The sequence below is a fragment of the Hyphomicrobium sp. genome (genome assembly GCF_019753045.1).
GTDB lineage: Bacteria > Pseudomonadota > Alphaproteobacteria > Rhizobiales > Hyphomicrobiaceae > Hyphomicrobium_B.
The window spans coordinates 227,728-285,398 of record NZ_JAIELN010000005.1 but is presented as its reverse complement, the minus strand read 5'-3'; the positions used below and the strand labels follow the sequence as shown (position 1 = coordinate 285,398).

Below are 57,671 nucleotides of genomic sequence, written 5' to 3'. Positions count from 1 at the left end.
ACGATGTGAGCGTCGCTCATGCCCTGCATTTCGAGCTTGTCGCCGGAACTCGGCGCACCCGGTGAGCCCACGCGCTCGGTCGCCAGCCAAACCTGGCTCGCGCAGCCGCGGACCTTGTTGGCGTCAGTTCGAAGGGCGTCCGGGAACGGCGGGAGCGCGCGGCCGAGCTCAATGACATAGCGATAACGATCCTCCCAATCGTCGAGGAGCGCGAAATCGGCGCGAATGTCGTCGAGTGTCATCGGGAAAGTCCAGCCTGCAACCCGCTTAATCGGGCATTCACAATACACTTAGGTATGTGGGCCGGTCGAGGGCAAGGCCGTACGCGCTTGGGGCCCAACCCAATCGCGTGAACTCAATCGCCTAAGTGTTTCTTAAACGCCGCTCTTGTGGCTGTTCTTGCCGCGCCAGTCCGGCATTTTGTCGACCGGCGTCAGAGTGCCGCTCTCCCGCTCCAGGACAGCAGGTGCAACCCGGCCTTTGCTCTCGTCGAGGTTCAAGTTCGTGTTGGCGAGGCTCGAAGCCTCCCGCTCGCGGATCATGTCGTAGGCGAGCTTGGCGCCGAACTCGGCTTTGGCAACGAACAATGACCAATATTCCGAACCTTTCGCGCATGCCGCAGCGTTGCGGTCGCAGAATGTGACGACCCATTCCGCCGTCGACCCGGCGCGCTCGTAAAGACGCTGCTGCTGTTCCCGGTCGGACGGAAGCAGCGCGACGGCGACCGCCGCAAACGTAGCAATACGCAACAAACCCATAGCTCAAACTTTCCCATCTGCGGCCGAAACGCGCTCGGCCGTTGAACGGATTGGCAGTGAAGGCTCTTACCCTCGCTCAATGGATACCAGCCCCGGCTCAAGGTCACGCTAGTTTGTGCAATGCAATTCGAACCGTTTTTGCTTCAAGTTTTAGATAAATTGGATGAGCTCCACGGCTCAGAAATTCCCGACGGTTAAGCAGGTCTTAACGGCTGACTCGCCATACTTCGAGCTTGGGGAACGAGCAACGGGCGTCAGCATGACCGAGAGGGATATTAAGCTCGCAGCTGTCATATCGCTGCTGGCGACGACGAGCGTGGCTTTGAACATGTTCGTCTTCCAGAACACCGCCAAGACGAGCGCCATCGAAACGGGTGGCATCGTGACGGATCGCACCTCGTGGGTCGATGGGCCGGGCATTGCGCTTGGACCGACGTCGCCGGGTCCCGCAGCCGAGCAGCCCGCATCCGACGGCGTTTTGCCGCCGGCGCCTTTGGGCCAAAGCGACGATGCCAACCGCGCGGAACTTACGAAGGGCATACAACGCGAACTCGGCAACATCCGTTACGAGCCCGGCCAGCCCGACGGCGTTTTGGGAATGGTCACGCGCGCCGCGATCTTCGCATATGAGTACGACAACGGCCTCGTGTTGACGGGCGAACCGAGCGAACAGCTTTTGAGCCAACTGATCCTCGGTTCATCGTCGATGTCGCCGAGCGCGGCGCGGCCCGGCAAGACGATGACGGCGGATGGCGAAAGTCTCGTACGCTCCGTCAAGCAGCAGCTCGCGACGCTTGGCTATCAGACGGGCGTTCCGGGTTCCGCGATGACGCCCGAGTTCGCGCGTGCCGTCCGCGAGTTCGAGACCGACCAGAAGCTGAAAGTCACCGGCCGCATATCGGGTCCTTTGATGAGCCGGTTGATCCGTCTGCAGGGCGAGCCGAAGGCGCGGCGCGAGGCGATTGCGAAGGCGGCGAAGCACTAGGGATTTCCGGGTGCTTGCTGATAACGTACCGACATGCGCCTCAAAACCGAAATCTGGGTCAAAGCCTATCTGCGTCGTTGCCAATTCAATGGCGCCCACGCCGTCGTGGTCCGCCACGGCGACGACGATGCGGGAGCAGTGTTCATCAAGATCGTTCGTCCCGATCAAACCGCGGCAGTTTTCTCTCCCGCGCCGGCCGGGCTCGATGACGCCGACGTCGACCGGCGCTGGGTCGCACGTTTCAAGCAGGACTTCGTGCCGGAGGCAGACGCCGAGAAGCTCTTAAAGCGCGAAGCCGAATTCGACAGCGACGTCTGGATCGTCGAGATCGAGGACCGCGAAGGGCGGCACTTTCTCGGCGACGAATTGATGAGCTAGCAACGCTACCGGACGTTCAGGATTTCGTTTTACCGTCCGTTAAGAACTCCCGGACTCTACTTCATTGATTGCGATGATTCTGGCGGCAGCAGCGCATTTACGCCACTCTTCAGTACACAGACAGTAATGCGTCCCGTTCCCGTGGCGGGAGCCTTCAAGGCGAGGAGTGCCGCACGGCGTGGGCAAGGGCTCGCGCCAGGGGGACGAATGGCAACGATCATTGCATTCAAGACCGCACCGAAACCGACAACAGCCTCGGTGCTCGCGGCATACGGAGCAGGCCAATCCGCCGAAATCGTATTTTTCCCGGGCGTGCGCTACGAACGTCACGGCGAGGAACGGGCGGACAAACCGAAGAAGCCGCGGCAGAGCCGTCGCGACACGCTCGACCTCGACTCCGATACCAAATCATAAAGGCTTGGCGCCCGTCGCGTGCGGCCGGCTCCCCGCTGGGGAGTCGCACGCGACCATCAAAAATTCATCGCGTGCGGCCGGCTCCCCGCTGGGGAGTCGCACGCGACCATCAAGGACTCTTCACGCGCCGCCTGCAGTGCACGACGCCTTCGAGAGAACCGCCTGTTCGTCTGCGCGGTAAGGATCGCCCTTGTCGGGAGCGCGAACGACGATCAATCCTTTTTCAGCGGCGATCGACTGCTGCGTATCGACCGCTTCTGGCGTGATGCCGGCTTTCGTGGAACTCGTTTGCGGCAGCCCGAGAAAGCGATCGTCGGCGGGTACGATGGACAGATCGACCGTCGTCTCCCGGTCCGCTGAGGCGGCGGCGAAATAAAGATTGTGCCCGTCGGGCGCGTAGATGCCGATCGTCCAGCCGAGATCGGGAAGCAGCGCACGAACGCGTATCGTCGTATCGCCAGTATCGAACAGACAGAACGCATAGTGCTCGTCGGGCGCTAGGAAAGGCAGCGGCTGGTGCTGCGGCGTCACGGCGGAGGCGATCGTCATCTGATTTTTCGGCAAAGAGCGCGCAAGTCGAGAATAGGCCGATCCGCGCGCATCGTTGACCGCCATGAACGTCGCGATGAGATGCACGATCCCCGCAACCAGCAGGAAGATCGCGAGAAGCCGGAAGTCGAAGCGCTGAAGCAATCTCACGAGCATCCCTCCCGCGTGATGACGGGCAAATGCTTGTTCCGCTCCGCGCGTTCTTCGGCCGAAAGACCGGTCGCCGGGTCGAGCACTGTCAGCACGAGTACAAGACGTCCGGCGCCGCTCGTCGGCAGCCAGTTGCCGGGCCGCGCGTCCCGGCCGAGCGTGACGACGAACGTGCCGTTTGGATTGGGGGCGATCGTGTCGGCCGTGAACTCGTAGCGGTCGGCGTCATTGCTGATGAGATTGCCGCGAGCATCGAACACGGCGAGACTCCACCATAAGCCGCGCATGTTCGCGCCTTCGACGACGTAGTTGCACGACGAATGGAGCCGCGCCCCTTGCGAATCCGTGCGCGCTTCGAAAGTGCCGGCACTGTCGGCTGAAATCCTGAGCTTGCCCGTCGTGACGACGTGGGCCTTGGTGTAGGGGTCGGCGCTCTCGCGGCCGATGTCGCGCCACTGTTGCCAGGGCCCGTACATATCCGTCGACAGCGGCGAGCCGCGCGCAACCATGTACCGGCTCGACCAGACGCCGACGGTCACGGCGAGGACGATCGTCAGAATGAGACCGATCGCGCGCAGCAGGATCCCGAAGATCGTGCGCATCACGCTGAGGCGCGAACCCGGCGATATCGCTGCTGGCTCAAGTTCGACCGATGCCAAGTCCGTGGCTTCCTGTTTCAATGGGCAGCTGCTGGGGCCGGCGACTTCGTTGGCGATGCCGCGGGCGACGTTGCTGCCGGAACTGAAAGATCGTCGCGAGATGTGTCAAGCAACGTCGCGCGCCGGTCGGTCTTCGGAGCCTCCGGCCGTGTCGCAGGCTGCGGCGCCTCCTGCTTCGGATCGATGGGCGACGTTGGAGCATGCGATGGTCCGGACGCGGCTGCAGGCGCCGCCTCCGCTTGGCCGTTCGCCTTGCGAAGCGCCGCGACGAGAACCTTGAGAGCATCGCGCGTCTTCGACGGCAGGACGGCCTGCGTCTTCGTCGCGTCCGCAGCAAGTTGCGCCGGCTCGAGCCCGGCCGCAACTTGCTGCGCTCTGATCTCGGCGAGACGCTTCTGCTCCTCCACCTGACGCGGATGCGGGGCGAGACCCGGAATGGTCGGAATATTCATGTCGGTGTGCGCAACCGTCATCAGGTCACGCCAGATCGGCGCCGCCTGATGGCCGCCCGTGACGCCCGAGCGCATCGGCCGGTTGTCGTCGTTGCCGAGCCAGACGCCCGCGACGTATTTGCCGGTGAAGCCCATGAACCACGCGTCCTTGGGACCGGTAGAGGTGCCGGTCTTACCCGCGACGTTGGTGAAATCGAGATTGGCCATGCCGCCCGTCCCTTCGGTCACCACGCGGTTGAGCATGACGTTCATCTCTTCAGCGACGTGCCGCGACACGACCTGCCGCGGGGGCGGTTCGTCGCGTTCGCGCGAATAGAGAAGATCGCCCTTCGATGTCGTGATGTCGAGAATGCCGTAGGGCTTGGCGAGCTTGCCGCCGTTCGCGAACGTCGCGACGCCGCCGGTGTGCTCGAGAACGGTGACGCCGCCGTCGCCGAGCGCCATCGAGCAGGTTTTCTTGACGCCCTCGATGCCGACACGCTTGGTCATCTCGACGACCTTTTCCCGGCCGACGACGAACGACAGCTCTGCCGCAACCGTGTTCAACGATTTGGCCAGCGCCATCCAGAGCGGGATCCGCGCGCCCGAGCCGCCGCCGCCGCCGTAGTTCGACGGTGACCAGTTTCCGCAGGAACGCGACGCGTCCCTGACGATGGTCTCCGGCGTGAAGCCGTTCTCCATCGCGGTCGCGTAAACGTAGATCTTGAACGACGAGCCCGGCTGGCGCTTGGCGTGGGTTGCTCGATTGAATTGACTTTCGCCGTAGTCAGGCCCGCCGACGATCGCCCGGACCTTTCCATCCGTCTCCATCAGAACGATCGCGCCCGAAGTAAAGTGAAGGTCGCGACCTTCCTTGCGCAGAGCCGCAGCGAGAGCCTCTTCGGCCTGCCGTTGCAGCGTCAGATCGACCGTCGTTCGCGCCGTCAGCACGAACTGGTTTTTGCCGTCGGCGAGGCGTTGGACTTCTTCGAACGCCCAATCGAGATACCAATCTGGGCTCGTCGAGGTCCGCGCTTCGACGATTTTCGCCGGGTTCATGCGCGCCGAATGCACTTGGCCGGCGGTATAATATTTGGCCTCGACCATGTTATCGAGAACCTGGTTGGTGCGGGCGCGCGATGCCGCAAGATCGACGAGCGGCGAGTACTTCGTCGGCGCCTTGAAGAGGCCGGCGAGCACGGCTGCTTCCGACATGTTGATGTCGCGAACGGACTTGCCGAAGTAGTATTGCGACGCCGCTTCGACGCCGAAGGTGCCGCCGCCCATATAGGCGCGATCGAAATAGAGCTTCAGGATCTCCCGCTTCGAGTAGCGGCTCTCGAGAAGGAACGAGAGGAACAGCTCCTTGATCTTTCGCTGCAGCGAGCGCTCCGACGACAGGAACAGGTTCTTCGCAAGCTGCTGCGTCAGCGTCGAGCCGCCCTGCACGACCTCGTTCGCCTGCACGTTGGTGACGAGCGCGCGCATCGTGCCGAGAACGTCGATGCCGTAGTGCTCGAAGAAGCGCCGGTCTTCCGTCGAGAGAGTCGCCTTGATCAGGACGTCGGGGATATCTTCGAGCGGCACCGCGTCGTTATGGAGAATGCCGCGGCGGCCGATCTCGTTACCGTTGACGTCGAGGAATTTGACGGCGTAGCGCCCGGTCAGAAATTTGCTCTCGTCGAATTCCTCGAACGCGGGAAGCGCGAGCCCATAAAGGACGACGAAGCCGCCGAACAGCATCGTCAGGCTTTCGGAGGCGAATTCATTGAGGAGGCGACGCCAGCCGACGAGCTGGAAGCGGGCAAAGTAGCTCGATCCGGCATTCCAGTAGTCTTTGACGCGCGACCATGCTTCCCCGAGCGCAGAATTGATCTGCGAATCGAGCCTAAGCCAGTCGATGAAGCGGTCGCGGCCGCCCTGTCTATGAAACCAGTCGTTCAAGAAACGGCCACCCTAACGACGTCGCTCTTGTCACGCGTGAGACGTGGGCTTAAGCCCTCAACAGCGAGAGTCTTTCTTGCAACAACAATCGCGACGCTTCCAGTAGGACGCGCCGCTTAAACCGAATTGCCGACGTTACACGGCGTAAGTCGACGAAATTGTGGTTATCGCGACTGAACCGACAATGGAAGAGCAAGACTTGATGTTGGACGGCAACGATCCACCGTTCTGGCGCACGAAGACCCTCGAAGAGATGAACCGCGACGAGTGGGAAGCTCTGTGCGACGGCTGCGGGCGCTGCTGCCTGGTCAAGCTCGAGGACGAGGATACGGCCGAGGTCTACCTGACGCGCCTGTCGTGCGCACAGCTCGACGTCCGGACCTGCCGCTGCAAGGACTATCCCAATCGCTTCAAGAAGATGCCGGATTGTCTTGAGATCGATATTGCACGCGCGCGCGAACTTTCCTGGCTGCCGAAAACCTGCGCCTACCGCCTCATCGGCGAGGGGCAAGACCTGATGTGGTGGCACCCGCTGGTTTCAGGTTCTCCCGACACGGTGCATCAGGCCGGTGTTTCCGTCCGCAGCTTCGCCATGAGCGAACGTCGCGTCAAAGAAGAGAATTATTGGAAATACATCATTCCTGACGACGGACCTGAAGGAGGCTCCAAGCCCGAGCGGAAACGCCGTCCTTCGGGTGCCAGCGAACTCCCTCCCGAAACCACCGAATAGCGGCAGCGAAAAGATTTTGCGGGCGTGATTGTCATCCCCGTCGTGCCGGCGGAGGCCGGCACCTAGTCAAGCTTCAACACAACAGCAGATGGGGTTGGCCCGGCGCTGACCGCGAGCGCGAATGCGCTGCACTTTGCCTGGATCCCGGCCTTCGCCGGGAGGACGGTGGTGGGTCGTCCCCTCTCCCCATTTCTTCAATGGGGAGAGGGCTAGGGTGAGGGGCAGCCTCACGATCAACGAATGTGCTGCCCCTCACCCCGACCCTCTCCCCGCTTGCGGGGAGAGGGGGGAGTCAGGAGCCGTCATTCGCGCCGCAGGCGCATGACGGAGTGCATTCTGAACGGAGAAACTTATCCTCGCTCTGAGAAAGTCGACTATCATCGGAAAGTTTGCGCCTAGATCTGCGATAATATATAGAAAAATCAGAGACTTACGCCATTTCTGTCGTTGACAGCGTAACGCTCTTCGAGTAGGTTTCTGTATAACGCGGAAAGTGTGAGAGGCCACCGGGACAGGCCTCAGGGCTCTACGTCCACGCTCCGCAGCAATAACCACCGAAATTCCAAAAAGGCAGTGTGCATGGCGGCGGCATCGATCGTGCGGCGAACGACTTCGCGCGTTCTCACGACAAAGGTGGCCGCAACGAACGACGACGATCCGGCGGACGAAAAGCCGAAGGCGAAGCGTCCGGCCACGAAGGGCGCGAACGCATCGAAAACGAAATCTGCCGCGAACGACGCGGTCGCGAAACCCGCGCGCACCGTTCCGGCTCGGAAGGCGGCGACAAGCACGCGCGCCAAGCTGCCCGCGACGGGAATGCGAGCAAAGCCGCCCACGACGCGAATGCGAGCAAAGCCTAACGTCCTCGTGCAGCGCGTCTACAACACGATCGATGGCGAGCTGACGAAGCTCGAGAAGCAAAAAGGTCTGACGTCGCAGGATCGCGAGCGAGCGTCCCGCGCCCTGTCGCAGATGGTCAATGCACTGGAGAAAGCAGTTGAGATGCAACGCGTGATGACGAAGCGGAAGCCAACGGGAGGTGACGCCAAGAGCAAGGAGGCGCTCGCCCATGCGGAAAACCTACGCCGCGAAATTGCGGAACGTCTTGAACGCCTCAATCACAAACGGTCGTCTCAGCGAAATCCTGAATGAGCTGAGCGCGGACGAACTCGAGTTCATCTCTCACGATTGGGAACTTTGGGCACGCGACGAGCAACTCGCGCCAGTATTGATTGCGCAAGACTCGCGCAACAAGCCCGCGCCTTGCGGCCGGCTCCCCGCAGGGGAGTCGCAAGGCGCAATCAAAAGCTGGCGAGTCTGGCTGCTGCTCGGTGGTCGCGGATCGGGAAAGACGCGGGCAGGCGCCGAGTGGGTGAGGTCACTCGCACTTTCTTCCGAGACGGACGAAGCAACATCCCCGCTCACGGCGGCCGGCTCGCGGAACGCGAGTCGCCGTGAGCAACCAAGAATCGCACTGGTGGGCAAAACGCTGGCCGACGTACGCAACGTCATGATCGAAGGCCAGTCGGGACTGCTCGCGATTCATCCGGCAAAAGAGCGGCCGCTGTTCGAACCCTCGAAGCGCCGCCTGACGTGGCCGAATGGCGCGGTCGCGGAACTGTTCTCGGCGGATGAAGCCGAAGCGCTGCGCGGCCCGCAGTTCACGGCCGCCTGGTGCGATGAGCTTGCGAAATGGCGCGGAGCGGAAAGGGCGTGGGACATGTTGCAATTCGCGCTGCGGCTCGGCGAAGCGCCGCGCGTGTGCGTGACGACGACGCCGCGCGCGACGAAGCTATTGAAACAGATCATTGCCGATGAGGCGACCGTGACCGTCAATCTCGCGACAGCCGACAACGCGACGAACCTCGCACCGACGTTCCTTGCCGAGATGACGCGCCGCTACGCAGGCTCCGCAATCGGCCGCCAGGAATTGCTCGGCGAAATTGTCGAAGACCCGAGTGACGGACTTTGGCGCCGCCACTGGATCGAGGAAGCGCGCGTCGAAAACGCGCCCGAGATGCAACGCGTCGTCGTCGCGCTCGATCCGCCGGTGACGGCATTCGCGGTGTCGTGATGATCCCGGGTTCCGGCGAGTTCGTCTACGCGACGGAACCCGTGCACCAAACCTTCGACGACGGCGTTTCGCAGTCGGAGAACGTTCATCAGTTGGTCGGCCCGACCGACTGGCAGGTTTCGCTCGATCAACTCGAAGCGGCATTGCCGAACGCGAAGTCGGTGTCGCTTGTCGTCAGCTGGTTTGGAACGGACCTCCGCGCGGGCGCGTGTAAGATCATGCCGGGGGTCGAAACCCGCCATAAACGGACCGCACCATTGAGCTGGTCCGTTGCCGGCGAAACGCGCAGCACAGCTCATCTCATCAGCATGCGCGACGGCAACGCAGCCTATGGCGGCACGCCTTCCGACCAGACGGTCATCGCCGCCATTCGCGATATGAAAGCGCGCGGATTGGACGTGACGCTGACGCCGTTCGTTCTGATGGATGTTCCGGCGGGCAACAGCCTTCCTGATCCCTACGGCGGCGAGAGCCAGCCGGCATATCCGTGGCGCGGACGAATTGCGTGTCATCCGGCGCCCGGCCAATCGGGAACGCCCGACAAGACGTCTGCCGCCGCGACGCAAATCGCAAGTTTCGTCGGCTCAGCCGCGCGATCTGACTTTTCCATCGCTGGCACAAGCGTGCACTACGCGGGACCGGACGAATGGTCGTACCGGCGCATGATCCTGCATCAGGCGCATCTCGCGAAAGCGGCTGGCGGCGTCGACGCTTTCGTTATCGGCACGGAGTTGCGCGGTCTGACGTGCGTCCGGTCGAGCGCCAATGCGTATCCATTCGTCACAGCGCTGATCGCGCTTGCCGATGACGTGAAAGCGATCCTTGGAGCTGGAACGAAGGTCCTATACGCTGCGGACTGGACGGAATACTTCGGCCATCAGCCGGCGGACGGTTCGGGCGACGTTTATTTCCACCTCGATCCGCTATGGTCGGCGTCGAGCATCGACGCCATCGGCATCGACATTTATTGGCCGCTCGCCGATTGGCGCGATGGCCGCGATCATCTCGACGCGGTCGCAGGCGCAACCTCGATCTACGATCAGGCGTATCTCCGTTCGAACGTCCACGGCGGCGAAGGCTTCGATTGGTATTACGCGTCAAGCGAAGATCGCGATGCGCAAGTTCGCACCCCGATAACCGATGGATCCGGAAAGCCGTGGGTCTTTCGCTACAAGGATATTCTCTCGTGGTGGACCAACGCGCACTACAATCGCCCCGCAGGCGTCGAAAGCGCGTCGGCGACGGGCTGGGTGCCGCAATCGAAGCCGTTCTGGTTCATGGAGATCGGCTGTCCCGCGGTCGACAATGGTGCGAACCAGCCGAATGTCTTCGTCGATCCGAAGAGTTCGGAATCGGCGCTTCCCTATTATTCGCGCGGAATCCGCGATGACCTGATGCAGGCGCGTCATCGCCAGGCGCTCACGGACGCTTTCGATTGGACGAAGCCGGGCTACGTCGAAGGATGCAATCCGGTATCGACGGTCAACGGCAAGCGCATGGTCGATCTCGATCGCATACATGTTTATTGCTGGGACGCGCGGCCCTATCCGGCATTTCCGGACGCGACCACCTATTGGGGCGACAGCGAAAACTGGCAGCTCGGACATTGGCTCAACGGCCGTCTCGGCGGCGCGGCGCTCGATGATGTCGTCTCGACCATCCTGCGCGATCAGGGCTTCGCAGATTTCGACGCATCCGCGCTTGCCGGCACCGTGCCGGGCTACGTCATCGACCGGACGATGGCAGCGCGCGATGCGATACAGCCGCTGGAACTCGCGTACTTTTTCGACAGCATCGAAAGCAACGGCAAGATTGTGTTTCGCCATCGCGGCCGCGCCGCGCCTGCAATGGCGCTCGCCCAGGATGCGCTCGTCGAAGAAAGCGTGGGCGACGCGCTGTACGAGATGACGCGCGCGCAGGAAACTGACCTTCCTGCCTCCGCCAAGCTCCGCTACATCTCAGGCGTCGACGATTATCCGCAGGCCGTCGCCGAAGCGCGGCGCCTGACAGGAGCGAGCGGGCGCGTCGCGGAAGCCGATCTCCCGATCGTGCTCGACGACAGCCTCGCCGGAGCGATTGCCGAGAGCTGGCTTTACGAAACGTGGGCGACGCGGGAATCCGCAACCTTCAAACTGGCGCCGTCGATGCTCGCGCTCGAACCCGGAGATCTCGTCTCGGTCGACATCGGCGGACGAAGCCGGCTGCTGCGACTGACCAATATTTCGGAGCACGGGGTTCGCGACATACGAGCGTTGAGCATCGATCCGGGCGTTTACGATCAGATCGACGTCGCGCCGCGCGCTGCCTCCGAGCCTGCACCAGTTCAGATCGGCTCGCCGGCCGTTGCGTTGATGGATCTGCCGCAGTGGAACGCCGCTGCCGATGCGGCGGCCGGATACGTCGCCGCGATGCAGAGGCCGTGGCCCGGCAGCGTTGTAGCGTTCGCGTCTCCGCAGGAGACGGGATATCAGCTTAAGGCGATCGCTGGTGCGCCAGCAACGCTCGGCGTGACGCTTGACGAGCTCCCGCCGGGGCCCGAGGGACGCATCGATCACCGGGCGTCCGTCCGTGTGCGCCTGACGAGCGGAACGCTTTCTTCCGTCGATCGGGTTGGGATGCTGGCGGGTGCCAACCTCGCGGCGCTTCGCAACGCGAGTGGCAATTGGGAAATCGTACAGTTCCAAACCGCCGAACTCGTTGATGTGCAAACGTATCGCATCGGTGGACTTCTCCGTGGCCAGTTCGGAACTGAAGGTGCGATGGACGACGCGCTTCCAGCCGGTGCGCAATTCGTTCTGCTCGACGGTGCGGTGACATCCGTGCCGCTCAGGGAGAGCGAACAGAAGGTATCGCTCAATTGGCGCTATGGACCCGGCAACCGCGATATCGGCGACGCGTCGTACGTCACGGAGCCGTTCGCCTACCACGCGCTTGGGCTTCGGCCGTTGTCGCCAGTCCATGTCAGAGGCGTGCGCACGCCAGACGACCTAGGCATTTCTTGGATTCGGCGCACGCGGAGCGGCGGCGATAACTGGGAGCTGCCCGAAGTGCCGCTCGGCGAAGAAAGCGAAAGCTACGAGGTCGACATTCTCGACGGCGGGGCGGTGAAGCGCACGCTCCGAGCGCCGTCGCCAAGCATTGTTTATTCGAGTGCAGATCAAATCGCCGACTTCGGCGGCGTGCAGCCGAGCGTGTCGGTCAAGGTCTATCAGACAAACGTAATCTTCGGCCGGGGCGCTCCTCGCGCGGCCACTGTTTAGCAAGGCGAAAAGCATATGGATCAACCGGCGTGGCTCGCGGCCGCGTGGGCCGAATTCGGCGTGCGCGAAATTCCGGGCAAGGAGAATTCTTCCGAAATCCTCCGCTACTTCCGCGAAGCTGGCGACATAAAGGTCGAAAGCGAAGAGACGCCGTGGTGCGCCGCGTTTGCCGGCGCCATGCTGAAGCGGGCCGGATGCCAGGGTACCGGATCGCTCATGGCACGGTCGTATCTCGACTGGGGAATTGGTCTCGATGAGCCGCGCTTTGGCGCGCTCGCCGTTTTGGCGCGGGGCGACGATCCGACCGCCGGACACGTCGGCTTTCTGATCGGCTCGGCGGCGAACAAGCTCTACCTCCTCGGCGGCAACCAGGGCGACGCGGTGACGGTCTCAGCCTTCGATGCCTCGCGCCTTCTCGGCTTCCGCTGGCCGGACGCTGAAACCGAGGCTGAAAGCGCGACGGCCGACAACGGCATCTTCGCGAAGGCGCTCGCCCACGTCCTCGAAATGGAGGGCGGCTTTTCGAACGATCCGTACGATCCCGGCGGCCCGACCAATCGCGGCGTAACGCTCGAAGTCTACGCCAACTTCAAAGGCCAGACGGTCGACGCCGGCTCGCGCCCGCGGCTCATTTCGGAGTTGAAGTCGATCCCGGATGCCGTCGTCGAGGCCATCTATCGCCGCCGGTATTTCGATCCTGCTCAGTGTGCAGCGTTCACGGCGCCGCTGGCGCTGATGCACTTCGATGCCGCCGTAAACCACGGCGTCGGCGCCGCGACCCGGATGCTGCAGCAGGTCGTGAACGTGACTGTCGACGGCGAGATCGGCCCCGAGACGCTCTCGGCAATTGGCAGCCGAAGACTGACGGATCTGATCGACGACTACGCGGAAATCCGGCGCACCCGGTACCGGGCGCTCCCGCATTTTTGGCGCTTCGGACGGGGTTGGCTGAAACGCGTCGACGCGACATTGGCCCTCGGAAAATCCTGGGGCGCGGCCGACGGCATCACCCGCGGGCTTTTGGAGCCGGCACAAATCGCAAAAGGAGAATCCAGCATGAGCAAAGAAGCGACGACAGCGCCGATGGTCGATGATACGGCGAAATGGTGGGCCCAATCGAGGACGCTTTGGGGAACGCTGATTACCGCCGCGGCGACCGTGCTTCCCGTCATCGCCCCGGCGATCGGTGTGAGCCTGCCCGCCGATCTCATTCAGACTTTCGGCAATCAGGCGGTGACCGCCGTTCAGGCGCTCGCCGGCTTGTTCGGGACGGCGCTGGCGATCTACGGCCGGTTCAAGGCGTCATCGGTCCTCAGCCTACGAAAGAGTTGAATAATATCAGGGGCCCATCCTTAACGGCCTCCCGTATTCATCGGCGGTTCAACGCGCTATGTTAGACCGTCGGTTTTCCGGAAGAATGCGGATGGTCAATTCGGGTAGAGCGGTGGCAGTGGCGACAGCGGCAGTGGTACTACTGCCGTGCGGCGCCTTGCGCGCCGACGACTGCCTGACCGACTGGGGCATGGCCGGCCAGATTGTCCGCCGGGAAAACCTGATAACCGTCGAGGAGGTATCGCGCTCGTTGGCAGCAGATGGTATCGGCAAGCTCGTAAAGACCACGCTGTGCCGTACGGAAGCCGGATATTTTTATCGTCTGGTCATCAGAAGTCCGACGGGACAGCTTAGAACGACCGTTATGACAGCGAGGGGCCGGTAGTCGGTCCGTCGTTGCGGGGATGGAAATCTCTCGTCGAGATCTCCGAGCGTCCGCAAGTCTTGTAGGAGGGGGAGGGGACTACCGTGCGAGCGCTCGTCGTCGAAGATGACAAGGACCTGAATCGTCAGCTTTCGGCGGCTCTGGAAGACGCAGGCTTCGCCGTCGATACGGCAGCAGACGGAGAGGAAGGCTACTTCCTCGGCGATACCGAGCCGTATGATATCGTCATTCTCGACATTGGCCTGCCCAAGATGGATGGCATTTCTGTCCTCGAGCAGTGGCGGCGCAGCGATCGCAAGATGCCCGTCATCATTCTGACCGCTCGCGACCGCTGGAGCGACAAGGTCGCTGGAATGGATGCCGGCGCCGACGACTATCTCGCCAAGCCCTTCCACATGGAAGAGTTGCTGGCGCGGGTTCGGGCTCAGGTCCGTCGGGCGTCAGGCCATGCAAAATCGGAAATCGAATGCGGACCGGTTCGTCTCGACACCAAATCGGCGCGCGTGACCTGCGAGGGCTTGCCCGTCAAGTTGACCTCGCACGAATTTCGGCTGCTGGCCTATTTGATGCACCACAACGGCCGCGTGGTTTCGCGGACCGAACTGGTCGAACATCTCTACGATCAGGATTTTGATCGCGATTCGAACACGATCGAAGTATTTATCGGCCGACTGCGGAAGAAAATTCCCGGCGACGTGATCCAGACGGTCCGCGGTCTCGGATACCGCATGAGCCAAGGACCGGATGAGGCTTAACTCACTTGCGCTGCGCCTTTTTGCAACTTCGGCAGCGTGGACGCTACTGGCGCTGCCGCTCGCGGGCTACATCATTTACGCGCTGTATCGGGATGACGTGCAGCTGAGCTTCGACGCCCAGTTGAAGAAACTGCTGACGCAGATCACGATCGACAGCATGAGCACGATGGGCGACGAGCCCGTCAACCCGCCGAACCTTTATGAGCCCCTTTTCGAAGTCACGCAGTCGGGCTGGTATTGGCAGATACGGCCGATTGACGGCGCTCCCGGCCGCACGCTCGTATCGCCCTCCCTCGCAACGGCCATGTTGCCGTCCCCCTATGACAGAAAGTTCCCGACCGACGACACTGGGACACGATGGATGAACGTCCCCGGCCCGACCGGTTCGACGATCCGCATCCTCGAATTCATCGATTCCCCCGGTCACGATCCCGAAAAGACGAAGTATTCGATTATCGTCGCCGGTCCCATGGACTGGTTCGAGGAAACCGTCGCCAAATTCCGCGCCCGCCTGACAAGTGCGCTGTCGCTTGTGGGTCTGGGTCTTTTGGCGGCGACCGTTTTCCAGGTTCGCTTCGGTCTTTTGCCATTGCGCCGGATCGAACGAGGCCTGGCGAGTATCCGTTCCGGCCAAGTCGAACGCCTCGAAGGCCAGTTGCCGGCCGAGATCGAGCCGTTGCAAACCGAGCTCAATGCGTTGATCGATTCAAACCAGGACATCATCGACCGCGCCCGAACGCAGGTCGGTAACCTCGCGCACGCATTGAAAACCCCGCTCGCAGTCATCACCAACGAAGCGCGGGAAGATGAAAGCGCATTCGGCTCGAAGGTTGCCGAGCAAGCCCATCTGATGCGCGATCAGATTACGCATTATCTCGACCGCGCGCGCATCGCCGCAAGGACGAACACCATTGGCCGCGTCACGCCGGTCGACACGACGGCGGAACCAGTCGTCAGAGCGATAGAGCGCATCCATCGGGAAAAAGGCATATCGATCGACTACGCGGTTCAGCCCGGTGCCAAGTTCCAAGGTGAAAAGCAGGACCTCGAGGAGATGCTGGGCAACCTTCTCGACAACGCCTGCAAGTGGGGCAAGCGCAGGGTTTACCTGACGGCGACAGTCAACAGTCAGGAGACGACCGCCCGGCGAAAGCTCACCCTGATCGTCGAGGACGATGGCCCGGGTCTCTCGGCGGAGCAAAGAGCCAAGATCGGTAAGCGCGGACTTAGGCTCGATGAGACCAAACCCGGCTCGGGGCTGGGACTTTCGATCGTCACCGATCTTGCGGCGTCATATCGAGGCCGGTTGAGGCTCGATGCCTCCGAGCACGGCGGCCTGAAAGCTGTTCTTGAACTCCCCGCCGCCTGACGCGCGTTGATTCCGCATTGCAACAGCGGATGGAGTGGGGATTTGCCCGAATTGTGGTGGATTTCCGCCTTGTCGAAGGCGCAATATCGGTCTAGCGAATATCGCAGGACTACGCGCCGGTGGGGCCAGCGGCGTGTCGGGGGATGCCACAAATGGGGTTTACCATGCGCACTGCGCGCCTTTCGCTGCCGCTTCTGGCAGTCACCTTGCTTTGCGCCTGCAGCAATGGCCAGGGCGGAGTGGACAATACCAGTACCGGCCTCGTTCTCGGTAGCATCGCCGGCGGTGTCCTCGGAAATTCGATCGGCAAGGGTGAGGGAGGCAAGGTCGCTGCCACCATTGGCGGTGCTGTCATCGGCGGTATCGTCGGCAGCCAGATCGGCAAAAGCCTCGACGAACGCGATCGCCGTTTGGCGCAGGAAGCGGAATATGACGCCCTCGAGCGCGGCCAGTCCGGCAACCCGCGGCAGTGGCGCGATCCCGATACCGGTCACTACGGGGAAATCGTCCCGAGCAAGCCCTATAAGCGCGGCGTCGCCGATTGCCGTGATTACACGCACACCGTTTACATCGACGGCCGGCCGCAGAAGATGCATGGCACTGCCTGCCGGAGTTCGGACGGAACGTGGCAGAACGTCGGTTGACGCGCTGCAGCGGACCAACTCGTTTCATTTCGCTAAGTTAATCCCGTCCGCGACAGATGGGCTAACTTAGGCTTTGTCGGCTTGCCTCGGCAGGCATGCGATCCTATTCCCTGCAGCGAAGCTTGAGGATCGCGCAGCGATGGTTTTCTGGATTCTAGTGGCTGGATTAGTGGCAGCCGTGACGCTCGCCATCACGCGGCCGCTGATGCGTCCGTCATCGGCGGCAACGGATTCCGCCGGCCCCGATATCGCCGTCTACAAAGATCAGCTCAAAGAAATCGATTCCGACGAAGCGCGCGGTACTCTCGCCCCTGCGGAAGCTGATAGCGCCCGCACCGAAATCGGCCGCCGGATTTTGCGTGTATCGCAGGACCATCCGAAAGCCGGTAAGCCCGCTCGCGACCCAGAGCGCAATCGCTTCGTCGTTCCGGTATCCATCGCCACTGCCATTGCGCTGCCGATTGCAAGCTTGGGCCTTTATCTGACGTATGGCGCACCCGGCATGCCGGCACAGCCGTTGAGCGAGCGCCTCGCGCAAGCGTCGGACGCCAACAAGCCCAACGATCTCGTCGCCAAAGTCGAAGAGCGGCTGCGAGACCATCCGGAAGACGGTACCGGATGGGATGTCATCGCACCCGTCTACTATGCGATGGGACGGTATGCCGATGCCGCGACCGCCTACCAGAATGCCATCCGGTTGATCGGCGAAAGCCCGAAGCGTCTACAAGGCTTCGCTAACGCGCGCATCCACATCGAGAACGGCGTCGTTCCGGAAGACGCCCGCAAAGCTCTCGAGCGCATTATTGTTTTGGCGCCGGACCATTCAATTGAGCCGCGCATTTGGCTGGCGCTCGCAAAGGAGCAGGACGGACGCGTGTCTGACGCGGCCGCCGATTATCGCAAGCTCATCGCCGAAGCGCCGGCGGACGCGCCTTGGCGCAAGGTCATCGAAGAACGGCTGGCAAATATCGGCTTCAGGATCGGCAGTCCACCGGCAGGCGATGGTAATCAGGGAGCAGCCGGCAACGCCGGCCCCGCTTCAACCTCAGCATCCCCACCTCCGGCCGCCAATCCTGAAGCCGCCGCGGTCATGGCAATGAACCCCGAGGAACGGCAGGCGTTCATAGCGCGTATGGTCGATAGTCTCGCAGCCCGTCTCAAGTCCGATGGAAACGACGCCGCGGGATGGGTAAAATTGATACGGGCCTATCAAGTTCTCGGTCGCCGCGATGATGCCATCAAAGCTTTGACAGATGCCCGCGCCAACCTCAAAGGCAACCAGGACGGCTTGGCCGAAGTCGAGCATCTCGCGCGCCAGCTGGGCCTCGGAAGCTAATGCAATGCAGGGTCTCTGATGACACGTAAGCAGAAGCGCGGAGTTCTGATCGGCGGAGGGGTCGCAACGCTCTGCGTGGCGCTCGTTCTGGTGCTCTTCGCGTTGAAGGACAGCATCGTATTCTTCCATACGCCGAGCGACATCGTCGAGAAGGGCGTCCCGCCGGGTCAGCGCATCCGCCTCGGCGGCCTCGTGGAGCATGGCTCCGTCGTTCGCGGCGAGGGTACGACGATCACGTTCAAAGTGACCGATACGCTGCGCGATATTCCGGTTACATTTACGGGCGTGCTGCCGGACCTTTTCAAGGAAGGCCAGGGCGTGGTCGCTGAAGGCATGCTCGATGGCGAGGGCCGCTTCAAAGCCGATAGCGTGCTTGCCAAGCATGACGAAAATTACATGCCGCGCGAAGTAGCGAATGCGCTGGAAGCGAAAGGCGTCAAGCTTGGCGCGGGCGCCCATCCGGGCCAAGTGAAGGCAGGGATGCCTTAGAAGGACATGCCGTGATCGTAGAATTCGGACATTTCGCGCTGATCCTCGCTTTGCTGGTTGCCGTCGCGCAGGTCGTCATTCCCGCGATCGGCGCTCACCTCAAAGACGAGCGCATGATGCGCGTCGCCGACCCTGCGGCCGTTTCGCAACTCTTCCTGATCGCCATCGCCTTCTTTGCGCTGACGCACGCCTATGTGACGTCGGACTTCTCCGTTCTGAACGTTGCTGAAAACTCCCATTCGACGAAGCCGCTGATTTACAAATTGGCCGGCGTCTGGGGCAATCACGAAGGCTCGATGCTGCTTTGGGTGTTGATCCTGGCGCTCTTCGGCGCCGCTGTCGCGCTCTTTGGCAATAACCTCCCGCTGACGCTGAAGGCCCGCGTTCTATCCGTGCAGGCGTCGATCGCGGTGGCGTTTCTGCTCTTCTCGCTGCTGACGTCCAATCCATTCACCCGCCTCGATCCGGCGCCGCCCGACGGACGCGGCTTGAACCCGATCCTTCAGGACCCGGCGCTCGCCTTCCATCCGCCGTTTCTCTACATGGGCTATGTCGGCTTCTCGATTGCCTTCTCGTTTGCGATTGCGGCGTTGATCGAAGGCCGCATCGATGCAGCCTGGGCGCGCTGGGTGAGGCCGTGGACGCTCGCCGCCTGGATGTTTCTGACGATCGGCATCGCGATGGGATCGTGGTGGGCATATTATGAACTCGGCTGGGGCGGCTGGTGGTTCTGGGATCCGGTCGAAAACGCATCCTTCATGCCGTGGCTCGCCGGAACCGCGCTTCTGCATTCCGCGCTCGTCATGGAAAAACGCGAGGCGCTGAAGATCTGGACCGTGCTGCTCGCGATCCTGACGTTCTCGCTGTCGCTGATGGGCACGTTCATCGTGCGCTCCGGCGTGCTGACATCCGTCCACTCCTTCGCCGTCGATCCGGCGCGCGGCGTATTCATTCTCGCCATTCTGGTCCTCTTCACCGGCGGCGGCCTCGCGCTCTTTGCGTTGCGCTCCAAGGACATGCAGGCGGGTGGCCTGTTCCAGCCGATCAGCCGCGAAGGATCGCTCGTCCTCAACAACCTGTTGCTCGTGACGGGCGCTGCGACCGTGCTCGTCGGCACGCTCTATCCGATGGCGCTCGAAGGACTGACGGGCGAGAAAATTTCCGTTGGCCCGCCGTTCTTCAACATGACCTTCGGACCGTTGATGATACCGCTGCTCGTCGCTTTGCCGATCGGGCCGATGTTGGCCTGGAAGCGCGGTGATTTCGCGGGAGCGATGCAACGTTTGGCGTTTGCATTCGGTGCGGCTCTCGTGGCTCTCGTTGCCGTATTCGCCGCCGAGTATCGGGGACCTTGGCTCGCACCGTTCGGGATCGCGCTCGGCGTCTACGTTATGGCTGGCGCAATCGTCGAGTGGGCGAACAGAGTGAAGTTCGGCTCGGCAAAATCGGATGAAATCATTCGCCGTGCGCGAAACCTGCCGCGTTCCGCATACGGCACCCTCTTGGCGCATTTCGGGATCGGCATGCTCGTGGTCGGCATCGTCGCGACGAGCGCCTACCGCGAAGAACACATACAGGCCATGAAGCCGGGCGAGCAGATCACGGTCAACGGCTATGACGTGACGTTCGTCGGTCTCGAGCGGGCCCGCGGGCCGAACTACGTCGAAGACATCGCCGATTTCAATGTGAAGCGCGGCGGCGAAACGGTGGCGCGGCTCACGCCCTCGAAGCGGCTCTACGATGCCCCGCCGCAGACGACGACCGAGTCCGGCATTCTTGCCGCGTGGCGCGGCGATCTCTACCTCGTCATCGGCGATCCGCAACCGAACGGCGGCTACGCGGTCAGAGCTTATTTCAACCCGCTCGTACGCTTCATTTGGCTCGGCGCGTTGATCATGTTTATCGGTGGCGGCATCTCGCTGTCTGACCGGCGCTTGCGTGTCGGCGCGCCGTCGAGGTCGCGTCAACCTATTGCGGTACCCGCGGAGTGAAACGCTTGCGACGCTCCATGATAGCGATGTTGCTCACGGCATGGGCGCTCTTCGTAGGCGCTCCGATGGCGCTTGCTGTTCAGCCTGGCGAAATGCTCGCAGATCCGGCGCTCGAGCAGCGTGCCCGGAACATCTCGGCCGAGCTGCGCTGCCTCGTTTGCCAGAATCAGTCGATCGACGACAGCGATGCGCCGTTGGCCGGCGACCTGCGCCGGCTCGTTCGTGAACGCCTGGAAGCGCACGACTCCGACCAGCAAGTCCTCGACTATGTCGTCGCCCGCTATGGCGAATTCGTTCTCCTTAATCCACGCTTTGAGCTGTCCACCATTCTGCTTTGGCTGACTCCGGTTCTCGTTCTGCTCGGCGGTCTCGTTCTTGTTGTCCGAAGCGCCGGAAAAAAAGAAGCATTGTCTCCAAGCACGCCATTGACCGAACAGGAGAAAGCGAAGCTCAATTCCATCCTGACGGACGAGCGCCGCTAGCCGGATTTTGCGCACTGCGGGCTGCAGATTACCAACAGTTAACGTCGCTGACATGCTGCCGTAATCCATTCTCCGGTACGCCTCCAGACAAGGCTCGCGAAGCCTGCATTTATCTGGAGACCATGGGATGCGATTGCCCCACCGTTCGTCGACGACCTCAAACTTCAAATTTGCTTCAAATATCGCACCGGCCACGCTTGCGATGGCGGCCGCTGCGGTGGTGGGAATTGGACTTTTCGCGCCATCCTATCCGGTTCGTGCTGACACCCCCGCGGGTCAGACCATCGAGACCCCGTTCGGCCGCGCGCCCGTTTCGTTTGCCGACATTGTGGACAAGGTCAAACCGGCCGTCGTCTCCGTCTCGGTCGTGAACGACGGCGGCGCCTCCAAGCTCGCTTCGAACGAGAAGGGCGGCAAGAAGGGCGACAAGGGATTTACGCTTCCCGATCTCCCGCCCGATCATCCGCTCCACGACTTCTTCAAGAATCTCCCCAAGGAGTTCGGACAGCCGGACCAGAAGCCGAAGATCGTGCAAGGTCAGGGTTCTGGCTTCGTCATCACGCCTGATGGCTACGTCGTGACCAACAATCACGTCATCGATGGCGCCACGAAGATCCAGGTCACCTTCGACAACGATGAGACGAAGTACGACGCCAAGCTGGTCGGCACCGATCAGCGCACAGACATCGCCGTCATCAAGATCGAGGGCGCTAAGAAGACGTTCCCGACCCTCAAGCTGGCCGAAAAGGAATCGCGCGTTGGCGACTGGGCGTTGGCCGTCGGCAATCCGTTCGGCCTTGGCGGCACGGTCACGGCCGGCATCGTCTCGGCACTCGCACGCGACATCGGCTCGGGTCCTTACGACTACCTCCAGATCGACGCTGCCGTGAACCGCGGCAACTCGGGTGGCCCGACGGTCAACATCGATGGCGATGTCATCGGCGTTAACACCGCGATCTTCTCTCCGTCCGGCGGCAACGTCGGCATCGCCTTCGCAGTACCTGCGAAAACGGTGAAGGAAGTCGTTCAGCAGCTGAAGTCCGGCGGCACCGTCAATCGCGGCTGGCTGGGCGTCAAGATCCAGAACGTCGATGAGGACACGGCTGCGAGCATCGGGCTACCGGCAGCACACGGCGCGCTCGTCAGCGAAGTGACGCCGAACGGCCCAGCAGCGAAGTCGGGCCTCAAGGCACAGGACGCAATCATCCAGGTGAACGGTGATAAGATCGCCGATAGCCGCGACCTCGCGCGGAAGATCGCCGAGCTTGCTCCGGACACGGCGGTGGACGTGAAGGTCTGGCGTAACAACGCGGAGGAAACCGTCAAGGTGAAGCTCGGGCTGTTCCCGAAGAACGCCGAAGCAGCCATGAGCGGCGAAAACAACGACGAAGACAGCAACGGCAACAACGACGACGACAATGCCAAGCCGTCTTCGGTCGAGCTGAGCCAGCTGGGGCTCACATTGATGCCGGCCCGTACCGGCAAAGATGCGCAGGACGGCGTTGCGATCGCTGAGGTTGATCCCTCTTCGGACGCCGCGCAGAAGGGCCTGAAGGCGGGTGACGTGATCCTCGAGGTATCGGGCCAGACCGTCGCCTCTCCGGACGATGTCCTCGCGGGCATCAAGAAGGCCGAAGGCCTGAAGCGCACGGCGGTTCTTCTTCACATCAAGACCGCCGATCAGAAGCGCTTCGTTGCCGTTCAGCTCAGCTCGAAGAAGGGCTGAGGGTTAACCACCCATGAAAAACTCGGGCAGCCTCGTCAGTGAAACGGCGGGGCTGCCTCGACGTCCGGGTACGACCCAGCTACACAGTGAGCGGAGAAAAGGCGAAAGTCGGACATACACCATGCGCGTGCTCGTGATTGAAGACGATAAAGAAACCGCGCTTTTCCTTCAGAAATCTTTGAAAGAGAACGGCCATACCGCCGATCTCGCGCATGATGGCGAGGCCGGATTGGCTCTCGCGACGGACGGAGCCTACGACGTCCTGATCGTTGACCGCATGTTGCCCCGCCTCGACGGACTGTCACTCATCAAATCGCTGCGCTCAGAATCCAATCGCACACCCGTGCTTATCCTCTCCGCGCTTGGCGAAGTCGACGATCGCGTCAAGGGTCTGCGCGCCGGCGGCGACGACTATCTGACGAAGCCCTACGCATATTCCGAGCTACTGGCGCGCGTCGAAGCGCTCGGCCGCCGCACGGCGCCGGAAGAACAGCAAACCCGCTACGCCGTCGGCGATCTCGTGCTCGATCGCCTCTCGCACCGCGTTACGCGCGGCGGTGAGCACATTCTGCTGCAGCCTCGCGAGTATCGGCTGCTCGAATATCTGATGCAGCATGCCGGTCAGGTCGTCACGCGCACGATGCTGCTCGAGCATGTCTGGGACTATCACTTCGATCCACAAACGAACGTCATCGACGTTCACGTCTCGCGCCTTCGCGCCAAGATCGATAAGAACTTCGACAGGCAGCTTCTGCATACGGTTCGGGGCGCAGGATATACAATTCGTGACGGCCCTGCTTGACCGCGTCGCGAAAGCGGCATCGACGACAGCCTTCGGACTGAGCGCGCTGGCGGTAGCCTTTTTCCTTTTTGCCGCTGCAATCGTCGTCGGCGTTCTGTTCTGGCAAACGAACAACCTGCTGACCGATCAGGTCCTGACCACGCTCAACGCCGAGGCCCGCATTCTCTCCTCCGAAATGAAAGTCGGAGGGCAAGGCAAATTGACGGAGACGGTATCGGCCCTTTCCCGTCCTCAAGGGATCGGCCTCTACTATCTGGCGGATACGAGCGGCACGAAGATCGCCGGAAACTTGAACCGCATTCCGCCCGAACTGGAAGGCGAGGGCCACGGCGGCGTGTTCACATATCAGCCGACGCCCGATGGTCCGGAGAGGGCGCATCTCGCGGTGGCCATTCCCGTCGACGTCGGTTCCCATCTGCGCCTGATCATCGGCCGTGACATCGAGGATCAGCGCGCCTTCGCCGATTCTGTCCGGCTGACGTTTCTTCTCGGATTTGGCGTGTTGTCGATCCTCGGGCTGCTCGGCGGTCTCGCTGTCAGCCGCCTGATCGTCAACCGCATGGATGAGATCACCGCCACCAGCCGGCAGATCATGGAAGGCGACCTATCTCGCCGTATCCCGACGTCGGGCAAAGGCGGCGAACTCGACGCGCTTGCGGGTAGCCTGAACGAGATGCTGGACCGCATCGAAAGCCTGATGAGCGGCCTTCGCGAAGTCTCCGACAACATCGCCCACGATCTCAAAACCCCGCTCAATCGACTGCGCAACTCGGCGGAAGCAGCGCTCCGCGATCCGCGCGGAGGCGAGGCCTATCGCGAAGGCCTCGAGCGAACGATCGAAAAGTCGGACGAGCTGATCAAGACGTTCAACGCCCTTCTGCTGATCGCGCGCCTGGAAGCGGGCCCGCTGCAGGAAAGCACGGAGACGTTCGACCTCGGTCGCTTTGTGGCGGACGTCAGCGAACTCTACGCGCCTGCGGCCGAGGAAGCAGGCTTCGCGCTGTCGATCGAGACGGAGCAAGGCCTGTTCGTGCAAGGCAACCGGCAATTGATCGGGCAGGCGATCGCCAATCTCATCGACAACGCGATAAAGTATTCGCGCGGTGGTGAGCCTGGAAGCACGATCACCGTGCGCGCCTCCCTATTGGAGGGCCGTCCCGCAATCTCAGTCGGCGACCACGGGCCCGGCATCGACCCAGCCGACCGCGAAAAGGTGCTGAAGCGGTTCGTGCGGCTCGAAGCAAGCCGCACCAAACCGGGCACGGGCCTCGGGCTGAGCCTCGTCGCGGCGGTCGCTCGTCTCCATCACGGAGAAGTCCGGCTCGAAGACAACCAGCCGGGGTTGAGGGTTGTGCTGCTGCTCTCAGCCAAGTGCTTGATCGCGGCGCCGAACAGCGAGGGTGACGCCGAGCCCGGCCTTGCGGCACAATGAAGTCATGGATCAGACCGTCTCCTCGAGCCTCGCTACGCAAATCGCCGAATGGCCGCACGCGCTGCCCACCGGTATCGGTGCCGAACGCTTCAATGCCCTGAAGGGGGAAGCCGAAAGCTCCTGCCCGCCGCTTAGCCGGTTGCTGAGCGATCCGAAGGTCGAAAGCCTGCTCACAGGCGTTTTCGACGGATCGCCCTATCTCTCCGCACTTGCGAACCGCGATCTTGCGCGATTGGCCCGTATCCTCGGCGAGCCTCCCGAAACGCGCTTCGCCAAGGCGACCGAAGAACTGACCGCCGCAATGCGCGAGGCACCGGACTTGATCGCGGCCAAGCGCGTGCTCCGCATCTACAAGTCGGAGGTTGCGCTTCTGACCGCGCTCGCCGATCTCGCCGGCGTCTGGCCCGTCATGACAGTAACGCGCACGCTTTCGGAATGCGCCGACGCCGCCGTCGCGACGGCAGTACGCTTTCTGTTTCGGCTCGCATCCGCCCGCGGGCAGTGGCAGCCGCTCGCTATCGACGAACCGGAGCAACAGTCCGGCTATTTCGTGCTCGCCATGGGCAAGCACGGCGCATTCGAGCTCAATTATTCAAGCGACATCGATCTGACGGTCTTCTTCGATCGCGACAAGTCCCGCCTCGTCGGCGACGGTGACCTGCAGTCGTTCTTCGTACGGCTCACGCGCGACCTCGTGCTGCTGCTCGATGAACGCACGCCCGATGGCTACGTCTTTCGGACGGATCTCCGCCTGCGGCCCGATGCGGGCGCCACCCAGATCGCGCTCTCAACCGCTGCCGCGCACGGCTACTACGAGACGGTCGGACAGAATTGGGAACGCTCCGCCATGATCAAGGCGCGGCCGGTGGCGGGTGATCTCGAAGCGGGAGAAACCTTCCTCGCCGAGCTCGCTCCCTTCATCTGGCGCAAGTATCTCGATTTCGCGGCGATCGCGGACATCCACGCGATGAAGCGGCAGATCCACGCCCACAAGGACATCGGCCCGATATCCGTCGCCGGACAAAATCTCAAACTCGGACACGGCGGCATTCGCGAGATCGAATTCTTCGCGCAGACGCAGCAGTTGATCGCCGGAGGGCGGCAGCCCGATCTCCGCGTCCGCGCGACGCTCGATGCTTTGGCGGCGCTCGAGCGGCGTGGCTGGGTAAAGGCCGATGTGCGCGCAGACCTCGATCATGCGTACCGGTACCTGCGCCGCCTCGAGCACCGCGTGCAAATGATCGCCGACGAGCAGACGCACGATGTGCCATCCAATCCAGCAGCGCTCGACGCGTTCGCTCGGTTCTCGGGCTACGCCGGCACGCCGGAGCTTTCGCGCGATCTCATAGCCACGTTGGAAACGGTCGAAAAACACTACGGCGGATTGTTCGAAGAAGCGCCGCAGCTGGCGCCCGAGGGGACGAACCTGGTCTTCGCCGGCGCAAAGGACGATCCGCGGACGCTCGAGGAGTTGAAGCGCCTCGGCTATTCGCAGCCGGCGCAGGTGCTGGCGATCGTCAGGGGCTGGCATCATGGCCGCGCGCCGTCGGTCAGGTCGCCGCGCGCCCGCGAGCGGTTGACCGAAGTGCAGCCGCTGCTGATCGAGGCGCTCGCAGACACCGTCGATCCGGACGCCGCGATCGCGAGCTTCGATCGCTTCATCGCCGAGCTTCCCTCGGGCGTGCAGCTCTTTTCGCTGCTCAAGGCGCAACCCCGCCTGATCCGGCTGCTGGCCGACATCATGGGATCTGCGCCGCGCTTGGCACGCATCCTCTCGCGCCGCCGGCGGCTGCTCGATGCCGTGCTGGACCCGCAAGTCCACGGCGGCGATCTCATCGGCGCGGCCATCGACGAGCTGGTGATGAAGGCGTTTCGCGCGGCGCGCGCCACGGCCGTCGGCGACCCGATGCAGGAAATTCTCGACACCGCAAGACGGATAGGCAGCGAGCAATCCTTCCTCGTCGGCGTCAGAATATTGACGGGAAGCATCTCGGCGACAGAGGCCGGGGCCGCTTACGCGACGCTCGCGGAACGGCTGATCGCGGCGCTCTTTGAGGAAGTCACCCGCGAGATGGAGGAGGATCACGGCCGCGTGCCGGGCGGGGCCGCAGTGGTCGTCGCGATGGGCAAGCTCGGCGGGCGCGAACTGACCGCGGCGTCCGACGTCGATCTGATCCTCATCTATGATTTCGACGCCGATGCCGAGCAATCGGACGGCGCCAAACCTCTCGCCCCGCCGCACTATTACACGCGGCTGACGCAGCGTCTTATCAACGCCATTTCTGCGCGGACGCCGGAGGGGGCCCTTTATGAGGTCGACATGCGTCTTCGACCATCAGGGCAAAAAGGCCCGGTCGCGACGCGCTTGTCGAGCTTTACGAACTATCAGACGACTGAAGCTTGGACGTGGGAGCATATGGCCCTGACGCGCGCACGCGTCATCGCGGGTTCCCGCGAATTGGGCGCCCGCGTCGAAGGCGAGATCCGCAAGGTTCTGACGGCGCGCCGCGACCCGGCAAAGATCACGGCCGACATCCGCGACATGCGCCAGCGCATCGAGGCGGAGAAAGCCACGACCGATATCTGGGACCTGAAGCAGGTGAGGGGCGGGCTCGTCGATCTCGAGTTCATCACCCAGCACCTTGAACTCGTTCACGCCGCCGATCACCCGGCGATCCTCAACCAGACGACTCTCGTCGCACTCGCCGCGGCGGCCGCCGAGGGCCTCATCAGCGAGGCCGACTACCTGCGTCTCTCGGAAGGGGGCCAGCTCCTGCACGACCTGACGCAGGTGCTGCGGCTGACGCTCGAAGGACGGTTTGACCCCGTCCAAGCGCCTGAGGGGCTTAAGGCTTTGTTGGTCCGCTCGGGGCGCGCCGCCTCGTTCGAGGACCTTGAAACAAAGCTTAAAAAGACGCTCGGCGAGATTTTTTCGGCTTTTAACCGCTTGGTCGCCTAGCGCCTTTGCACTCCGGCGACGGATTGTGGCAGGTTACGACGTTCTTGCGATAACCGACACGGATCCCGGCCTTCGGGCGGCACTATCCGGGGCGTTAGGCGCGAGGCAGGCTAACAAGCATGTCGAGAGGATTAGTGGCGGCGACGAGGACCGATGGCAGCCCAGCTGCTCCGCGGGCGGCAGCCGAGAGCCGGGCTGACGAGGCTGTGCTCGTTGCCGCAGTCGGCAACGGCGACGGTGACGCGTTCCGGCTGCTCATGGGGCGTCACCTCGGCAGCATTGTCGCCGTGGCGCGCCGCATGTTGCGGGACGACGCGGAGGCTGAGGACGTGGCGCAGGAGGCGTTCTTGCGGCTTTGGCGCTCGAGCGGGACGCTGGAAATCGGGCCGGCCGGCATCAGGCCCTGGTTGCGCCGTGTGGTTTCGAACCTGTGCCTCGATCGCGTACGCGGTCAAAGCCGGGTGAAAGTTGTTGATGAATTGCCCGAGGTCCCGGAACCGGCACGACAGCTGGCGGGGCTCGAGAGCCAGGATACGCAGCGCCGTGTTGAAATGGCGATGCAGAAATTGCCGGACCGGCAGCGGTTGGCGCTAACCCTCTTTCACTTCGAGGGTTTGAGTCAGATCGAGATCGGCCAGGTTATGGGAGTATCCGACGAAGCGATTGAGTCGCTCCTGAGCCGGGCGCGGCGGCAGCTGAAGGCGGAACTGAGATCGGATTGGGAGTCGCTGCGTAGTGATGGCGAACTCTGAATGCGGGAGACGGCAGGACGATGTCACGTAATGCTCTAGGCCCCATGGGGCTCAACAAGCTGGAGGCTGCGCTCGACACGTATGGTGCAGACCGTACGCGATGGCCGGCGCCGTTGCGTCTCGCCTTGTCAGGTTTGATCGCTGGCAATGCCGATGCGCAGAAGATGCTGAAAGACGCCGAGGCGTTCGATCGTCTTCTCGATAAGGCGCCCCAGTATGATCAGAGCCGCCTCGATACTTTGAGTAAGCGGATAGCCTTCGCGGCCGAACGCCAGCCTCGGATCGTCGCCGGGGGCGCGGCCATCGTCACCGCACCCGCGAACCGCCGGACGGCGTGGCCGGGATCGCGCCGTCAAGGCTTTGCGGCAACCGCTCTTGCGGCCTCGTTGGTGCTTGGCGTGTTTGCAGGTCAGCTGAATGTTTTGAACGCGAGCGCAGATGTGCTTCTCGGCGGCGGCAGTGGGAACGCGAGCAACACCCGGATGGCTCAATCCGACGAGGCCGACGTTCTTCTCGATGAGGATTTATTGTGACGGCTGAAGTCAATCATCTCTCGCCAGCGCGGCCGCGATATCTCTATCCGGCCTTCATCGGTTCGCTGGCGCTGAACCTTTTGTTCATCGGCCTGTTCGCAGCTGCCGCTTGGCATCACCACGAAGAAAGCTCCAAACCTTTCGAGCCTGGCCTCTTGGGCTTTGTGAGGGAGCTTCCGGAAAGCCGTCAGGCAGCGGTCCGTAATGAGATCACAGGTGCGCGGGAAGGGATGAAGGACTTGCGCGCAACCGTGAGAAAATCCTGGAGTGATGCCAACGCGCTCTTGACCGTCGAGCCATTCGACAAAGCGAAGTTCTCCGAAGCGCTGGCGAAACTGCGAGAGGAAGAAAACCTCTATAAAACGGCCATCAACAACGCTATTGCCGAGACGGCTGCAAGTCTTAGCCCCGAGGAGCGAAAAATTTTGCAGACCTGGCGGGAGAAGCGCCGCCCAAACGTGCTGAAGACGCGAGGCGGGCAAGTCAAGGATGAGGAGCCGCCCAAGTAGAATTAGGTCTGGCAAACGCTCGCTGACCTCAAGCGGTAATTATTCAGGCTGCCAAGAAAAGATCATGCTGTGCGGCAGGCAGAAGCCGCACCGTCCACTTGCGCTCGCCGTCCCGCGCCGAGGTGGCGAGTTCGGCACCCGAAAGCTCACAGAGCGTCCGCGCTAAAATCATCCCGAAACCTTCGTCAGCCGTAACGCCGCGCCGGTCGGCCTGAATAGCGATCGACAAGTCTATCGCGCCGGCGAGCGATTTCGTTTCGATCCGAAGCGTCGTATTCCCCGCCCCGTTGCGACCGGCTTCGCTGATGAGGTTGATCAACAACTGACGCATGGCCTGATGGTCGCCGAGCACATCGAAGCCGGCGTCGGCGCTCCTGACGATTGAGATAGATCGCGCGGCGAGATCCGGCGCCGCGAAGGCGCACGCTTCATCGATGACCGACGCCAGCCGGCTCGTCTGACGGCCCTTGCATTCGGGAGCCGTCAGCAACGCCGTGATGGCCAGCGCATCCTCGGCGCTTTTGAGCAGGATGCGACCGCTCGCATGAATATCGCGGGCGTAGGTGTCGTAGCCGGAGCCGAGCGGGCCGAAGACCTCTTTCGTCATGATTTCGGAAAAGCCGAGAACCGCATTGAGCGGCGTCCTGAGCTCGTGGCTCATATGCGCGGTGAGCTTCGCCCAGGCGGCGCGATCAAGAGCGGATTGAGATTCGCCGGATCCGAAGAGTTCCGGAAAACGGGCCTGCGTGCGTGCGTCGAAGGCGGAGGGTTGCGAGGGCATCTGAGCCTCTTGTGCGAAGCTCGGTGCGGGCTTTCGAGCGCCCCGTGCCGGAAGCGCGACCACCATCGCTGCAAGTCCAGCGCCAACCACGAACAGTAGCGTGGAGAGAGAATCCGCATCGAGTTGCGGCACGATCGCTCCGGCGAGCGTCAGGAGCGCGGCGACAAGCAAAAGGGGGCCGCGTTGCGAGAAGCCGATCCCGTTGGCGATGTCCGTTGACAGTCGCCGCGAGCCGCCGAAGCCGGCATAGCTTTCCCGTTGAGGGACGGACCAAGTCCGAGCCATCTCGAATTCCCTTGCTGAGTTTTGTCTAAGTGCCCAACCCCGTAAGGCGGTGGACGATCATGTCCGTGGGCGTGATTCGACATTCGCCGATTTGCGACTCACCGTCGAGGGAGAAAAAATCGCTAAGGAATCAATTTTGTTGCGATGACGGCAGCGCGAGCATAACGGCAGTCCGCTGTGGCAGAAATGCTCAATTAGTCCTCTAGCATCCGCGAGACGATCTCGTGGCAATCGCGCGAAATCGGAGCAGCGGCAACACGCTTCAATGCGGCTCTTGCTAGGACTTTGCGGCCGGGCTCGAGCGCTCGGTAACTGCGGAAAGCGCCAAGCATACGCGCCGCGACTTGCGGATTGAGCTGATCGATCTCGAGCACCTTGTCTGCGAGAAAGTCATAACCCGCACCGTCCGCGCGATTGAATTGCAGCGGATTGCCCAAAGCATATGTACCGATGAGCGCGCGCACCTTGTTCGGCGTCGTGATCTTGAAGAGAGGATGCCGGCAGAGCGCCTTCACTTCGTCGAGCACGGTTGGTCGAGGCGATTGCGCCTGCGCCGCAAACCACATGTCGATGACGAGATGATCGTCTTTCCAGCGCTCGAAGAAGTCCTCGATGATCTCGAGGCGGCCGGGCGCGTCGACGCCCGCAATCAGGAACAGCGCATGGCACGCATCCGTCATGTTCGAGGCTTTGCGATAATGGGCCTCGACCCGGGCGAAGTCTTCGCTGCTCCCGCGCGCCGTCAACAGCGTCAGCGCCGCGTTGCGCAAGGCTCGCCGGCCCGCATTCTTCGCGTCGGGTGAAAACTTCTTGTCGCGCGATGCGTTCGCGTAAAGGGACTCGAGATCGTCCGCCAGCTTTTCGCCGACGGTCCGGCTGAACAGGCGATGCGCATCGAAGATCCCGGCGTGATCGACGCGGCTCGCCTTCTCCCGGGCAACATCCGCGACCGACGGCAGCTTCAGCAACTCAGCCTTATAGGAATCGTCGAGTTCGTTATCGCGCAACGCATACCGCAGCGCGTCAGCGAGCTTTGCGGATTTTGCTGCAACCATGGCGTTCGGCCGTTTCGCGTCGAGAAGCCCGATAATGCTGCGTGTCGCGTAGGCATTGCTCGACTGCCAGCGATTGAACAGGTCGCTGTCATGATGCATCAGGAACGCGAGATCCTGATCCGATATCGACATCGTGACGGTGACGGGCGCCGAGAACCCGCGGAGCAGCGAGGGAACCGGCCGCGAGGTGACGCCTTTGAATTTGAAGCTTGTCGTCCGCTCGGAAACAGCCATCACGCCGTCGCGGATCTTGATGCCGCCCTCGACCTCGAGATCCATCTCTTGGCCGTTCTCGCCGAGCAGAGCCATGCTGATCGGAATGAAGTACGGCTGCTTCTTCGCCTTGCCGGGCGAAGGCTTCAGCACCTGATGGACGGTCAGCTCGGCGGACTTCTTGCGCCGGTCGTACGAGAGATCGCACACGAGCTCCGGCGTCCCGGATTGCGAATACCAGCGATGGAACTGCGTGAAGTCTGCGCCGCTCACATCCGCGAAGCAGGCGATGAAGTCTTCAATCGTTACCGCCTGTCCGTCATGACGCTCGAAATAGAGATCCATGCCCGCGCGGAATTTCTGAGCCCCGACGATCGTGTGGATCATCCGGACGACTTCGGCGCCCTTCTCGTAAACCGTGGGCGTATAGAAGTTATTGATCTCGACATAGCTCTCGGGCCGGACCGGATGCGCGAGCGGCCCCTGGTCCTCGGGAAATTGCAGCGCCTTCAGTTGCCGGACGTCGGAGATCCGCTGCACGGTCGTGCTGCGCAGGTCGGCTGAGAATTCCTGGTCCCGGTAGACGGTGAGGCCTTCTTTCAGGCACAGCTGGAACCAGTCGCGGCACGTGATGCGGTTGCCCGTCCAGTTGTGGAAGTATTCGTGCGCGACGACGCTTTCGATCGATTCATAATTGGAGTCCGTCGCTGTCTGCGGCGACGCGAGGATCAGGCGATCGTTGAAAATGTTGAGGCCCTTGTTCTCCATGGCCCCCATGTTGAAATCTGAAACGGCGACGATGTTGAAGACGTCGAGATCGTATTCACGACCGAACTTGACCTCGTCCCAACGCATGGCGCGCTTCAGCGATTCCATGGCCCAGTGAGCGCGCGATTCCTTGCCCCGCTCGACATAAATCCGAAGATCGACCTCGCGACCCGACTGCGTCGTGAAGGTCGACGCGACGGGCGAAAGACTGCCGCCGACGATGGCGAAGAGATAGGAAGGCTTCGGGTGCGGGTCGTGCCAGACCGCATAGTGGCGCTCGCCGCCCGAAAGCGTGCCGCGCTCGACCGGATTGCCGTTCGCCAGAAGTATCGGCGCCGTTTCGACATCTGCCTCGAGACGCACCGTGTATTCGGCCAGCACGTCGGGCCGGTCGAGGAAATACGTGATCCGGCGGAAGCCTTGCGCCTCGCATTGCGAGCAGTAGACGCCGCGCGAAAGGTAAATTCCCTGAAGCGCGGTGTTGCCCTTGGGATTGACCAGCGTCACGATTTCGAGCGTGAACGGCTCTTTGGGCGGAGCCAGGATCGTCAGGCTTGTGTCGTCGACACGATAGGATGACGGCTTGAGCGTGCGGCCGTCGAGGGCGATGCTTTCGAGTTTGAGGAGCTCGCCGTCGAGCTTCAACGGAACCTTGCCGGTAGTCTCCGAATCCGGATTGCGGCGAACGGTGAGTTTCGACGTAACGCGCGTCTTTGACGGCGCGAGCACGATATCGAGGTGGACGCTGTCGATCAGAAATTCCGGCGGGCGATAGTCGGCAAGAAGGACTGGTTTGGGGTTCTCTGATTTCATAATACCCGCCGTGAAGGTTATCTTGGGCGGCTCTCGATCGGCGCGCTCAGTCGCATCGCAGCCACCTCTTCGCTTCTACCCCAGGCGATGGCGGAAATCATCGTAGCCAAATGACCGAAGCGTCCGCGTGGTGCCATCTTCGTCAAGAACGGCAAGATCGGGCAAAGGCACGCCATTGAAGGTGTTATTCTTGACGAACGAATATTGCATCATATCCGTAAAAATCACGCGATCTCCCGTTTTCAGCGGCCGATCGAAGGAATATTCACCGATGATATCGCCGGTCATGCAGGTCTTCCCGCCAAGGATGTAGGAATGCGGCTTTTCGCCAGGCGGAGCGGCGCCGATCACTTCCGGAGTGTAGGGTACCTCGAGAACGTCGGGCATGTGCGTCGAAGCCGAGGCATCGAGAATGGCGATGTCCTTGCCGTTGTGGTGAATATCGAGAACGCTCCCGACCAGATAGCCCGTATTGACGACAAGACCGGCACCCGGCTCCAGGACGACGTCGACGTTGAACGCGGTTTTGAACGCGTTGATGGCGGCGATCAACTTTCCGATATCGTAGCCCGGCTTATTGATGAAATGACCGCCGCCGAAATTGACGGTCTTCACGCGGCGCACGTAATCTCCGAACACGCGTCCGACATGCTCGATGAGCCCAACGGATCCTTCATCGCCGGACTCACAGAGGGCGTGCGTGTGCAGAATGTCCACTTCGTCCCAAGGGACGCGATTGAGCGTATCGGGCGTCGCACCGAAACGTGAGTTGGGCGCGCACGGATCGTAAAGCGCTCCGCCGAGCGTTGCGTTGGAATAGCCGGGATTGATCCGGATGCCGATCTTGACGCCGGGATGCGACCTGACGACGGAAAGATTCTTCGCAATCTGCTCGGGCGAATTGAAATAGATGTGCTGAGCGAGCTTCGTCAGGCGCTCGACTTCGCCGGTCGCATAGGCGGGAGAGTAGACGTGCACTTCCTTGCCGAACTCGTCGTGGCCGAGTCGCGCCTCGTATTCGCCACTCGCGGTTGTGCCGTCGAGAACGTCGCGCATCAGCGGAAACGCGGCCGGAAGCGCGAACGCTTTCGTCGCGAGAAGAATTTTGCATCCTGTTTCGCGCTTGATCTCAGCTGCACGAGCGAGATTGCGCTTCAGCGCCGCGACGTCGAGAACGTACGAGGGCGTCGCAATCGACTGAGCCCAGTCGAAGGCCGGCAATTTCAATTTGGAGAGATCGGACAATTCGGGTCACCGGTGAAGTTAGTGAAAGCTGTTACTGCGAGACGCGCACCGGTCCCGCTGTCGAGCCCGGCCATCTGTAAACGAAGGTCAGATAGGCGAGCGAGATATAAATGGCCCCGAATGCAAAACTTCCAAGTAATGCCGCAGCTTCGTAAAGCGTCAAACCATGGAGCCAGGGCGGCCGTGCGTTGCCGAAGCCCGGAATATCGCTCGCCGGGCTGATGAGCTTTGCCCATGCGCGGTCGGTTCCGACGAGCAGGTCATTCAGGCCCCATGTCAGCGCACCCATGAAAGCGAGGCCGCACGACAACAAGGTAAAGGCGAGCAGGCGAAGCGAGATTGGCGCCTCCCGAAGGAAGAGCCAAAGTCCCGCGATATAGGCCGAAATCATCCCGAAGCTCACCGAGACGACGGAGACCACGAGGCCCGTCAGCTCGTTGCGGATCGAAAGGATATCGGCTTCGCTCATCAGGTATCGACCGAGAAAAGCTTCTTCTGATCGGACTTCTCGATTTCCTTCACTTGCCAGGGCAGACCCTGCTCGGCGAGCTCTTCGAGGAACGGCTCGGGCGGCAGCTGCTCGACGTTGAACACGCCTTTGCCCTTCCAGATGCCCTTGAACATCATGATCGCGCCGGTGACCGCGGGCACGCCGGTCGTGTAGGAAACCGCCTGCGCGCCGACCTCTTTGTTGGTCTCGGCGTGGTCGCATACGTTCCAGATCATGTACCGCTTCTTCTTGCCCTTCTTCTCGCCCTTGAGGACGACGCCAATGGACGTTTTGCCGGTGTAATTTTCGGCAAGCGAGGACGGCTCCGGAAGAACGGATTTCAGGAACTCCATCGGAATGACGGGCGTGCCCTTGTACATGACGGGGTCGATGCGCGTCATGCCGACGTTCTGAAGCACTTCGAGGTGCTTGATGTAATTGTCCGAGAACGTCATCCAGAAGCGGATCTCTTTCAGACCCTTGATGTTCTCGACGAGGCTCTCTTCCTCCTCATGGTAGATGAGGTAGGACTTGACGGGTCCGACTTCCGGATAGTCGATCATCGTCGAGATCGACAGCGGATCGATCTCGATCCATTCGCCGTTTTTCCAATACTTGCCACGCTGCGTCACTTCCCGAAGGTTGATCTCCGGATTGAAGTTCGTGGCGAATGCCTTGCCGTGGCTGCCCGCGTTGCAATCGATGATGTCGATCGTGTGGATCTCATCGTACAGATTCTCCTGCGCGTAGGCGCAGAAGATGTTCGTCACGCCCGGATCGAAACCGCAGCCGAGGACGGCCATGAGGCCCTTGGCTTTGAATTTATCGTTATACGGCCATTGGTATTTGTAGGTGAACTTGGCTTCGTCGCGGGGCTCGTAGTTCGCGGTGTCCATGTAGTTGACGCCGGCCTCGAGGCACGCGTCCATGATCGCGAGATCCTGGTAGGGGAGCGCCATGTTGATGACGAGGTCAGGTTTGACCTTGTTCAGCAGCGCGACCGTATCGGCGACGTTGTCCGCGTCGAGTTGTGAAATCTCGATCGGCGTTTTGCATTCGGCCTGGACCTTCTTGCAGCTTTCGATGCGGCGCGAAGCAAGATGGATCTTTTTGAAAACATCGCGGTTCATCGCGCATTTCTTCGCGACGACCGAGCCTGCAGCGCCTGCCCCGATGATAAGTACGTTGTCCAACGAACGCTCCGATGTTGAAAGGCCGGTCTCTCCGGCTCCAGCAAGCGCGTAAAGTTGCGCTGGGGGCCCGAAATAGGGCACGCGGGGCATTAATTCAATACTCCGCGATCAATGCAGCCGGTTATCTCGATGGAACTCCAGGCGGAAACCGTCACAAAGCCGGATTGTGACAGTCCAGGAGACGATTTTTTCACGATTTTCGCCAAAAGGCCTGTCTGATATGTCCGAGTGGCACGCGTGTTTCGGTATCATTCGATTACTGCCGCGGGAGCGGGCTTTCGCCGGCGAACGTGCCACCATTCTGCAACGATCCCTGGCAGAGTCCCGGCGCGGGAGCGATCGCGCCGGGGAACTTCACGACGGCTAGAGGATATTGAAGGTCTGTTCAGCGGGGCCGTCGACATTCCGGAAAGGTTTGCCGTCCTTGCTTCGCGCGACTGCCCAAAGCGTTGTTCCCGGCTTCAACTCTTCGTTGAGTTTGATTTTCACGTCGCGATGATCTCCACGCGTTAGCGCAGCTGAGCCGAGGGGTTGCGCGGATGCGTGTCCTGCCGGATCGACCGAGAAAATCGCCAAAGTGCCGTCTGCGGGGGCAAAGGCATAGGTAATCGAAACGGATTCGCCCTTCGGCTTCTGGTTCATTGCGATTACCGAGGCAGGCGTTCCCGGATCCGCCGCGAACGCGCTTGTTGCCATCACCATACCTGCCGCCATCACGGCAGCGGCGGTGGCCGACACTCGTGATATTGTCATGGCTTTCGTCCTTGATTGGGAGTTGCGACTGGCGGGACGTTCGTCCCAAGCCTGTCAGCAGTCTTGATAGTGGCGTCCTGTGCCAGGCCCGGTCTCGGGACGTCGCCACTCTGCATATTATGATATTCGGAGGCGCCTCCAGCCTTACAATATGCGACGGCAGAGCCTTACGAATTTTTGATCCGCTAAAGGCTCAAATTGCAATTTTCTCCACGATGCACGCGGAATATGAACCGCCACGTGAGCCGAATTGCGATGGAAACAACTGAATGTCTCCGGCTCAAGTCAAAATGCATCAACGGCTTCAAGTTGCGCCGCGGCGAATAATTCTACGGCTCTGAATAATGTCTTTTGAGTCACACCCAATCATCTTCCGGTAATTGCGGTCCGTTCAACGTTGGCCAGTCGCGCCGCGCACATATGATCGGCATGCAGATGATTCCGCGAGGGGGTGGCATTCATGAGAATATCTCGTGCGTTTGAAAGCGGCTTCGGCGGCATTGCGATCGCACTGGCTCTCATGTCGCCAGCGGCTGCTGCTGATCTAGGCGGAAATTGCTGCGCTGACCTCGAGGAGCGTATCGCCGAATTGGAAGCGACCACCGCGCGCAAGGGCAACCGCAAAGTCAGTCTGACGGTTTCGGGCTGGGTCAACGAGAATCTCATCGTTTGGGATGATGGCACGGAGCATAACGCCTACGTCGGCACGAACTCCGTCGAGCAGTCGCGCTTCCGGTTCGTCGGCGAGGCAAAGATCACGTCTGACGTGTCGGCGGGTTACCTGCTTGAGATCGGCGTGCAGGGCCATCCGTCAAATCAGTGGAATCAGAATTCTCCGAGTTCATCGAGCAGCAATCCGAATAACCAGGACAATCAGCTTTTGGTCCGCAAAAGCTATTGGTACGTCAAGAGTAAGGAATGGGGACAGGCCGCCGTCGGCCAAAACGGCACCGCAACTTACCACCTTCTCGACGATGCCGATTTCACTTTGACACGTAACGTCAACGACGCGGAGGGCGCCGCGATCTACCTGTCGCAGTTTCAACTGAGGGCCAATGGGCTCCCCATTGGCTCGCCTGCGCTCAGATGGACCGACGCCTTGCGAGGCTTCAATAATTCGACGCCTGGCGATAGCGGCCGTCGCAATGTCGTTCGCTACGACTCGCCGACTTATGAAGGCTTTTCGGCCGCTGCTGCTTGGGGCGAAGCCACTTTATGGGATGTCGCACTCCAGTACAAAAACGATATCGGCGATTTCAGTGTTCTCGCCCGTGGCGGTTATGGCCAAAGCAATAATCCCGGCACCCAGTTCAGCGGCACCCCGAGCACCTACGTCGCCGGAGGAACGGCCTGCATATCTTCGAGCACGACGACGGCATCATTGCCGAACTTTCGATGCGACTGGGGCGGCGCCGCCACCACGATCATGCACAAGCCGACCGGACTATTCGTATTCGGCGGCTGGGGTACGCAACACATTGCTACCGGGAACCCGACCACAGAGCCGCAGCTTATAGAGCCTGTTAGCAATGTGTGGTTCATCCAGCCCGGTATCGAACAGAAGTGGATTTCGCTCGGCAAAACGAACATTTTTGGCGAGTACCGTCATGACGATGCGGGTTCCAATCCGGGTAAGACGGTTTCCTCGAGCATCAATTTCTGGCAGGGCGGCATCATTCAGTTTGTCGACGCTGCTGACTTGACCCTTTATGCAGTTTACGAGCACGCCGATGGAGACATCTTCGGCAACAGCGTGACGGCTGCGGGTGGTGGCGCTCCCGTGGGGAAAACCTCGCTCGATTCCTTCCAGGCGGGCATCTTTGGCGCGAAGATCAATTTCTGAAAGCGGCGCAAACTTACTTTTTTACGTCGATCCAGATGAAGCCGTCGCGGTTCGGCATCCGCACCGCGGCGAGCGTTTCCGCATTCATCTCTGCGCTCTCCGGAATGATCGCATTCGCGGCGAGCAGGTAGGCCGTGACGGCGTAGGTCTCATCCGCGGATAGTGAACCCGGAGCCGCAGGCGGCATGCTGCGGCGAACGAAATCGAAGATCGTCGTCGCATACGGCCAATAAGAACCGATCGCTTTGCTCGGATTATCGGGCGAGGGCGGCGTTGGCCCGCTGACGAGTTCTTCCGACGTGCCGCCTTCGCCGTGCTCGCCATGACAACGCGCGCATTTCTGTTCGTAGATGACGCGGCCCTCTTTCGCCGAGCCGCGCCCCGGCGGCAGCCCGCGGCCATCGGGGAAGATCGTGCGATCCCACTTGGCGATATCGTCGGAGGTTAATGGCGTGCCGAGGCGCATGTTTGCGCTCGCGGCCGGCTCCACGGCAGCGGAGCCGTGAGCGCCATCAATGTGGCCTTTGACGCGAGTGTCCTCTTCCGCGACCGCCAATGACGCGACCGAAACCGCAATCATCAGGGCCGCAACGCACCTAAGCATAGACATGGCTGATCGTACCATCTTCATCGACGGCCCAGCAGACAATGGCGTTGTAATGAAAGTACCCTTCGCGCCCGCGCTCTTTGATCAACACGTCGCGCTCGGGTTGGACGTAGCCGGTTTCGTCCGTCGCGCGGCTTTTGAGCAGCGCAGCCTTGCCGTCCCAAGCCCACGGAGAACGAAACCGCGTGAAGCATTGGGACATGACAGGGTCCTGCAACTCTGCCTCGGCCCACGATTTGCCGCCGTCCGCCGAAACCTCCACCTTGCTGATCTTTCCGCGGCCGCTCCACGCGAGCCCGCGAATTTCATAGACATTCGCCCCGTGCATCTTTTGCCCCGGCGAAGGCGACGTGATCAGCGATTTGGCATCCATCACGAAGGTGAACATGCGCGCTTTGCCGGACGGCAGAAGCTCGGTGTATTTCGCCGTTTCATTGCGCGTCATCGCGGGCGCATCGGTGACGTGCAGGCGGCGCAGCCATTTGACGTTGGTGATGCCTTCCCAGCCCGGCACGATTAGCCGTAACGGATAGCCGTTCTCGGGCCGCACGCGTTCGCCGTTCTGATAGAGGCCGACCATCGCATCATCCATCAGCTTCGAAAGCGGCAGGCTGACGTTGAGCAGCCCGGCATCGGCGCCCTCGGCGATCACCCACGAGGCCTTCGGATCGACGCCCGCCTCGTCGAGCAGAAGGGAGAGCGGCACGCCGGTCCATTCCGAACACGAAACGAGCCCGTGAAAAGACCCGGCGGGACGTTGGATCGGTTCCTCGTGCCACCCGGCGTTGCTGTTCCCGCCACACTCGATGAAGAGGAAGCGGGAGCGCATGGGATATCGAAGCAGGTTCGCGACGGTAAATTCCAGCGGCCGCTGCACGAGACCGTGAATGACGAGCCTGTGCACGGCCGGATCGATGTCCGGCACACCGTCGTGATGGCGCTCGAAGTGGAGGCCGCTCGGCGTGACGATGCCTTCGAGCTCTTCGAGAGGCGTCCACGAAACGCCGTCGCCCTGAGGCGTGCGGTTGCCGCCGATGTTGCGAACGACGTGCTTCTCGTATTTTGACGGCGTGCCGTAGCCAGTGAACGGAAGTCCGGGTTTGTGGATCCAGGAGGGATCAGCCGGATCTTCAGGCTTCGCCCTGGGCGTCGTGGCTGCAACTTCTTCCGCCCTGAGCGATGTTGCCGTCTGGGCCGTCGCGAGAACCAGTCCCGCCTTGAGAAAAAGGCGGCGATGCAAAAGCCCGCCGCCGGCAACCGGAGTTAGATCTTCACTTGCAAGCTTGCGGGCCACGAGGCCGTTCCGCAAACAACGTCAGGATTGGCTCGGAGTTGAATTGCCCTTGAACGCGTTGCCTTGCGAATCCTCGGCATCGACGCTCATCACATCGGACGGATTGCCCTGATAGGTGAAACGGAAGTTCGGGTTCTCGCTGATCGAGATGCCGCCCGTCATCGTGAAGACAGTTTTGCCGCCAGTCTTCACGGCCACCTTGTCCACGAAATGCGTCGGGATATAGAGGCCGGTCACCTGATCCATCTGCAAGCCGGAATTGTTGGGATGACGGATCATCACCTGAGCTTCTTGCGCAGTCGCGTTTTGCGGGTCCTTGAAGGCGGTCATCACCTTCATCTTGCCCATGGTCTTCGCCGCTTCTTCCGGGTCCTTGCCGGCCGGAGCCGAGCAGCCGCCCGACGCCTTCACGAACTTGATCGTCATGAAGAGTTTGCCGTCGTTCGTCTCGGCGATCGCGCGAACATTCGAATACTGGTCGATGCGGACGCGCGTGGCTAGAACGCGTTCGCCATTGCCAGCCGCATCGCCGTACGTGAACGTAGCGACGACGGGGGAAGGGTTCTTGTCGATGACGAGCGTCAGGGATTTCACGTCCTTGGCGAATTCAGCCGGAAGGCGAACGGTGAGAGGAACCGTAGAGGCGTCTTCGGCCCGGTACGGTGCTTCGAGCGCCACTTTTCCGGCACCGTCAGCAACCTCGCGCGTTCCGAAGAGATCTGTCCGGATGCTGTCCCAGATGACAGCCGTGTCGTCGGCCCGCGCGCCCGACTGGGCCGCGATCATCCCCAGGACCGCCGTCAATCCGGCAACAATCGTGGAGCGGAATATTCTGTTGCGCATCGTTTCCTCGCTCGTCGCTTTAGGGCGATCTCATGCGTCCGGGACGCTAAATCTAGAATAAAAGACTACATTAATATCGTAACGCAGTCATCTATTTCCCAAGGCGCGGCCGCGCGCCGGCGGACGGTGGTCTAAAACACGGTATTCGCAGCATTTTATTTCATCTTGACCCGCGCCGGATCAGGCGACGGCCGACCGGCCGAGCCACGCGCGCCAGCCCCCGAACTCCGTAATGTCCTCGGCGCCCCGAACGGCATGGCTTTCGCAAAGGAAGCCTTTCACCTGTCGGCCGCCTTCGAGCAGAAGCGTCCCGATCCCGAGCGGGGCCGGTATGAGCGCCACGAACGACCCGAACGCGGCCTCGTCCATTTCCCAGATTTCGACTTCGATCGCACCGGGCCCCGTGCCTTCGAAAACGAGGCCCGGCTTTGGCGGGGTCGTTCCGGGCAAGGCATAAAGCCGGTATCCCGCCGCCGTGCGCGCCGTCTCCCGGTAAATGGCGTCGCGCTCTGTGAGCTGACTGTTGAGCGGCTGGCCTCTGAGATGCGCGCCGACCACTGCGACCTCGACCGTTTTCTTCTTCGTGGCGGGCTGCGGGGTGACCGGCGCGGCATCGGATAATGCGGCCTGCGTCGCGCCAAGCTTCGCACCATCGAGCGTGCGGTGAAGAGTGTCACCGATCGCCGCGAGTTGTCCGTCGGCGAACGCTCGTCCGATCAGTGTCACGCCGAACGGGATGCCGTCCTCGCGAAAGCCCGCCGGAACGGCGAGAGCCGAGAGGTCGAGAAGATTGACGAAATTCGTATACGCGCCGAGGTTCGAATTGAGGCGAACTGGGTCGGCCAGGATATCGGCGATTTTGTACGTCGTGCCCGCCGTCGGCAGCACCATCACGTCCATGCGGTTCCACTCGGCGTCCGCAGCGCGGCGATACTCTGCGAGACGATAAAAGCTCTCGAACGTCGCGAGCGCGGATTTATTCCGGCCGTTATGGATGATGTCGCGAACGACGGGATGAAGATCGTCATCGTTCATGTCGTCGACGGCAAATAGCCGTTCGGCAACCCAAGGACCGTCGTACAGCATCGCCGCCGTGTCGCGAAATGGCGCGAAGTTGAAGGGAGTGATCTCGGCGCCGAGCCCGGCGAGGCGATCGATCGTGTGATGATAGAGACGGCGGTATTCGCTGTCCTCGAAGAACGAGAGCGGCGCATTGGGAATGCCAATTCTCAGCGGACGTCCGGCCGTCTCGACGGCGAATGGTGGCGCGTCGGCCCGCGCGAAACAGTCGTCCTTGTCGAAGGCGACGGCTGCCTCCGCAACCTTCGCGGCGTCCGCAACAGTCAGCGCAAAAATCGAAACGGCGTCTTGGCTCTTGCATGCGGGTACGACGCCACGCGTAGAGATGATGCCTTTAGTCGGCTTCAGACCCACGATGTTGTTGAAGGCCGCCGGAACGCGGCCCGATCCCGCAGTGTCCGTCCCGAGAGAAAACGAAACAAGACCCGCGGCCACGACGACGGCCGAACCCGAACTCGAGCCGCCGGAAATGTAGTCCGTATTGAAGACGCTCGCCGGAATGCCATATGGCGAGCGCGTGCCGTTAAGCCCGGTCGCAAACTGGTCGAGGTTCGTTTTGCCGATCAGGATGGCGCCTGCCGCTTCAAGCCGTTCGACGACGGTCGCCGAACGCACGGGCACATAGGCGAAAGCCGGACAGGCACATGTCGTCGGCATACCGGCGACATCGATGTTGTCCTTGACGGCAAATGGAATGCCGTAAAGGGGCCCGTGCGGCGCGCGGCGAAGGCTATCGAGAACGTTCGCCTTATCGCGAAGCGCAATCCAGTCGGGCGCAACGCCCTTGGCTCCGATGCGCGCGAAGACCTCTTCGACCGTTGCTTCGGGTGTCGTTTCCCCCCGCGCGTAGAGGGCGGCGAGATTTGCAATGTCGAGCGATAGGGTCACGCCGTCGCCTCCGCATGTGGCTCTCTTAAGATAACGAGAGCCTGGCCAAGGGCCACAGGCCGCCCTTCGACGCAGCGTACTTCGTGAACGACCCCGCTTTGCGGAGCCGGCACGGCCATTTCCATTTTCATCGATTCAACGATTATCAGCGTCTCGCCCTCGGCGACGGGTGTTCCGGGCTCGACGAGAACCTTCCAGACACTGCCGGGAACCGGGCTCTCGACGGCCGTGGCCCCTGGCGGCAGCGCGGCGGCTCCATCCTCTTCGATACCGCCGTCGGATGCGCCAGCGGCACCTTCCTGATCGACCTGCTGCCAGCGCGCCCGCTCAGCCTCGAAGGCGGCCTGCTGACGCGACTTGAAGGCGCTGATCGATTGGGCGTTCTCGGTAACAAAAGCCTGATAATCCCTGAGACGAAACGTTGTCTCTTCGACTTTGACGCTTGCCTGCCCTTCGAGAAAGCCGTCACGGAACTTCACCAGCTCTTCGCTCGAGACTGGATAGAAACGGATCTGATCGAAGAACCGCAAAAGCCACGGCGACCCGGCTTCAAACGCTTCCGTGGTGCGATACGTGTTCCAGACTTGGCACGTCCGCCCGAAGAGCTGATAGCCGCCGGGACCCTCCATGCCGTAGATGCACATGTAAGCGCCGCCGATGCCGACGACGTTGTCGGGTGTCCACGTTCGCGCCGGATTGTATTTCGTCGTGACGAGACGATGACGAGGATCGATCGGCGTCGCGACCGGCGCGCCGAGATACACATCGCCGAGTCCGAGGACGACGTACGTCGCGTCGAAAACGATCCGCAACACGTCCTCGATGGACTCGAGCCCGTTGATGCGCCGAATGAACTCGATGTTGGAAGGACACCACGGCGCGTCTGGTCGAACGCCCTGGATATATTTGTCGATCGTCTTCTGCACCGCGGGGTCGTTCCACGACAGCGGCAGATGCACGATGCGCGACGGCACCTCGATGTCGCTCAGGTCGCCGAGCGTATCTTCGATGCGCGAAAGTTCGGCGAGCAGATCTTCGAGCGGCAGAACCGTGCTGTCGTAATGGACCTGCAAGGACCGGATGCCCGGCGTCAGGTCGAGAATGCCGCTGAGCTTTCGCTGTTCGAGAGCGGTCATCAGAGCGTGCGCGCGGAAACGTAACGTGAAATCGAGGATGATCGGGCCGTACTCGACGAGCATGTAAGCATCGCCCGCGCGGCGATAAACGACGCGCGGCTTGTCGCCGGACGCTTCGCGGCCGCCGACGATGCAATCATCCGCTCCCCACTTCGCATGCGGAAACGACGGCGCGGCGATAGACTTGAGCGATGCGATCTCTGCGTTCTGCTTGGCAAGACGCGCAGCCGCCTCCGCAGGAGAGAGGCGCGTGAAGCGGACTTTGTCGCCCGGCCGAAGCTGGCCCATCTTCCAAAGCTCGGCTTGCACGATGGTCGCCGGACACACGAAGCCGCCGAGCGACGGACCGTCGGGGCCGAGAATGACGGGCATGTCGCCGGTGAAATCGATCGTACCGATGGCATAGGCGTTGTCGTGAATATTGCTCGGATGAAGCCCGGCTTCGCCACCATCGGTGCGTGCCCAGACGGGCTTCGGCCCGATCAACCGAATGCCGGTCGGATTGGAATTGTAATGAACCTCCCAATCGCTCGAGAAGAACGTATCGATGTATTCCGGCGCAAAGAAATCCGGCGCGCCATGTGGACCGTAGAGAACGCCGATATCCCAGGTATGGACGAGGCGAGGCTTGAGTTCCGCCGGAAGACGTGCCGAAGGAAAGCTCGTCGCGTCGCGGCCGATGTGAAGCACGTCGCCCGTCATCAACACGCGGCCGCCGTGCCCGCCGAACTTGCCGAGCGTGAATGTCGATTTGCTTCCGAGATAAGACGGAACATCGATGCCGCCGCGAACGGCGATGTAGGCGCGCACGCCCGGACCCTTGACGCCGCCGATCTTGAGCACCTGTCCGGCCCGGATCTGGATAGCCTGCCAGTAGTCGACAGCCGCGCCGTCGAGCGTCGCCGTCAGCTCCGCTCCCGCTAGACAGATCACGGCGTCGGTGTTGAACTTGAGGGAAGGCCCCGCGAGCGTCGTCTCGATCCCGGCAGCGCCTTCGTCGTTGCCGACGATGCGATTGGCGAGGCGAAACGACAGCGCATCCATCGGTCCTGATGGCGGCACGCCGACCGCCCAGTAGCCGACGCGTCCCGGCCAATCCTGGATCGTCGTCTGCGTGCCCGGCGACAGAACTTCGATCGTGTCAGCCTTATAAGTGAACGTCTGCAGTGTCCGCGTCAGCATTTCGGCTTTCGCGAAGACGCTGGAGCCCGCGAGCTGGCGCAGATAATCGAGATTGGTTTCGAGACCGCCGATGCGCGTTTGATCGAGCGCCGATCGAAGTCGCGCCAGCGCGTCGTCGCGTGTCGATCCCTTGACGATGATCTTTGCGATCATCGGATCGTAGTAGGGCGAAACCTCCGATCCGCTTTGCGCCCATGTTTCTATGCGCGCGTCAGACGGCCAGGAGACATGTGTCAGCCGACCGGAGCTTGGCCGGAAATCGCGCGCAGGATCTTCCGCATAAAGCCTGACTTGGATCGACGCGCCCGTTGGCGAAATCTTGGATTGATCGAGCGGATGCAGTTCTCCCGCCGCTTGCCGCACCATCCATTCGACGAGATCGGCGCCGACGACCTCTTCGGTCACGCCGTGCTCCACCTGAAGCCGCGTATTGACCTCGAGAAAATAGAACTCGTTCGTCTCGGCGTCGTAGAGATATTCGACGGTGCCCGCGCTTTCGTAATTGACGGACTGGCCGAGGCGTCGCGCTGTCTCCCAGAGCGCCGCGCGCGTCTTCTCGGGTAGATTTGGCGCAGGCGTCTCCTCGATGACCTTTTGGTTCCGCCGCTGCGCCGAGCAATCGCGTTCGCCGAGCGAGACGACGTTGCCGCGACCATCGCCGAAAATCTGCACCTCGATGTGGCGGCCGCGCGCCACGTACTTCTCGATGAAGATACCGGCGTCCTTGAAGTTGTTGCGGGCGAGGCGTTCGACGCGCTCGAACATCGGGGCGATTTCTTCCGCCGTCGACACGAGCTGCAACCCGATGCCGCCGCCGCCGGCCGTGCTCTTGATCATCACCGGATAGCCGATGCGCTGGGCTTCGCTCTTGGCATGTTCGACATCGCGGATGAGCCCGGAGCCCGGCGCCAACGGCACGTTCGCCTGAAGCGCAAGCTCGCGCGCCTTGTGCTTCAATCCGAAGGCTCGCATGTGCTTTGCCTTCGGCCCGATGAACACGATGCCTGCCGCTTCGCACGCCTCCGCGAAATCAGGATTTTCCGACAGAAAGCCGTAGCCCGGATGAATGGCTTCCGCGCCGGTCATCTTCGCGGCGTCGAGAATGGCGTCGAACTTGAGATAGCTCTCGGCTGCCGGCGATGGGCCAATGGCGACGGCTTCGCCCGCCTGCATGACATGCATCGAATGGCGATCGGCCTCGGAATAGACCGCGACGCTCGCGATCCCCATGCGGTCGAGCGTTCTGATGATACGGCAGGCGATAGCGCCGCGGTTGGCGATCAGGACTTTGCGGAACATGGACGTCAGGCCCCCTTACCCCAGATGAGAACTTCGATCGGCGTGGGGTTGTAGGCGTTGCAAGGATTGTTGAGCTGCGGACAGTTCGAGATGAGCACGATGACGTTCATGTGCGCGGTCATCTCGACGTATTTGCCCGGCGCCGACAAACCATCCTCGAACGTCAACCCGCCTTCGGGCGTCACCGGCACGTTCATGAAGAAATTGATGTTGTGTCCGATGTCGCGTTTCGAGAGGCCGTACTGCTCGTTCTCGGCGATCGCGAGCAGGAAGCTGTCGCGGCATGCGTGCATCGATTTCTTCTCGAGCGCGTAGCGAACGGTATTGCTCTCCGTCGCGCAGGCGCCGCCGAGCGTATCGTGACGGCCGACCGTATCGGCCGTGATCGTCAGCATCGGACGGCAGATGTCGGAACGAAGTACCGATCCCGCGGTCAGGTAGATATTGCCTTGCTCCCGGATGGTGTCGGACGCCGAGTAGCGTTCCGCTGGATCGTCGGCGTTGAAGAACAGGGTGTCTGCCGCCTGATTGCCTTCGAGATCGAGGAGGCGAAGCGTTTCGCCTTCGTGGACGACGTGCATCCAATATTCGCCGGCCGGAACGATACGGCGATAGATCGCGTCGACTTCGCGAAGCGTGCTTTCTTTGATCATTGATGCGCGTCTCCACAGCAACCGGCGAGGAAAATGCGGTTGTTCTCGAAACCGCGCTCGTTCTCGGGCGCGGAAAGCCGCGCGGGGTCGTCGGCCGCCGCCGGCGCCCCCTCGAAGATCTCGAAGTGCACTGCTTTCCGGGGATACGCATTCGCGAGGTTCAAGGGATGCGGACAGGTGTGAAAGAGAACGAGCGTATCGATCTCGAAGCGCAGTTCAACCTGAGCTCTAGCCTTCGCTGCTGAGGTATCGAGCGACATCGCGCCATCGGAGGCGACGGCGATCTTGCTGAACCAGTTGACGTTCGCCGCCAGATCGCGGCGCGTCAGCCCATACTTCGCTCCTTCGACGAGGAAGCTGTCGTGGCCGTTCTGCTGCCAGTCGTTGCGTGCGTTCTGATAGTTCTTCTCGCCCCATTTCCGCGCGACGATGGCCTTCGTCGTATTGCCGGAGACCGTATCGTGCCAGCCGAACGTGTCCGACACGACCGAGCAAAAGATGCGACCCATATCCGAGTAGAGGCAATGACCGGCGGTGAGCTTGAACGTGTGCTGACATTTCAGCGTGTCGGGCGCGTTGTAGCGCTCGAGCAAATTCAGCGGATTGTAGAAGAGCATCCCGATGTTGGCACCGCCCTCCACATCAGTCAGGCGCAGCCGCATGTTTCGGCGCAGCAGCAGCGACCAGTGTTTGCCTCCTGGCAGCGTATCCCCGTAGACCAAGTTGCCCATTTTTGACCTCAAAGCAGAAGCGTTCCTCGCAAGACGCTGGCGCGCCAGTCCGGGCCGTCCCGGGTTCGTCAGAAGCCGCCGAGGGTCGTCCCTCGCGGAAAGCGTGAACACCTAAGAGCGCGGAGCAGAGTGCCCGTGACGCGTTAGAACGCCGGGGCTGCCTGCAACTTTCTTCGGCCAGATCTCGATATCCTTGGTGATCGTCGCGCCCTTCGGCAGCAGAGGCGCTGTCGGAGGTGGTGTCGGAATGTCGGCCGATAGCCGGACGCCATATCGCTCGAGTTCCTCGGGCCGGCTGCGCGGCCGCTCGAATGCGATGATCCGCGTACCGAGTTCGAAAGCTTCACTGAGGTCGTGAGTGACCATCACGACCGTCAGCGAGGATTCATTCCAGATGCGCCGCATCAGAACGTGGATGTCGGACCGAATGCCGGGATCGAGCGCGCCGAAGGGCTCGTCGAGCAAAAGCACCTTCGGCCGCCGCATGATTGCCTGCGCCAGTGCAAGACGTTGCTGCATACCGCCCGAAAGCGCGGCCGGATATTTTGCTTCCTGGCCGGCGAGGCCGACAGCGGCAAGAAGCTCGCGCGCATCGTCTTCCGCCTGTTTCCGCGCGCGACCGAATAATCGGCCGAGCGCGCCGGCCATCTCGAACTCCCGCCCGATGATGACGTTGCCGAGAACTGTCAGGTGCGGAAATACCGAGTAGCGCTGGAAGACGACGCCGCGGTCCGCATCGGGCTCCGCTTTGAGGGGCACGCCATCGACGAGAATGCTGCCGCGCGTTGGCCGCTCCTCGCCGAGAAGCATGCGCAAGAATGTTGTCTTGCCGCATCCTGATGGGCCGACCAGCGCCACGAACGAGCGCGTCTCGATCTCGAGATTGATCTGCTCGAGGACGACGTGATCGCCGTATTCTTTCCAAACCTTGTCGAAGACGATGGCGTTCATGCTGTTCTCGCTTCGGCAAACCACGGGAACGACTTGCGTTGAAGCAGCCGCAGGGAAAGATCCATGACGAACGCCAGAAGCGTGATCCACGCGACGTAGGGCAGGATCACATCCATCGAGAGATAGCGGCGAACGAGGAAGATGCGGTAGCCGAGGCCGGAATCGGCGGCGATCGCCTCGGCAGCAATCAGGAAGAGCCACGCCGGACCGATTTCCAGCCGAACGGAATCGATCAGTCGCGGCAGGATTTGCGGCAGCACGACGCGCAACGCGATCTGCGGCGTCGATGCGCCGAGCGTCTGCGCCTTGATGAGCTGCTCGCGCGGAATGTCTTCGACCCTGAGCGCGATGTCGCGAATGAGCTTCAACGATGTGCCGACGACGATCAGCGTGATCTTCGAGGCTTCGCCGAGCCCCATGACGATGAAGAGAATGGGAAGGAGCGCGAGTGGCGGCACCATCGATAACACCGCCACGACCGGCCCGAGTGTCGCGCTCATCACCGGCAGCAACCCGACGACGATGCCGAGAACCAGGGCGATGGCCGTCGAGATGGCAAGGCCGGCAATGAGCCGCGTCAGACTCGCCGACGTATCAGCCCAAAGCAGATAATCGCCCGTGCGGGTATCGGGCTTCATCGCGTAAGCGTCGATCGTTTCGCCCATCTTGGCGAACGACGGAAGAAGTTTGTCGTTTGGATTTTCGGTCAGTCGAATGTCGGAAGCGATAATGTAAGTGAGTAACAGTAATGCGAATGGCAGGAAGGCGAGGGCAAGGCGCCAAGTCTTGTCCGGCCGGTAGTTGATAGCGCGCATGCGGTCGCCTTCCTTCGGTGCGTTACGAGAAAACGGCGCTTAAAGCTTGCCGTCTTCCGCCTCTTTCATGAACGTCGCGTCGTAGCGGAACTTGACGTTCGCCTTGTCGCCGAAGACCGTTTTGTCGGGGAACTCGACGCCGATCGCGCCGTCGGACTTCGCGTCCTTGCCGAGCAGGGATTTCTCGAACAGGAATTTGGAGACGCGTTCGGTCGTCGTCTTCAGATCTTTGCCGGTGGCAAACGCCACGGCGTCTTTCGGATCTGAAAACAGCTTCGTCGTTGCAAGCTGTTCGTCGAAGCCTTTGACGTCGGTGCCTGAAGCCTTGGCCATGGCCTCCTTCGAAGCCGTACCGTCCTTCAGCGTCGCAAGCGTCTCGTACCAGATACCTGCGAGTGCCTTCGCGAATTTGGGATTGTCTTTCAGCACGGCCGTGTTGACGACCATGAGGTCAATGATCTCGCCCGGAATTTGCGAGCTGTCGAAGACCTTCTTTGCGTCGGGAGATTCAAGGATCGTCGAAACGATGGGCTTCCAAGTGACGACCGACGTGACGTCGGGTGTCTTGTAAGCGGCCGCCATATCGGCGTCGGACGTGTTGACGACTTTCAGGTCCTTCTCGGCGAGCCCGACGCTTTCAAGACCGCGCGCCAGCAGGTAGTGCGAAACCGAGAACTCGACGAGATTGACGTTCTGGCCCTTGATGTCCGCGAGCTTGTCTTTGTTCTTCAGGATGACGGCGTCGTTGCCGTTCGAGAAGTCGCCGACGATCACGGCCGTGGTGTCGACGCCGCCGGCAGCCGGAATGGAGAGCGCATCCATGTTCGTCACGGTGACCGCGTCGAACGAGCCCGCCGTATACTGGTTGATGGATTCGACGTAATCGTTGAACTGTTTGACTTCGATGTTGATGCCGTATTTGTCGGCCCATTTTTTCACGATGCCGGAATCGGCCGCATAGCCCCAAGGCATCCAGCCGACATAAATCGACCAGGCGACTTTGAAGTCTTTCTTCTCGGCGGCATTTGCAGGCGACAGGGCAAACCCTGTCACGGCCGCGAGACCAATCGCGGCCTTCAAAATTTGCTTGACGGAAAAGCGCATCGCCAACCCCTGTCCTTGTGCTGACCACTCAGTGAGGCCGCAAGGAACTTCGGGACAGGAGCGGAAGACCTCGGATGAGCGCGGAGACGAGCGCGCGGAGGGAGGCCTGTCCGTTCGAGCGCCGGAGCAACTCGCGGTGTAGGTCTCCCGGGCTTTTATCCCGCCGTGGCTCCGCCTCGCGTCGCGCGAAGCGGGAGAGCCTCTCTCGGACCTGACGCTTGTGAAGCCGGAACCCTAGAGGCGTTATGCGCCATGCTCTGCACGGGGCGTGCCAAGGCTTTTTTGCAGGAAAAACGCAGGAAATCTTCGGGTGCGGGTGATTGCGTTGCCAGCTGCTTGTGCTGAACGCCTAGTACCTAGGCAGTTCCACGGGAGCCGCGCTTTCGTCACGAAAACGATTAGGCCTCGACCAACCTCGGCCGCGACGAGAGCAGTCCGCGCAGCATCCCGACGACGCGTGACGCCGGACCCTTGCCGCCGCATTGAATGCTGATCCGCGCGCCTTCGAACAGAAGAAAGACTTCATCGGCGAGCAAACCGGGGTCGCGATATCGGGCGGCGCGGAAGAGCCCGACGAGGCGGTCATGCTTACGCTGTTTGTAGGCTTCGATCACGGCGCGGGCCGGGTGGCCGGTATCGAGTTCGACGGCGGCATTCGCCAGCGCGCAGCCGCGTTCGAGCTTGTTCGTCAGCACGTCTTCGACAAAATCGACCCAGGCATCGACTTGTTTTTGGGGGCTATCTACATTCTCGGCCAGAATGCGATTGAGAACGTCATCGCCTTCATCGGCGAGCTGTTGGACGTATGTGACAATCAATTCGTCCTTCGATTTGAAGTGACGGTACAATGTCATCTTGTTTGTAAGCGCGGCCTCGGCGATTGCCTCCACGCCGACGGCATACACGCCGTGCCGGTAGAAAAGATCGCGAGCTGCGATCAGAATTCGCTCTCGTGGTGACTTGGCGGCAAATTGCCCCTCGGCGACTGCTTCTGATCCGCCAACGCTGCGCAAATCTTTCTCCTGCGCAATGCTCATGCGCCCTTGACGAGAATGTTACCGATCGGTAGCTGTATGTTACCGATCGGTACCGGGTAACATGACTCTGTCATCTCTGTCACTCGGTACTTAACGCGCGCGGAACGAATGCCGTGCGCCCGTTCGCGGTGGGGTCAGAAGGAAAATTCACACGGGCCGAACGCGGCGACGCTCGGCGCGATTAGACGCTGGCGCTCGATATGGAACGCAACCGGTTCCCTCGTGCGTCGATTTCAAATCTACATGACGGAGACAGAACCCGTGTTCCAACGGTCCGCCTCAATCGCTGCGGTTCTGCTGACTTTATCAGCGGGACTTTCGGCATGCAGCGAAGAGAAAACCGCAGCTCAAGCGGCGCCTCCGCCACCGCCGCAGGTCACCGTGGCCAAGCCCACGAAGAAGATCGTCGCCGACTACGATGAATACGTCGGGCGATTCGTCCCCGTCGACTTCGTCGAAGTGCGGGCGCGCGTTTCGGGTTACCTCGACAAGATCCACTTCACCGACGGCCAGATGATCAAGGCCGGCGATCCGCTCTTCACCATCGACCGCCGTCCATTCCAGGCATCGGTTGATCAGGCGAAAGCATCCATCGCGCAAGCGGAGGCGAAGGTCGCCTTCGCACAGTCCGATTTGGAGCGCGGTGAAAGTCTGGTCCGCGGAACAACGATCACGCAGCAGTCGCTCGATCAGCGCCTTCAGGCGAAGCGCGTGGCAGAAGCGGATTTGACCGCTCAGCAGGCAGCGTCGAGGCAGATGACTCTCGATTTGGAGTTCACGGAGCTTGTCGCTCCGATCGACGGCAAAATAGGCGATCGCCGCGTATCGGTCGGAAACCTCGTCACCGGCGGAACGACCGGAAACACGACGCTGCTCGCGACGATCGCCTCGGTCGATCCGATCCGCTTCGAGTTCACGATGGATGAGGCCTCATACCTCCGCTACCTCAAGGCTGCGTCGGCGAAGACAACCGACAGCAAAGGCGGTGCCTTGGACATGCCAGCTCAACTGAAGCTGATCGATGAAAAGGACTTCGTCCACGACGGACACATCGACTTTATCGACAACGCGATCGATAAATCGTCCGGCACGATCCGCGGCCGCGCGGTCTTCAAGAATGCTGACGGACGCCTCACGCCGGGCATGTTCGGCCGCATCCGGATTGCGGCTTCTGAACCGGCGGAGGCGCTGCTCGTTCCCGATGCCGCCATCGGCACCGAGCAGGTCAGGAAGTTCGTCTATGCCGTCGGCAGCGACAATGTCGCGACACCGAAATACGTCACGCTTGGACCGTTGGTCGATGGGCTGCGCGTCGTGACGACGGGCCTTTCGCCTGACGACACGGTCATCGTGAACGGCCTGATGCGCATCCGACCCGGCGCGAAAGTCACGCCGCAGCAGGCAGCCGCCGACGCTTCCAATCCGAAGGACCAGACGGTCCGGACCCAATAAAGAACGGCCCGTCCAATGCGCATATCGCACTTCTTCATCGACCGCCCGATCTTCGCGGCCGTCATTTCCGTCGTGTTCGTCATCATCGGCCTGGTATCCGTCAGCCGATTGCCGATCGCGCAGTATCCGGAAATCGCGCCGCCGGTGGTGAACATCACGGGGCAATATCCGGGCGCCAGCGCCGAGGTCGTCGCGGCGACGGTCGCAACGCCGCTCGAGCAGCAGATCAACGGCGTCGAGCACATGCTCTTCATATCGTCGAACTCGACGAATGACGGCCGCTTCTCGATTTCGGTCACCTTCGATATCGGCACCAATCTCGATATTGCGCAGGTTCAGGTGCAGAACCGCGTCTCCATCGCACTGCCGAGATTGCCGGCCGACGTGCGCAACATCGGCGTCACCGTTGCGAAGGCGTCGCCCGACCTCATGATGGTCGTGCATCTGCTGTCGCCCGACAATTCACGCGATACGCTTTTCATTTCGAACTACGCGAGCGTGAACATCGTCGATGCGCTCACCCGAGTGCAGGGCGTAGGCTCGATCACGGTATTCGGCGGACGCGATTACTCGATGCGCGTCTGGCTTGATCCCGACCGCCTGCAATCGCTGGCGCTGACGGCAAGCGACGTCGTGACCGCGCTGCAGGGACAGAACGTCCAGGTGGCCGCCGGCGTGCTCAATCAGCCGCCGCTCGAAAAGCCTGGCGCATTCCAGATCACGGTGCAAACGCAAGGTCGCCTGATAGATCCGAATGATTTCGGAAATATCGTCGTCAAGCAAAACGCCAACTCCGTCGTCCGGGTGAAGGACGTCGCGAGAGTCGAACTGGCGGCGCTCGATTACAGCATCAACTCGTATCTCGATAAGCAGGCGGCGGTCGGTCTCGGCGTCTTCCAGCTGCCCGGTTCGAACGCCATCGAAACGGCGAAGAACATCAAAGAAGCCATGGCGGAGATGTCGAAGAGCTTCCCGCCGGGGCTCGAGTACACCATCGTCTACAACCCGACTGACTTCATTCAGCAGTCGGTCGACGCCGTCATTGACACCATACTCGAAGCCGTCGTTCTGGTGGTGATCGTCGTCCTCCTCTTCCTGCAAACATGGCGCGCGGCGATCATCCCGATCGTGGCCATCCCCGTTTCGCTCATCGGCACTTTCTTCCTGATGCAGATGTTCGGCTTCTCGCTGAACAACCTGTCGCTCTTCGGGCTCGTGCTGGCGATCGGCATCGTCGTCGACGACGCGATCGTCGTGGTCGAAAACGTCGAACGCAACATGGCAAACGGGATGAGTCCCCGAGAAGCCTCCTACCGGACCATGGAGGAGGTGGGCACGGCGCTCATCGCCATCGCGCTCGTTTTGAGTGCGGTGTTCGTTCCATCGGCATTCATCACCGGCATCTCGGGCCAGTTCTATCGTCAGTTCGCGCTGACGATCGCGGGCGCGACGGTGATTTCGCTGATCGTGTCGTTGACCCTGTCGCCCGCGCTCTGCGCCATGCTCTTGAAGCCCCATTCGACCGAGCATCGCCATAGCCCCCTCACGTGGCCCATCCGCGCGTTCTTCAATGCGTTCAACTGGAGCTTCGATAGGCTTTCCCACGGCTATGGATGGCTGGCTGGACGCGCCGTCCGGTTCTCCATCCTGATGCTGGTGCTATACGCGGGCCTCATCGCATTCGGATTGAACGAGTTCCGCAAAACTCCGGTCGGCTTCATCCCCGACCAGGACGGCGGCTATCTGATCACGATCACCCAGCTTCCGCCTGCCGCTTCTTTGGCTCGTACCAACGAGGTCAACAAGCGGGCCGTCGAACTTGCGCTCACCGTTCCGGGCGTTGCTCACGCCGTCAATATCGTGGGCTTCTCCGGTGCGACGCGCGTCAATGCCTCGAACGCTGGCGCGGTTTTCGTCACGCTGAAGCCCTTCGAAGAGCGCGCCAAAGATCCGAACATGTCGGCGAAAGCTATTCAGGGTGCGCTCCTCAAGAAATTTTCTGAGATCCAGGAAGCTATGGTGCTTGTCGTTGCGCCGCCCCCCGTCCGCGGTCTTGGCAGCTCCGGCGGCTTCCGCATGATGGTGGAGGATCGATCGGGTGCCGGCTCGGCTGCGTTGCAGGCGGCTGTCAATGCGATGATGGGCAAGGCGGCTCAGACGACGGGCGTGCGGCAGGTGTTCTCGCTCTTCGAGACGTCGACGCCTCAGCTCTATCTCGACATCGATCGCGTCAAGGCGCAGATGCTCGGCATCCGCGTCCCTGAAGTCTTTGCCGCGCTGCAAACGTACCTCGGCTCGATCTACGTCAACGACTTCAACCTCCTCGGCCGCACCTTCCGCGTGACGGCGCAGTCCGACGGTGAATTTCGTTTGACGCCAAAAGATGCGCTGAGCATTCGCGTGCGCAATTCGAACGGCGATGCCGTCCCGCTCGGCTCGTTCACGACCGTGAGCGATATTTCAGGCCCGGCGCGCGTTCCCCGCTACAACCTTTATCCGGCAGCCGAACTCGATGGTTCTGCTGCTCCCGGATACTCGCAGGGGCAGGCGATCGACATCATGCAGAAGCTGGCGGCCGAGACGCTCCCGCCTGGCTTCAGCTATGAATGGACCGATCTCGCCTATCAGCAGATCCGCGCCGGCAACACGGCAATCTTTGCCTTCGCTCTGGGCGTCCTGTTCGTGTTCCTCGTCCTTGCCGCACAGTTCGAAAGCCTGACGTTGCCGCTCGCGGTCATCCTGATCGTCCCGATGAGCCTCATCGCATCGATCTCGGGCGTCATCCTCCGGGGAATGGACAACAACATCCTGACCCAGGTTGGCTTCATCGTTCTCATAGGTCTAGCGGCGAAAAACGCTATTCTGATTGTGGAGTTTGCGGAGCAACTCGAAGCTCAGGGCAAATCCCGATTCGAGGCCGCGACCGAAGCGGCCCGGTTGAGAATGCGACCGATCATCATGACGTCGCTGGCGTTCATCCTCGGCGTGGTGCCGTTGGTTTGGGCGGTCGGCGCCGGTGCCGAGCTGCGTCAAGCGCTCGGAACCGCCGTATTCGCGGGCATGATCGGCGTAACCTTCTTCGGCCTGATCTTCACGCCCGTCTTCTATGTGGTGTGCCGCTGGCTGTCCGATCTCGGCCGCAGGTCTCGGGCACCATCTCACGAGACGCCGCTTCATCCGGCCGAGTAGGCGCAAGCCGCCTTTCGGGTACCCGCAAGCCTCGCACAGGACGCCGGAGTCAGAACAGACTCCGGCGTTTTTTCATCGGCGAACGCGAATCGGGACTGCGACATGAATCGAAGAGATCGGCGGCTTGCGCAGGCGACGTCACG

At 61.6% G+C, this 57,671-nt stretch carries 49 protein-coding genes and 1 riboswitch (2 of these 50 only partly in view); of the genes, 27 read left to right on the top strand and 22 right to left on the bottom strand.

Annotated elements, in window-relative coordinates; all coding sequences use genetic code 11:
- Positions 1 to 242 carry the 5' portion of a SufE family protein gene (locus K2Q04_RS06370; protein WP_291160811.1) on the bottom strand. 190 nt of this gene lie to the left of the window's left edge, so 242 of the gene's 432 nt are visible here — the first part of the coding sequence; its start codon is at positions 240 to 242; its stop codon lies beyond the left edge, outside the window.
- Between the two features lie 132 nt (positions 243 to 374).
- Positions 375 to 758: a DUF5330 domain-containing protein gene (locus tag K2Q04_RS06365; protein ID WP_291160808.1), complete on the bottom strand. Its 384-nt coding sequence runs from the start codon at positions 756 to 758 to the stop codon at positions 375 to 377.
- Positions 759 to 921: 163 nt separating this feature from the next.
- Between K2Q04_RS06365 and K2Q04_RS06360 the strand changes: the two genes are divergently transcribed.
- The 3 genes from K2Q04_RS06360 (at position 922) to K2Q04_RS06350 (ending at position 2,535) form a co-directional block, all read left to right on the top strand.
- On the top strand, positions 922 to 1,743 hold the full coding sequence (locus tag K2Q04_RS06360) for a peptidoglycan-binding domain-containing protein (protein WP_291160805.1): 822 nt from the start codon (positions 922 to 924) through the stop codon (positions 1,741 to 1,743).
- A gap of 33 nt (positions 1,744 to 1,776) precedes the next feature.
- Positions 1,777 to 2,121 carry a DUF1491 family protein gene (locus K2Q04_RS06355; protein ID WP_291160803.1) on the top strand — a complete coding sequence of 115 codons (345 nt, stop codon included), beginning with the start codon at positions 1,777 to 1,779 and terminating at the stop codon, positions 2,119 to 2,121.
- Between the two features lie 207 nt (positions 2,122 to 2,328).
- Positions 2,329 to 2,535 (top strand): hypothetical protein, encoded by a 207-nt coding sequence (locus tag K2Q04_RS06350; protein ID WP_291160801.1) that lies wholly within the window; start codon positions 2,329 to 2,331, stop codon positions 2,533 to 2,535.
- A 120-nt stretch (positions 2,536 to 2,655) separates the two neighbouring features.
- On the opposite strand, the gene K2Q04_RS06345 is transcribed toward K2Q04_RS06350, so the two are convergent.
- From K2Q04_RS06345 to K2Q04_RS06335, 3 genes are read right to left on the bottom strand one after another with little or no spacing between them, the layout of a single operon-like run.
- Positions 2,656 to 3,240, bottom strand: a complete 585-nt coding sequence (locus K2Q04_RS06345) for a hypothetical protein (RefSeq protein ID WP_291160798.1) — start codon at positions 3,238 to 3,240, stop codon at positions 2,656 to 2,658.
- A complete protein-coding gene (locus tag K2Q04_RS06340) occupies positions 3,231 to 3,914 on the bottom strand; it encodes a DUF1214 domain-containing protein (RefSeq protein ID WP_291160795.1) in 684 nt (227 codons plus the stop codon). The genes K2Q04_RS06345 and K2Q04_RS06340 overlap by 10 nt, the downstream gene beginning before the upstream one ends.
- Entirely contained in the window at positions 3,911 to 6,268 is a 2,358-nt protein-coding gene (locus K2Q04_RS06335; RefSeq protein WP_291160791.1) for a PBP1A family penicillin-binding protein, read from the bottom strand. Before K2Q04_RS06335 ends, K2Q04_RS06340 begins: the two co-directional genes overlap by 4 nt.
- Before the next feature lie 184 nt (positions 6,269 to 6,452).
- Between K2Q04_RS06335 and K2Q04_RS06330 the strand changes: the two genes are divergently transcribed.
- The 20 genes from K2Q04_RS06330 to K2Q04_RS06235 all read left to right on the top strand — a co-directional run bounded on the left by K2Q04_RS06330 (position 6,453) and on the right by K2Q04_RS06235 (position 29,828).
- Positions 6,453 to 6,998 carry a YcgN family cysteine cluster protein gene (locus K2Q04_RS06330; RefSeq protein WP_291160788.1) on the top strand — a complete coding sequence of 182 codons (546 nt, stop codon included), beginning with the start codon at positions 6,453 to 6,455 and terminating at the stop codon, positions 6,996 to 6,998.
- A 579-nt stretch (positions 6,999 to 7,577) separates the two neighbouring features.
- Positions 7,578 to 8,150, top strand: a complete 573-nt coding sequence (locus tag K2Q04_RS06325) for a hypothetical protein (RefSeq protein WP_291160785.1) — start codon at positions 7,578 to 7,580, stop codon at positions 8,148 to 8,150.
- Positions 8,068 to 9,072 carry a terminase family protein gene (locus K2Q04_RS06320; protein ID WP_291160781.1) on the top strand — a complete coding sequence of 335 codons (1,005 nt, stop codon included), beginning with the start codon at positions 8,068 to 8,070 and terminating at the stop codon, positions 9,070 to 9,072. The genes K2Q04_RS06325 and K2Q04_RS06320 overlap by 83 nt, the downstream gene beginning before the upstream one ends.
- Positions 9,072 to 12,332 (top strand): glycoside hydrolase TIM-barrel-like domain-containing protein, encoded by a 3,261-nt coding sequence (locus K2Q04_RS06315; RefSeq protein ID WP_291160778.1) that lies wholly within the window; start codon positions 9,072 to 9,074, stop codon positions 12,330 to 12,332. Before K2Q04_RS06320 ends, K2Q04_RS06315 begins: the two co-directional genes overlap by 1 nt.
- A gap of 15 nt (positions 12,333 to 12,347) precedes the next feature.
- Positions 12,348 to 13,664: a TIGR02594 family protein gene (locus tag K2Q04_RS06310; RefSeq protein WP_291160775.1), complete on the top strand. Its 1,317-nt coding sequence runs from the start codon at positions 12,348 to 12,350 to the stop codon at positions 13,662 to 13,664.
- Between the two features lie 118 nt (positions 13,665 to 13,782).
- Positions 13,783 to 14,049, top strand: a complete 267-nt coding sequence (locus K2Q04_RS06305; RefSeq protein ID WP_291160772.1) for a hypothetical protein — start codon at positions 13,783 to 13,785, stop codon at positions 14,047 to 14,049.
- Positions 14,050 to 14,132: 83 nt separating this feature from the next.
- Positions 14,133 to 14,804, top strand: a complete 672-nt coding sequence (locus K2Q04_RS06300; protein ID WP_092869698.1) for a response regulator transcription factor — start codon at positions 14,133 to 14,135, stop codon at positions 14,802 to 14,804.
- Positions 14,794 to 16,173, top strand: coding sequence for a sensor histidine kinase (locus tag K2Q04_RS06295; RefSeq protein ID WP_291160766.1), 1,380 nt, complete (start codon positions 14,794 to 14,796; stop codon positions 16,171 to 16,173). The genes K2Q04_RS06300 and K2Q04_RS06295 overlap by 11 nt, the downstream gene beginning before the upstream one ends.
- 164 nt (positions 16,174 to 16,337) lie before the next feature.
- On the top strand, positions 16,338 to 16,817 hold the full coding sequence (locus tag K2Q04_RS06290; RefSeq protein WP_291160763.1) for an RT0821/Lpp0805 family surface protein: 480 nt from the start codon (positions 16,338 to 16,340) through the stop codon (positions 16,815 to 16,817).
- 139 nt (positions 16,818 to 16,956) lie between these two features.
- Positions 16,957 to 18,153, top strand: a complete 1,197-nt coding sequence (gene ccmI, locus K2Q04_RS06285; RefSeq protein ID WP_291160760.1) for a c-type cytochrome biogenesis protein CcmI — start codon at positions 16,957 to 16,959, stop codon at positions 18,151 to 18,153.
- A gap of 18 nt (positions 18,154 to 18,171) precedes the next feature.
- The gene (gene ccmE / locus K2Q04_RS06280) at positions 18,172 to 18,642 is read left to right on the top strand and encodes a cytochrome c maturation protein CcmE (RefSeq protein ID WP_291160757.1); all 471 of its coding nucleotides are present in this window, start codon (positions 18,172 to 18,174) and stop codon (positions 18,640 to 18,642) included.
- Positions 18,643 to 18,653: 11 nt separating this feature from the next.
- Positions 18,654 to 20,633, top strand: a complete 1,980-nt coding sequence (locus K2Q04_RS06275) for a heme lyase CcmF/NrfE family subunit (RefSeq protein WP_291160755.1) — start codon at positions 18,654 to 18,656, stop codon at positions 20,631 to 20,633.
- A 17-nt stretch (positions 20,634 to 20,650) separates the two neighbouring features.
- Entirely contained in the window at positions 20,651 to 21,115 is a 465-nt protein-coding gene (locus K2Q04_RS06270; RefSeq protein ID WP_291161003.1) for a cytochrome c-type biogenesis protein CcmH, read from the top strand.
- Between the two features lie 127 nt (positions 21,116 to 21,242).
- Complete coding sequence (locus K2Q04_RS06265) at positions 21,243 to 22,841, top strand: Do family serine endopeptidase (RefSeq protein ID WP_291160752.1); 1,599 nt, start codon at positions 21,243 to 21,245, stop codon at positions 22,839 to 22,841.
- Between the two features lie 121 nt (positions 22,842 to 22,962).
- Positions 22,963 to 23,643 (top strand): response regulator transcription factor, encoded by a 681-nt coding sequence (locus K2Q04_RS06260; protein ID WP_291160749.1) that lies wholly within the window; start codon positions 22,963 to 22,965, stop codon positions 23,641 to 23,643.
- On the top strand, positions 23,627 to 25,075 hold the full coding sequence (locus tag K2Q04_RS06255) for an ATP-binding protein (protein WP_291160747.1): 1,449 nt from the start codon (positions 23,627 to 23,629) through the stop codon (positions 25,073 to 25,075). Before K2Q04_RS06260 ends, K2Q04_RS06255 begins: the two co-directional genes overlap by 17 nt.
- Positions 25,062 to 28,034: a bifunctional [glutamine synthetase] adenylyltransferase/[glutamine synthetase]-adenylyl-L-tyrosine phosphorylase gene (locus tag K2Q04_RS06250; RefSeq protein ID WP_291160744.1), complete on the top strand. Its 2,973-nt coding sequence runs from the start codon at positions 25,062 to 25,064 to the stop codon at positions 28,032 to 28,034. Before K2Q04_RS06255 ends, K2Q04_RS06250 begins: the two co-directional genes overlap by 14 nt.
- Before the next feature lie 119 nt (positions 28,035 to 28,153).
- A complete protein-coding gene (locus tag K2Q04_RS06245; RefSeq protein WP_291160741.1) occupies positions 28,154 to 28,786 on the top strand; it encodes a sigma-70 family RNA polymerase sigma factor in 633 nt (210 codons plus the stop codon).
- 20 nt (positions 28,787 to 28,806) lie between these two features.
- Positions 28,807 to 29,319: a hypothetical protein gene (locus K2Q04_RS06240; protein WP_291160738.1), complete on the top strand. Its 513-nt coding sequence runs from the start codon at positions 28,807 to 28,809 to the stop codon at positions 29,317 to 29,319.
- On the top strand, positions 29,316 to 29,828 hold the full coding sequence (locus K2Q04_RS06235; protein ID WP_291160735.1) for a periplasmic heavy metal sensor: 513 nt from the start codon (positions 29,316 to 29,318) through the stop codon (positions 29,826 to 29,828). Before K2Q04_RS06240 ends, K2Q04_RS06235 begins: the two co-directional genes overlap by 4 nt.
- Positions 29,829 to 29,871: 43 nt before the next feature.
- On the opposite strand, the gene K2Q04_RS06230 is transcribed toward K2Q04_RS06235, so the two are convergent.
- The 6 genes from K2Q04_RS06230 to K2Q04_RS06205 form a co-directional block, all read right to left on the bottom strand.
- Complete coding sequence (locus K2Q04_RS06230) at positions 29,872 to 30,894, bottom strand: HAMP domain-containing sensor histidine kinase (RefSeq protein WP_291160732.1); 1,023 nt, start codon at positions 30,892 to 30,894, stop codon at positions 29,872 to 29,874.
- Positions 30,895 to 31,088: 194 nt separating this feature from the next.
- Positions 31,089 to 33,743 (bottom strand): aminopeptidase N, encoded by a 2,655-nt coding sequence (gene pepN, locus K2Q04_RS06225; RefSeq protein ID WP_291160729.1) that lies wholly within the window; start codon positions 33,741 to 33,743, stop codon positions 31,089 to 31,091.
- Positions 33,744 to 33,818: 75 nt separating this feature from the next.
- Complete coding sequence (nspC, locus tag K2Q04_RS06220) at positions 33,819 to 34,988, bottom strand: carboxynorspermidine decarboxylase (RefSeq protein ID WP_291160727.1); 1,170 nt, start codon at positions 34,986 to 34,988, stop codon at positions 33,819 to 33,821.
- A 31-nt stretch (positions 34,989 to 35,019) separates the two neighbouring features.
- A complete protein-coding gene (locus K2Q04_RS06215; protein ID WP_291160724.1) occupies positions 35,020 to 35,457 on the bottom strand; it encodes a hypothetical protein in 438 nt (145 codons plus the stop codon).
- Positions 35,457 to 36,671, bottom strand: coding sequence for a saccharopine dehydrogenase family protein (locus K2Q04_RS06210; protein WP_291160721.1), 1,215 nt, complete (start codon positions 36,669 to 36,671; stop codon positions 35,457 to 35,459). Before K2Q04_RS06210 ends, K2Q04_RS06215 begins: the two co-directional genes overlap by 1 nt.
- Positions 36,672 to 37,034: 363 nt before the next feature.
- Positions 37,035 to 37,424, bottom strand: a complete 390-nt coding sequence (locus tag K2Q04_RS06205) for a hypothetical protein (protein WP_291160719.1) — start codon at positions 37,422 to 37,424, stop codon at positions 37,035 to 37,037.
- A 460-nt stretch (positions 37,425 to 37,884) separates the two neighbouring features.
- Between K2Q04_RS06205 and K2Q04_RS06200 the strand changes: the two genes are divergently transcribed.
- Positions 37,885 to 39,267, top strand: a complete 1,383-nt coding sequence (locus tag K2Q04_RS06200) for a porin (RefSeq protein WP_291160717.1) — start codon at positions 37,885 to 37,887, stop codon at positions 39,265 to 39,267.
- A 13-nt stretch (positions 39,268 to 39,280) separates the two neighbouring features.
- On the opposite strand, the gene K2Q04_RS06195 is transcribed toward K2Q04_RS06200, so the two are convergent.
- From K2Q04_RS06195 to K2Q04_RS06145, 11 genes are all read right to left on the bottom strand, one after another.
- Positions 39,281 to 39,877 carry a cytochrome c gene (locus K2Q04_RS06195; protein ID WP_291160715.1) on the bottom strand — a complete coding sequence of 199 codons (597 nt, stop codon included), beginning with the start codon at positions 39,875 to 39,877 and terminating at the stop codon, positions 39,281 to 39,283.
- Positions 39,864 to 41,168, bottom strand: coding sequence for a sulfite dehydrogenase (soxC, locus tag K2Q04_RS06190; protein ID WP_291160712.1), 1,305 nt, complete (start codon positions 41,166 to 41,168; stop codon positions 39,864 to 39,866). The genes K2Q04_RS06195 and soxC overlap by 14 nt, the downstream gene beginning before the upstream one ends.
- 21 nt (positions 41,169 to 41,189) lie before the next feature.
- Positions 41,190 to 42,011: a quinoprotein dehydrogenase-associated SoxYZ-like carrier gene (locus tag K2Q04_RS06185; RefSeq protein ID WP_291160709.1), complete on the bottom strand. Its 822-nt coding sequence runs from the start codon at positions 42,009 to 42,011 to the stop codon at positions 41,190 to 41,192.
- A gap of 180 nt (positions 42,012 to 42,191) precedes the next feature.
- Positions 42,192 to 43,979, bottom strand: coding sequence for an allophanate hydrolase (gene atzF, locus K2Q04_RS06180; protein WP_291160706.1), 1,788 nt, complete (start codon positions 43,977 to 43,979; stop codon positions 42,192 to 42,194).
- Entirely contained in the window at positions 43,976 to 47,596 is a 3,621-nt protein-coding gene (gene uca, locus K2Q04_RS06175; RefSeq protein WP_291160703.1) for an urea carboxylase, read from the bottom strand. The genes atzF and uca overlap by 4 nt, the downstream gene beginning before the upstream one ends.
- Positions 47,597 to 47,601: 5 nt before the next feature.
- Positions 47,602 to 48,249: an urea amidolyase associated protein UAAP2 gene (locus tag K2Q04_RS06170; protein ID WP_291160701.1), complete on the bottom strand. Its 648-nt coding sequence runs from the start codon at positions 48,247 to 48,249 to the stop codon at positions 47,602 to 47,604.
- Positions 48,246 to 48,980 (bottom strand): urea amidolyase associated protein UAAP1, encoded by a 735-nt coding sequence (locus K2Q04_RS06165; RefSeq protein WP_291160698.1) that lies wholly within the window; start codon positions 48,978 to 48,980, stop codon positions 48,246 to 48,248. Before K2Q04_RS06165 ends, K2Q04_RS06170 begins: the two co-directional genes overlap by 4 nt.
- Positions 48,981 to 49,091: 111 nt before the next feature.
- Positions 49,092 to 49,931, bottom strand: coding sequence for an ABC transporter ATP-binding protein (locus tag K2Q04_RS06160; RefSeq protein WP_291160695.1), 840 nt, complete (start codon positions 49,929 to 49,931; stop codon positions 49,092 to 49,094).
- On the bottom strand, positions 49,928 to 50,746 hold the full coding sequence (locus K2Q04_RS06155; protein ID WP_291160692.1) for an ABC transporter permease: 819 nt from the start codon (positions 50,744 to 50,746) through the stop codon (positions 49,928 to 49,930). The genes K2Q04_RS06160 and K2Q04_RS06155 overlap by 4 nt, the downstream gene beginning before the upstream one ends.
- Before the next feature lie 39 nt (positions 50,747 to 50,785).
- Positions 50,786 to 51,850, bottom strand: coding sequence for a putative urea ABC transporter substrate-binding protein (locus tag K2Q04_RS06150; RefSeq protein ID WP_291160689.1), 1,065 nt, complete (start codon positions 51,848 to 51,850; stop codon positions 50,786 to 50,788).
- A 142-nt stretch (positions 51,851 to 51,992) separates the two neighbouring features.
- Positions 51,993 to 52,099: riboswitch (guanidine-I (ykkC/yxkD leader) on the bottom strand.
- 149 nt (positions 52,100 to 52,248) lie between these two features.
- Positions 52,249 to 52,887, bottom strand: coding sequence for a TetR/AcrR family transcriptional regulator (locus tag K2Q04_RS06145; RefSeq protein ID WP_291160686.1), 639 nt, complete (start codon positions 52,885 to 52,887; stop codon positions 52,249 to 52,251).
- Between the two features lie 261 nt (positions 52,888 to 53,148).
- Between K2Q04_RS06145 and K2Q04_RS06140 the strand changes: the two genes are divergently transcribed.
- From K2Q04_RS06140 to K2Q04_RS06130, 3 genes are all read left to right on the top strand, one after another.
- Positions 53,149 to 54,339: an efflux RND transporter periplasmic adaptor subunit gene (locus tag K2Q04_RS06140; protein ID WP_291160684.1), complete on the top strand. Its 1,191-nt coding sequence runs from the start codon at positions 53,149 to 53,151 to the stop codon at positions 54,337 to 54,339.
- A gap of 15 nt (positions 54,340 to 54,354) precedes the next feature.
- On the top strand, positions 54,355 to 57,528 hold the full coding sequence (locus K2Q04_RS06135) for an efflux RND transporter permease subunit (RefSeq protein ID WP_291160682.1): 3,174 nt from the start codon (positions 54,355 to 54,357) through the stop codon (positions 57,526 to 57,528).
- A gap of 102 nt (positions 57,529 to 57,630) precedes the next feature.
- On the top strand, positions 57,631 to 57,671 hold the 5' end (the start) of the coding sequence (locus K2Q04_RS06130) for a tetratricopeptide repeat protein (protein WP_291160680.1). The gene runs 3,235 nt beyond the window's last position; the window shows 41 of its 3,276 coding nt (coding positions 1-41); it begins with the start codon at positions 57,631 to 57,633; its stop codon lies beyond the right edge, outside the window.

Bases quoted from the DNA above. Each gene is read 5' to 3' on its own strand.
- K2Q04_RS06365 (WP_291160808.1), bottom strand. From the start codon at position 758: ATGGGTTTGTTGCGTATTGCTACGTTTGCGGCGGTCGCCGTCGCGCTG.
- K2Q04_RS06360 (WP_291160805.1), top strand. From the start codon at position 922: ATGAGCTCCACGGCTCAGAAATTCCCGACGGTTAAGCAGGTCTTAACG.
- K2Q04_RS06355 (WP_291160803.1), top strand. From the start codon at position 1,777: ATGCGCCTCAAAACCGAAATCTGGGTCAAAGCCTATCTGCGTCGTTGC.
- K2Q04_RS06350 (WP_291160801.1), top strand. From the start codon at position 2,329: ATGGCAACGATCATTGCATTCAAGACCGCACCGAAACCGACAACAGCC.
- K2Q04_RS06345 (WP_291160798.1), bottom strand. From the start codon at position 3,240: ATGCTCGTGAGATTGCTTCAGCGCTTCGACTTCCGGCTTCTCGCGATC.
- K2Q04_RS06330 (WP_291160788.1), top strand. From the start codon at position 6,453: ATGGAAGAGCAAGACTTGATGTTGGACGGCAACGATCCACCGTTCTGG.
- K2Q04_RS06325 (WP_291160785.1), top strand. From the start codon at position 7,578: ATGGCGGCGGCATCGATCGTGCGGCGAACGACTTCGCGCGTTCTCACG.
- K2Q04_RS06320 (WP_291160781.1), top strand. From the start codon at position 8,068: ATGCGGAAAACCTACGCCGCGAAATTGCGGAACGTCTTGAACGCCTCA.
- K2Q04_RS06315 (WP_291160778.1), top strand. From the start codon at position 9,072: ATGATCCCGGGTTCCGGCGAGTTCGTCTACGCGACGGAACCCGTGCAC.
- K2Q04_RS06310 (WP_291160775.1), top strand. From the start codon at position 12,348: ATGGATCAACCGGCGTGGCTCGCGGCCGCGTGGGCCGAATTCGGCGTG.
- K2Q04_RS06295 (WP_291160766.1), top strand. From the start codon at position 14,794: ATGAGGCTTAACTCACTTGCGCTGCGCCTTTTTGCAACTTCGGCAGCG.
- K2Q04_RS06290 (WP_291160763.1), top strand. From the start codon at position 16,338: ATGCGCACTGCGCGCCTTTCGCTGCCGCTTCTGGCAGTCACCTTGCTT.
- ccmI (WP_291160760.1), top strand. From the start codon at position 16,957: ATGGTTTTCTGGATTCTAGTGGCTGGATTAGTGGCAGCCGTGACGCTC.
- ccmE (WP_291160757.1), top strand. From the start codon at position 18,172: ATGACACGTAAGCAGAAGCGCGGAGTTCTGATCGGCGGAGGGGTCGCA.
- K2Q04_RS06270 (WP_291161003.1), top strand. From the start codon at position 20,651: ATGATAGCGATGTTGCTCACGGCATGGGCGCTCTTCGTAGGCGCTCCG.
- K2Q04_RS06265 (WP_291160752.1), top strand. From the start codon at position 21,243: ATGCGATTGCCCCACCGTTCGTCGACGACCTCAAACTTCAAATTTGCT.
- K2Q04_RS06260 (WP_291160749.1), top strand. From the start codon at position 22,963: ATGCGCGTGCTCGTGATTGAAGACGATAAAGAAACCGCGCTTTTCCTT.
- K2Q04_RS06245 (WP_291160741.1), top strand. From the start codon at position 28,154: ATGTCGAGAGGATTAGTGGCGGCGACGAGGACCGATGGCAGCCCAGCT.
- K2Q04_RS06240 (WP_291160738.1), top strand. From the start codon at position 28,807: ATGTCACGTAATGCTCTAGGCCCCATGGGGCTCAACAAGCTGGAGGCT.
- K2Q04_RS06230 (WP_291160732.1), bottom strand. From the start codon at position 30,894: ATGGCTCGGACTTGGTCCGTCCCTCAACGGGAAAGCTATGCCGGCTTC.
- pepN (WP_291160729.1), bottom strand. From the start codon at position 33,743: ATGAAATCAGAGAACCCCAAACCAGTCCTTCTTGCCGACTATCGCCCG.
- K2Q04_RS06215 (WP_291160724.1), bottom strand. From the start codon at position 35,457: ATGAGCGAAGCCGATATCCTTTCGATCCGCAACGAGCTGACGGGCCTC.
- K2Q04_RS06205 (WP_291160719.1), bottom strand. From the start codon at position 37,424: ATGACAATATCACGAGTGTCGGCCACCGCCGCTGCCGTGATGGCGGCA.
- K2Q04_RS06200 (WP_291160717.1), top strand. From the start codon at position 37,885: ATGAGAATATCTCGTGCGTTTGAAAGCGGCTTCGGCGGCATTGCGATC.
- K2Q04_RS06195 (WP_291160715.1), bottom strand. From the start codon at position 39,877: ATGTCTATGCTTAGGTGCGTTGCGGCCCTGATGATTGCGGTTTCGGTC.
- K2Q04_RS06185 (WP_291160709.1), bottom strand. From the start codon at position 42,011: ATGCGCAACAGAATATTCCGCTCCACGATTGTTGCCGGATTGACGGCG.
- uca (WP_291160703.1), bottom strand. From the start codon at position 47,596: ATGTTCCGCAAAGTCCTGATCGCCAACCGCGGCGCTATCGCCTGCCGT.
- K2Q04_RS06170 (WP_291160701.1), bottom strand. From the start codon at position 48,249: ATGATCAAAGAAAGCACGCTTCGCGAAGTCGACGCGATCTATCGCCGT.
- K2Q04_RS06165 (WP_291160698.1), bottom strand. From the start codon at position 48,980: ATGGGCAACTTGGTCTACGGGGATACGCTGCCAGGAGGCAAACACTGG.
- K2Q04_RS06160 (WP_291160695.1), bottom strand. From the start codon at position 49,931: ATGAACGCCATCGTCTTCGACAAGGTTTGGAAAGAATACGGCGATCAC.
- K2Q04_RS06155 (WP_291160692.1), bottom strand. From the start codon at position 50,746: ATGCGCGCTATCAACTACCGGCCGGACAAGACTTGGCGCCTTGCCCTC.
- K2Q04_RS06150 (WP_291160689.1), bottom strand. From the start codon at position 51,850: ATGCGCTTTTCCGTCAAGCAAATTTTGAAGGCCGCGATTGGTCTCGCG.
- K2Q04_RS06145 (WP_291160686.1), bottom strand. From the start codon at position 52,887: ATGAGCATTGCGCAGGAGAAAGATTTGCGCAGCGTTGGCGGATCAGAA.
- K2Q04_RS06135 (WP_291160682.1), top strand. From the start codon at position 54,355: ATGCGCATATCGCACTTCTTCATCGACCGCCCGATCTTCGCGGCCGTC.